Source organism: Sphaerisporangium corydalis (assembly GCF_025506355.1).
GTDB lineage: Bacteria > Actinomycetota > Actinomycetes > Streptosporangiales > Streptosporangiaceae > Sphaerisporangium > Sphaerisporangium corydalis.
In genome coordinates this window covers 1-57,671 of record NZ_JANZYP010000012.1, presented here as the reverse complement: position 1 = coordinate 57,671, position 57,671 = coordinate 1, and the positions used below count along the sequence as shown (strand labels likewise).

Genomic DNA, 57,671 nt, shown 5'->3' with positions numbered 1-57,671 from the left:
TCACGACCGTCGGGGTCCCCCACCACGACATCGGGGCGGAGGCGGCGCGCATGCTCCTCGACTGCATCGAACAGCCGGAACGACACCCGCGCTCGGTCCTGATGGCGGTCTCCCTGGTCATCCGCGGCTCCACCTCCCGCCCGTCCCGGTGACCCCAGGGGGACGTCCTCCGGGCCCGGTGACCGTTCACAGGGTTCGGTGACCCGGGGGCGTCCGGACCGTGCTGGGATCCGGCGGCGGGGCTAGAGTCCCACGTCGCGGCGCATCAGATCCTCGGCGCCCTCGCGGCGGACCACCAGCCGGGCCCCGCCCTCGCCGACGGCGACCACCGGAGGGCGGCCGGTCAGGTTGTAGGTGGAGGCCATGGAGTGGTGGTACGCGCCGGTGGCCGCCATGACGATCACGTCGCCGGGGTGGACGTCGGCCGGGAGCGGCGCGTCCTCGGCCAGGACGTCCCCGGCCTCGCAGTGGTGGCCCACCACGTGCACCGGGCGCGTCCCCGCGTTCGACGCGCGGCCCACCAGCCGCACCTCGTACGGCGCGCCGTACAGCGAATGCCGGGGGTTGTCGCTCATGCCGCCGTCGACCGCGACGTAGGTCCGGGTGAGCCCCCTCTTCACGGAGATCACCCGGTACAGGGTGACGCCCGCGGGCCCGCTGATCGCCCGGCCCGGCTCCACGATGAGGCGCGGGACGGGCAGCCCGCGAGCGGCGCAGCGCTCCCGCAGGGCGCGGTCGATCCGGCGGCCGAACTCGGCCACGTCCAGGCCGTGCTCCCCCGGCAGGTAGGCGATCCCGTGGCCGCCGCCGAGGTCCAGCTCCGGCAGGAGCACCCCATGCCGCTCCCGGACCCTTGCGGTCTGCTCCACCATCACGCGCACCGCGGTCTCGTACGGCTCCGGCGCGCGGATCTGCGAGCCGAGGTGGCAGTGCAGGCCTGTCAGCTCAAGACTCGGCTGGTCCAGCACCCTGGCCACGGCCTCGCCCGCGGCACCGGTGGCGATGGACAGCCCGAACTGCTGGTCCTCCCCGCCCGTGCGGAGCGCCGCGTGTGCGCCCGCGCCGACGTCGGGGATGACCCTGACCAGCACCTTCTGCCGCCGCCCCGCCGGGACCAGCGCGGCGAGCCTGCTGATCTCGGCGAGGTTGTCCACCACGATCCGCCCGACGCCCTCGTTCACGGCGGCGGTGAGCTCGCGGGGGGTCTTGGCGTTGCCGTGGAAGATGATCCGCTCGGCGGGGAAGCCGACCGAGCGCGCGACCGCGAGCTCGCCGGCGCTGCACACGTCGATGCTCATCCTCTCCGCGCGCATCCAGCTCGCCATGGCACGGCACAGGAACGCCTTGGCGGCGTAGGCGATCTCGGCACCGGGCAGCGCCGCCTTGTACTCACGACAGCGGCGGCGCACGTCGGCCTCGTCGATGACATAACTGGGAGTGCCGAACCGGGCAGCGATCTCCACCAGCGACACCCCCGCCACCGTCACCTCCCCCCGCGCCCCGAACTCCACAGACCCGGGCCACGGCCCCCGCACAACCTCGGCGACGACGGTCATGACGTCCTCCTTCCGGAAGGTTTCGCGACGGCTCGCGGCTCACGGGGCGGGTCGGTGGGGTGTGGGGGGTCTTCGGGTGGGATGGTGGCCATGTTCTGGGTTAGGGCGCACATCAGGACTCCCGCGAAAGGGGTGGCCGGGGGAACCGAGTGGACACCCCTGAGAGGGGATCGGCGCCGTTTCTCATGATCTTCCTCCTGTGGACCCGTCGGACCGTCAAATCGGTCTGAAAGGAACGCTAGGTCGGATCGGCGACAACCTTCGCTTTCTTGACACGCCTCTGACGCGGACGCCGGGAGAACTGACGCGTCCTTGACGGCCCATCCCCCGAGCCCTGTCCTTCCCCGCGCGGACGATCAGGCGGCGGGCACGCCGTCCTTCCATACGCGGGCGACCAGCGGGACGCCCGGGCGGTAGGAGAGGTGGACGTAGGACGGGGCGTCCAGCAGGACGGCGTCGGCGCGGGCGCCGGGCCCAAGGTGGCCGATATCGGCACGGCGCAGGGCGCGGGCGCCGCCCATCGTGGCCGCCCAGACCGCCTCGGCGGGCGTCATGTTCATGTCACGGACCGCGAGCGCGACGCAGAACGGGATGCTGGTGGTGTAGCTCGACCCCGGATTGCAGTCGGCGGCGAGCGCGACCGTGGCCCCCGCGTCGATCAGGCGGCGCGCGTCCGGGTAGCGCGACCGCGTGGAGAACTCCGCCCCGGGCAGGAGCGTCGCCACCGTCCCCCCTGAGGCGAGCGCGTCCACGTCGGCGTCGCTGAGGTGGGTCACGTGGTCGGCCGACGCCGCGTCCAGCTCGACCGCGATCGCCACCCCAGGACCGGGCCCGAGCTGGCCCGCGTGCACCCGGGGGACCAGGCCCCTGGCCTTGCCGGCCGTGAGGATCGCCCTGGTCTGGTCCCCGTCGAAGGCCCCCCGGTCGCAGAACACGTCGATCCACTTCGCGTGGGGCGCGCACGCGTCGAGCATCGCCCCGCGCGCCAGGTCCACGTAGGCGTCGGGGTCGGCCGCGTACTCGGGCGGCACCACGTGGGCGCCCAGGTAGGTCACCTCGGGGGTGTGCCCGGCCGCGACCCGCAGGCTTCGCGCCTCGTCCTCGACGGTGAGGCCGTACCCGGACTTGCACTCGATTGTGGTCGTGCCCGACCGGAGCGCCTCGGCGACCAGCCGGCGAACGTTCTCATCCAGTTCGCCGTCGGTGGCCTGACGGGTGGCGGCGACGGTGGTGCGGATGCCCCCGGCCGTGTACGGGCGGCCCGACATCCTGGCCTCGAACTCCGGCGCGCGGTCCCCGGCGAACACCAGGTGGGCGTGGCTGTCGACGAACCCGGGGATGACCGCCCGCCCGGCGGCGTCGAAGCGCTCCCGCGCCGCCCCCTCCGGGGTCCGGGACCCGGGGCCCGCCCAGACCACCCGCCCGTCCTCGACGACCAGCGCCGCGTCACGCACCAGACCGAGCGGACCCTCGCCGATGCCGGGATCGTTGGTGACCAGGGACCCGATGTTGGCGATGAGCAGGGAACTCACGTTGACTCCGTGATCGCGGCCGTGAAAGCGATGGGCAGGGAATTCACGTCGACTCCGTGATCGCGGCGGTGAGGGCGGCGGGGACGTCGCCGACGAGCAGGTGGTGGCCGTCGCCGACGATGTGGCGGCCCCCGGCGATCACCTCGCGGACGTCGGTCGCCGTCGCGGCGAACACCAGCGACTCCACCAGGGAGCCGGTGGCCGAGCCGGCCATCCGTACCGAGTCCAGGGTGACGGTCACCAGGTCCGCCGGGGCGCCCGCCTCGATGCGGCCCGCCTCCGGCCACCCGAGGGAGGCGTGGCCGCCCGAGGTGGCGGCGCGCAGCAGGTCGGCGGCGAGCCAGTGCCCCCGGTGGCGGGTGGCCAGCCGCTCGTCCAGCTCCACGCCGCGCGCCTCCTCGAACAGGTCGACGACGGCGTGGCTGTCGCTGCCGAGCGAGAGCGGCGAGCCCGCGTCCGCCAGCGCCCGGGCCGGGCCGATCCCGTCCGCGAGGTCGCGCTCGGTCGTCGGGCACATGCAGACCCCGGTGCCGGAGTCCCCGAGCAGGGTGACGTCCCGGCCGGTGAGGTGGGTGGCGTGCACCGCCGTGGACAGCGGGCCGAGCGCCCCGTGCTCGGCGAGGAGCTCCGCAGGGGTCCGGCCGTAGGCCGACAGGCAGGCCTCGTTCTCGGCGACCTGCTCGGACAGGTGGAAGTGCAGCGGCGCGTCCCGCTCGCGCGCCCAGCCGCTCACCACGCCGATCTCCTCCGACGGCACGGCGCGTGCCGAGTGGACGGCCGCGCCGATCCGCGCGTGCGCGCCGCCCTTCAGGTCCGAGACCCGCTCCGCCCACGCGGCGGCGTCCCGGTCGCCGAAGCGCGACTGCGGGCCTTCGAGCGGCATGCCGAACCCGCCGCGCAGGTAGCAGGCGTCCAGGAGCGTGATGCGGATCCCGGCGTCCGCCGCGGCGGCGATCAGCGCCTCGCCCATCGCGTTGGGCGAGGAGTACGGGCGCCCGCCCGGGCCGTGGTGCACGTAGTGGAACTCGCCCACGCAGGTCACCCCGGCGAGCGCCATCTCGGCGTACGCGGCCCGCGCCAGCGCGTGGTAGCCGTCCGGGGTGAGGCGGTCGGCGACCGCGTACATCTGACGGCGCCACGTCCAGAAGGTGCCGCGCTCGCGCTGGGTGCGCCCGCGCAGGGCCCGGTGGAACGCGTGGGAGTGGGCGTTGGCCAGCCCCGGCACGGTGATCCCCCGAAGGTGCGTCGCCCCCGGCGGCGGCACCGGCACATCCTGGCGCACGCCCGTGACCCGCCCCCCGGCGGTCTCGATGACGACCCCCCGGGCCGTCCCCTCCCCACCCAGCCAGGCATGGTCGGCGTAGAACAGGACCGCGTCCGCTGAGGTCATCGGCATGCGAGGTCCTCCAGGACCGTGGTCAGAGCGGCGACACCGGCGACGCAGTCGTCCGTCCCGGCGTGTTCGGCCGGGCTGTGGCTGACCCCCGTCGGGTTCCTTACGAAGATCATCGCACTCGGGACCGACGCCGACAGGATCCCCGCGTCGTGGCCCGCGCCCGTGGGCAGGGCGGGGACGCCGCCGAGGGCCTTCGCGATCCGGTCCCGCAGCTCGTCGCCGAACTCCACCACCGGGGTGACCGACTCCGCCACCACCTCGACCCGCACCCCGTGCTCGGCCCCCGCCGCCCGGGCGGCCTCGGCGATCTGGTCCACCATCCCGTCCACGGTGGCGGCGTCCGGGGCGCGGCCGTCGAGCCACGCGTCGACCCGCGCCGGGATCGCGTTGGTGCCGTTGGGGTCGACCAGCACCTTGCCGAACGTCGCCAGCGCGCCCCACCGCTCAGCCGCCGCCCTGGCCGCCAGCACGGTCGAGGCGAACGGCGGCATCGGGTCGTGCCGGTCGGCCAGCCGGGTGGTGCCCGCGTGGTTGGCCTCACCGTGGAAGGTGCAGCGCCACCGGCCGTGCGGCCAGATCGCGCTCGCCACGCCGATCGGCGCGTCCAGGCCCACCAGCCCCCTGCCCTGCTCGATGTGCAGCTCCACGAACACCCCGATGCGCCCGAGCACCTCCTCGTCGCGGCCGATGGCATCGGGGTCGGCGCCCGCCGCGCGCATCGCCTCGGCCAGCGTCACCCCGTCGCCGTCCCGCAGCGCGCGGGCGTCGTCCGGGGCCAGGACGCCGGTGAGCAGGCGGCTGCCCACGCACGCCACGCCGAAGCGGGCGCCCTCCTCGTCGGCGAAGTTGACCACCGCGATCGGGCGCGCCGGGACGACGCCCCGCGCGCGCAGCTCGTCCACGGCCAGGAACGCCGAGACGACGCCGAGCGGGCCGTCGAACGCCCCGCCGCCGGGCACGCTGTCCAGGTGGCTGCCGGTCACCACCGCCCCGGCGGCCGGGGTTCCCCACCAGGCCCACTGGTTGCCGTCGCGGTCCCGCTCGTACGTCATGCCGCGCAGCGCCGCCTGCTCCTGGAACCAGCCGCGCAGGGCGAGGTCGACGGGTGTCCACGCGAACCGGCGGTACCCGCCCGGGTCCCCGCCGCCGATCGCCGCCAGTTCCTCCCACACCTCCCGGAACCGCCCCGCCGACCCGCCACCGTCCGTCACGGGGTCCCTCCAGCGGCCATGGTCCTGCCGTCCGGCATCTGGTCCCCGCCGGCCATCGCCCTGCTGCCCGCTTTGTCCCCGCCTGACGGCGCCCTTCCGCCCGTCACCGCGTCCCCCCGCCGGCCATCGGGATCACGACGTCGCGCTCGGCGGCGATCTCCGAGGCGCGGTCGTACCCCGCGTCGACGTGCCTGATCACGCCCATGCCCGGGTCGTTGGTCAGGACGCGCTCCAGCTTCTGGGCCGCCAGCGCCGTCCCGTCGGCCACGCTGACCTGCCCGGCGTGGATGGACCGGCCGATGCCGACGCCGCCGCCGTGGTGGATCGACACCCACGACGCGCCCGACGACACGTTGACCATGGCGTTGAGCAGCGGCCAGTCGGCGATCGCGTCGGAACCGTCGAGCATCGCCTCGGTCTCGCGGTACGGCGAGGCGACCGACCCGCAGTCGAGGTGGTCGCGCCCGATGACCAGCGGCGCCCGCAGCTCGCCGGACGCCACCATGTCGTTGAACCGCAGGCCCGCCTTGTCCCGCTCCCCGTACCCGAGCCAGCAGATGCGCGCGGGCAGCCCCTGGAAGGCGACCCGCTCCCCCGCCAGCTTGATCCACCGGGCCAGCGACTCGTTCTCGGGGAACAGGTCGAGGATGGCCCGGTCGGTCGCGGCGATGTCGCGGGGGTCGCCCGACAGCGCCGCCCACCGGAACGGCCCCTTCCCCTCGCAGAACAGCGGCCGGATGTAGGCGGGCACGAAGCCGGGGAAGTCGAACGCCCGCGCGTACCCGGCGAGCAGGGCCTCGCCCCTGATGGAGTTGCCGTAGTCGAAGACCTCGGCACCCCGGTCCAGGAAACCGACCATCGCCTCCACGTGCGTCGCCATCGCCTCGCGGGCGCGCAACGTGAACGCGGCGGGGTCCTTGTCCGCCTCGGCGCGCATGTCGTCGACGTCCATGCCGAGCGGCAGGTAGGCCAGCGGGTCGTGCGCCGAGGTCTGGTCGGTGACGATGTCGATCGGCGCGTCCATGGCCAGCAGTCTCGGCAGCACCTCGGCGGCGTTGCCGAGCAGGCCGATCGACAGCGGGCGGCGGGCGTCACGCGCCTCGACGGCCAGCCGGAGCGCGTCGTCCAGATCGCGGGCCTGGACGTCGAGGTAGCGGTGCTCGATCCTCCTGGCGATGCGCGAAGGGTCGCATTCGACGCAGATCGCCACACCGTCGTTCATGGTCACGGCCATCGGCTGGGCGCCGCCCATCCCGCCGAGCCCGGCGGTGAGTGTGATCGTCCCGGCGAGGGTCCCGCCGAACCGCTTGGCGGCGACCGCGGCGAAGGTCTCGTACGTGCCCTGCAGGATGCCCTGGGTGCCGATATAGATCCACGAACCGGCCGTCATCTGCCCGTACATCGTCAGCCCAGCCGCCTCCAGGCGCCGGAACTCCTCCCAGTTCGCCCAGTCGGGCACCAGGTTGGAGTTGGCGATCAGCACGCGGGGCGCCCACTCGTGGGTCCGCATCACGCCGACGGGCCGCCCGGACTGGACGAGCAGCGTCTCGTCCTGCTTGAGCCCCTGGAGGGTGCGGGCGATGGCGTCGAACGACGGCCAGTCCCGCGCCGCCTTGCCCGTCCCGCCGTAGACGACCAGTTTGTCGGGATGCTCGGCCACCTCGGGGTCGAGGTTGTTGTGCAGCATCCGGAAGGCGGCCTCCTGCTGCCATCCCTGGCAGGACAGTTCGCTGCCCCGGGGCGAGCGGATGACCCGCCGGACGTCCTCACTCATCGCCGTTCCTCTCCTGGCTCGGCCGCCGGTCCCGGTGCGGATACCCGCGCCCCGGCGACCGAAGCCCCTGTCGTGCAAATCATGATCTCCCCCACCTGACCCCTACGCCCCACCGCCGCGCACCACCCGGCCGGTCCGCGTGGTCCGGCCGTTCAATCGGGGAGGAACAGGCGTGGTCCGGCCCTTCAATCGGGCAGGAACAGGCGTCGCTCCGTGGCGCTGTTCTCGAACTCCTCGATGGACGCCTGCTCGTGGGCGGGCAGCGCGTACACCATCGAGTGGACCAGGGCCGCGCACAGGACGCTCGGCGCGGCCTGGGAGTCGAAGGCGAACTGCGAGCTGACCGGCGCGGTGAGCACGACGTCGGCGTGCTCGGCGAGCGCGTTGACCGGCTGGTCGGTGACCAGCGCCACCCGCAGGCCCGCCCGCCTGGCCCATGCCAGCCCGTCTCGCAGCTCGCGCGGGTAGCGGGGCAGACCGAACGCGAGCACGCACGTCGCCCCGGCCGCCCTGGCCCGGCTGAGCCGGTCCTCCAGCGTCGAGCCGGCCGTGTCGATGACCCGCACGTCGGGGTGCGCCTTGGCGGCCAGATACCCGAAGAACCGGGCGAGCGGCGCCGACACCCGGAGCCCGATGACCGGCAGCGGCCGGGACGCCGCCAGCTCGGCGGCGACCTCCGCGAGCGGCCCGGGGTCGCCGAGGGTGTCGCGCAGCCGCTCCAGGTTCCGCAGCTCGGAGTCGACCATGGCCTGGACCGGGTTCAACCCCGTGGCCTTCACCGCCGGCCCCCCGCCCTCACCGTCGCGCAGGGCGGCCCTCAGATGGTCACGGAACTCGGGAAATCCGTTGAACCCGAGCGCGAACGCGAACCGCGTCACGGACGGCTGACTGGTCCCGACCGCCTCGGCGATGTCGACACTGGACAAGAAGACCGCCTCGTGCGGACGCTCCAGCAGATGCCGCGCGATCCGCCGCTGCGAGGGCGACAACCGATGTCCCTCAAGCAACTCCCGCAAACAAACCCCGACCCGGGAACCGTCATCCGCCATGGCGACCCCGGACGGGCCCTGACCCCCGGCCATGAGCACGTCCTCACCCTTCACCCCGGACACATCCTCACCCGCGACCGCGCTGGAGTTGTTCGCCAGCGATTCACCTCTTGTGGTGAATGTATAATTTCATGCAGGATTACCGATGTATATGACCATGTCAATGGGTCCAGCCGGAAGGCACGGTAAAGGGCGGGATATGAGGCTCTGATGGTGGTGCGGACGATCACACTGGACGGGACCCAGGCCCGTCCGGCGGACATCGTGGACATCGCATGCGCCCATGCACCGGTCTCGCTCGCCCGTGCCGGCCTCGACCGCGCCGCCGACTCTCAGCAGGCCGCGATCGAGATCGCGAAGCGCCGCCCCGTCTACGGGCGCAGCACCGGGGTCGGCGCCAACCGTGCCGAGGACGTCGCGTCCTCCGACACCGACACGCACGGGCTACGGCTGCTGCGCAGCCATGCGGGCGGCATCGGCCCGCTCGTCCCCCCGGCCCAGGTCCGCGCGATGCTCGCCGTCCGGGCCAACCAGATCCTGGCCGGTGGCGGCGGCCTCCAACCGGCATTCGCCGAGGCGATGGCGGCGGCGCTCAACTCCGGCCACCTGCCGGAGATCCACGAGATCGGCGCCATCGGCACCGGCGACCTGACCGCCCTCGCCGAAACCGCCCTCACCCTCATCGGCGAACGCCCCTGGACCACCGTCCACCGCCCCTCCGACCAACCGCCCGGCGACCACGAGGCCGGTGACCACGAGGCCGGTCTCGAGGAGACCGCCCACCTCGTAACCGGCCACAGACCCGCCGGCCACCTCGGAACCCCGCCCGAACCGGTCAAACCGGCGGCAGGGGACGCGCTAGCGTTCTGCAGTAGCAGTGCCCTGACCATCGGACAGGCCACGCTCGCCTGGTCGGAGATCGACGGCCTGCTCCACGTGACCCACGTGGTCGCCGCCCTCTCCCTGCTCGCGGTCGACGGCAGCACCGAGCCGTACGACGAGCAGGTGCACGCCGCCCGCCCCCACCCCGGCAGCGTGGCGGTCGCCGCCGAAATGCGCCGCCTCCTGAGCACCCCCCGAACACCTGAGGCCCAGGGCCCTCACATCCCAGAACCCGCACATACCGGCCTCTCACCGACGCCTCGGATTCAGGATCCCTTCGGTTACCGGTGCCTTCCCCAGGTTCACGGCCCGGCGGTCGACGCCGCGTCCGCCCTGGAACGCGTCCTGGCCATCGAGATCAACGCGGCGGCGGAGAACCCCCTCATCTCCCTCCACACTCCTTCGGAGGACCCGCCGAGCGCCACGATCCACCATCACGGGGGCTTCCACCAGGCGGCCCTCGGGCTGGCGATGGACCATCTCAGGGTCGCGTTGCTGCACACCGCGCACCTGTCCACCGCTCGCCTGGCCACCCTGGCCGAGCCCGCGTTCACGGGTCTGCGCCCCTTCCTCGCCGAGGGACCTGCCGGCAGCTCGGGGGTGATGATCCTCGAATACTCCGCGAACTCCGCGCTCGCCCAACTTCGTAACGCCGCCTATCCGGCCGGGCTCGGCCACGCCGTCCTGTCGCGGGGCATGGAGGACCACGCGAGCTTCGCCTCCCAGTCGGCCCGGCAGACCTTCCAGGCCGCCGCGTCCTACCGCCTGGTCCTGGCCTGCGAGCTGGTCGCCGCCGTACGGGCACTGCGCCAGCGCGCCCTGACCCCCGACCCGGCCACCCCCGCCGGCCAGGCATTCGCCCAGGTGAGCGACCACCTCGACCCAAGGGGCGAGGACCGGTCCCTCACCCCGGACGTCGAAACCGCCACCCGCCTGCTGAACACGCTCGCGGACCCGCTCACTACGCCGAGCCAGGGTCCTCCGAGGCCGGCCCGGGGTCGACGCTGAAGTAGTAGGTGTGGGCAGGGCTCGCGTACCCCGCCCCGTCCACGCTGACCACGCTCAGGACGTGCGCGCCGGCGGTCTCCGGCGTCAGGGTCGCCCTCGCCGTGCCGTTCTCACCGGCCGGCAGCTCCACTTCGGTCCCGAAGTCGAACTGGTAGCGATAGGCGACGACACCCCTCCCCCCGCCGGCCGAGAAGGTGAACTCGCCGGGCACACCGGCGCCACCGCCGGGCCCGTCCGCCGGATAGACGGCCGACGAGACGGAGGGTTCGGGGTTCTGGTCGACGGTGAACGCGTAGATGCGCTGCGGACCGGAGAACCCGGCGCGATCGACGCTCCACACGCGGAGTGTCTGGTCCCCGCCGCCGGTCGGGGTCACCGTCACGGTGGCCGTCCCGTCCGCCCCGGCCGTCACCGTTCCGGTGAGACCGTCCCAGCCGGTGGCGTAACGGTAGACGGCGACGTCCGTGGACCCGTTGGGCGTGAAGACGAACTCACCGGGGGTCCCGACCCACGCCCCCAGGGCGTTCTCCGGGTAGACGGTGGACGACACGACCGGCTGCGCCGGGGGCGTGAGGTCGACCTTGAACTCCTGCCACGCGCTCCACTCGCCCATGTCGCTGAGGAACTCGATCTCGCCGGGCGGCTGGTACCGGTCCTCGGCCCGCACGCGCCAGGCGTAGGTGCCGCCCTCCACGAGCTGCCCGGCCGGCACGGCGGCACACTGCCGTGACCCGACGTTGCGGAAGACGCTGACGGCTTCGCCCAGCGCCGCCCCTCCCGCCACCGCCCATTGGAAGTGCCCGCGGACCTGCTGCACGCTGTCGTCGGCGTCGGTGAACCGGGCGCTGAGCACCGGAGTCAACGTCCTGGCGTACCGGCCGTCCCCGGTGGGCGGCGTGCCGGTACACCCGGTGCCCGGGTTGAATCCCAGCTGGGACGGCACGTCAGGAGCGGTGTTGAACTCGATGTTGAGCCACGGGCTGACGGTCGTCCCAAAGTACGGGTCCACGGCGATGTCGCTCTCGAACACGTGCGGTTCGGCGGGGCAGGTCTCGTCGACGGCGCGCAGTCCGAAGGTGAGATAACGGTCGCCACGGGCGGCGGCCTCGACGACGAGATCCTTCACCGACCAGCCGAAGCGACAGGCGCCGAACTGGTCGGAAGCCGTGGCGGCGTTGAGCCTTCTCAGCCACTGCGGCTGGTGATTCCAGGTCGTCGCCGAGGTGATCTCCCCGGTCACCCACAACTCGACGTCCGGCTCGCAGGGCCCGCTGTTCTGGTAGGCGCGGAAGACGGCGGCCAGAACGTGCTTGCCCGAGACCTTGGAGACGTCCATCCGGAAGAAGGACCGGAAAGTGCCGGCATGTCCCACGCCGTTCCCCACGGGAGCATCGTCCGAGCTGTTCCAGTTCGACTTCCTTGGTTGCTTCGACGACACATACGTCCACGCGATCTTGTCGCCTCCCGACACCGACGCGTCCGCCGCTTGGGGCACCACGAGCAGCGCCGCCAGGACACCACCCAGCACGATCGAGAGTGTGGCCGCGCCCCGCAGGCGCGGTAAGAATCGCCTCATCAGACATCCCCCCAGGGCGGACCCGCCCCGCTCGAAACCCCATGGGCGTGGCTGTCGCGCGCCCCGGTCCGCGTCAACCCCCGTTGTGCGACCGGCGACCACCACCGTGATCGACTAAAACCTACGTCCGGCACGCGGGCCATGCCAGCGGTCGAGGGTGACGGATTCACACCGAATGGTCCTCGTCTGGGCTCGGACGTTCCTCGGGCGCCTGCGGCCTATCTCGCGCTGTATCCGCCTTTCTCGCGCAGTATCTAGCTCCCTCGCGCAGTATCCGGCTCCCTCGCGCAGTATCCGGCTCCTCGTCCCCGCGAGATGTGCTCACTCGTCGCGGCGGCGGGAGGCCGCGCGCCGGCGGTCGATGGCGAGCGCGATCGCCGTGACCGTCACGAGTGCCGCCAGCAGCAGGCCCACGGCCACCAGGACGGGGGTCGGCAGGGGCAGGCCACCAGGGGAATCGGCGTTCTCGTCCGCCACGGGGAACGGTCGTTCCCGAAGGGGTCTCCGATCGCCGGGCGACGGCGACACCCCGTCGGAGTGGAACGTCCATCGGTGCCAGGCGCCGGTCGTGTCGCGCACCACCACTCCGTCACACCCGTTGGCCACCACCACGACGTGGCCCCCCGGCCGGGGGGCCACCGCGAGGGCGGTCGAGTACAGGAAGTCGTCGTCGCCATCGCAGAGCTCGAAGAGGCGTTGCCGCGTCTCCGGGGGAACCGACCAAGCGGTGGACCACGAGAGGCCGCCATCGGTCGTCTCGCTCACCTGCAGGGCGGGGGGATCGACGCGGTAGCAACGCCGGGGCTCGCCGAGGACGCACGCCTCCCGGTGCGTGCCCGGCCAGAGGAACCGATGCGGGGACGTCCGGTCGTCGCTCACGTCCGCCGCGGGGTGATCGGCTTTCTGGCGCCCGCCCGGAGCGGTCTCACCGGGCGGGACCTCGGCCGCCGTCTTCCAGCTCGCGCCGCCGTCCCTGCTGATCAGCAGGTCGGACCGGCTTCTGACGACGATCACTCCGTCCTGCACATCGACGGCCTCGGCCTGCGGGTACTGCGGCGGGGCCGGGGTGGCGACGACGGCGAACAGCGCGAGGGGCACCACCACGAGGAACCGCGCCGTGCGCACCGCGCCCGGGTTCGTCGCGGCGGCGTGCCGGGCGAGCCGCCATATCCACCACGCGACGCCGAGCGCCGGAAGGGCCAGCAGGTCGGAGGCGTCGGCGCGTACCAGGGACGGTCCCCACAGGACCGACCACGCCCGCGACGCCAGGGCGGCACCGGTGGTGGTGGTCTTGACGAGAGCGAAACCGGCTCCCACCACCACGATGGCGGCGAGGGCCACGCGGTCGGCGTGTCGTCGCCCGCGAGCGTGACCGCCGCACAGGAGCAGCGGCACCAGCGCAAGGAGCGGCGGGACGACCACCATTCCGGCGACGTCGCTCAGCTTGCCGGTGACCAGGCCGGGCCACACCTGTTTGAGAAAGTGGTCGTTCACCAGCAGCACGATCAACGCCGTGACGGTCGCCGGATGCCCCAGCCAGACTCGAGCCGACGTCCCAACTTTGTCGCACTCTTGACGCATATCCCGTTAGATGCGGATCCGATCGGACCTGTTCACCCGCCACAACGCCTGATGCCCATTCGTCACACTCCGGGAAGACCTCGAGTCAAGCGACGGGCCCGCCCGGCAAGCAGCGAGCGCGGTCAAGGCGCCATGGCCCCTGATGCCCATTCGTCACACTCGGGGAACCCCAAAGCCCCAGGTCGGGCGACGGACCCGCCCGGCAAGCAACGAACGTCGTCAGGCGCCGGCCGCCCTGCTCTACTCACCGGCGGCGCTGTAGCGGAGAAGGTCGCCGGGCTGGCAGTCGAGGACCTCGCACAGGCGGGTCAGGGTGGAGAACCTGATGGCCCTGCCCTTACCGGTCTTGAGGATCGACAGGTTGGCGATCGTGACCTCCACCCGATAGGAGAGCTCGGTCAGCGTCATGCCGCGTGCCGCCAGAAGCTCGTCCAGCCGCACCTCGATGCCGCCCGCGAACTCTCCTGGTGGCACTCAGATCGTCCCTTGCAAGTCGTCGAGCATTTCCAGGCCACGGCGGATCACCTCGGCCACGACGTACGCCCCCGTGCCGGCCGCCAGCGCGAAGAACGGCGAGACGATCGTACCGGGGATCGCGTAGGCGCCCTGGAGCAGGATATGGGCGGCCGCGGTCTTGGCGGCGAAGTCCAGTGCGACCGCCGCGAGGGACCCGATGACGAGCACCTTGCCGATCCGCCGCAGCAGGGTCACGGTCCTCACGGAGAACAGCACGTTGTCGCCGAAGCCGCCCGGAAGGGTGATCCGCGACAACCAGAACAGGGCGAGGAACGCGGTCAGCGTCGTGGGCAGCCAGGTGAGCACGAACAGCGCCGTGAGGGCCGGCCTGTCGCCGGCGTTGAATGCCGTCAGCTCGACCATCGTCCGCACTACCTGCGTGCCAGGGGTGAGCCCTTGCTCCAGGTCGACCTTGTCCTGCGCCGGCCACAGACCCGGGAAGCCGTAGTCCACGTGCCGGCCGGACTGCAGTGCCAGGACGACCGTCGTGAGCAGCCCGCCGAGCACCGCCAGGCCACTACCGATGAGCATGAGCACGACGATGACATGCAGGCGCCCGAACCACCGGTTCCCCGCCACCACGGCGGGCACCCTGTTCCGACCCGGCGAGACACTCACCGAGACCACCCCCTTATCGTTTCTCGATAAATCCCCTCCCAGGTAAACATCGAAAAACGATAAAAACAAGAGCAGCAAGGAACCGCGCAAAGACGGTCCCACACCGCCTCCGTAACCGACCGATCAAACGCCCCCCGAAGACGAACCGCCAAAACCCTCACCGCCGCCCAGGCCACGCGACGGACGGCCCCCGAAGCCACGGTCGCGATCGACGGTCCCCGGGACCGGGGTCGCGCGACGGACGGTCTCTGGAGCCGGGATCGCGCGGGGTGGGTTCGGGAAGCAGGTGGTCATGGGCGGGTGAGTGTTTCGTGCAGGCGGCGGGATTCGTGGACGAAGGCGCTGGTGCTCCGGCGGGCGGCGATCGTGGCCACCTCGGGGATCTCTCCCCGGGCGTCCGTCCGCTCCGCGACCGTGGTGGCGAGTTCGAGGAGCTTGGCCAGGCCCGCGCGCGGCTGCTCTCCCACCGAGGGAAGCAGCGCGGGGACCAGCGTCCGCAACACCGGCCAGACCTCGAGATGCGCGCCCCGGTCGGCGGCGGTCGCGAGCGCGTCCACGACATGCCGCTGCGCGGAATGGGCCCAGCGGACGAGCAGGCCGAGCTGCACCCCGACCTCGGCCGCCGGCAGCTCACCCCGCGCGGCCATGGCCAGGAAGACCGCCACACCGTTGGCGGACTCCTTCCTCGCCAGGAAGTACGCCATCACCAGCGCAGTCGCCGAACCGGCCGGCCCATCGGCTTCGGCGAGCAGGGCGGCATGGCCGGCATGCGCGCCCGGCCGGTCCCCCCGTTCCAGCAGATGCGGCAGCAGGTTGACGGCCACGACCTCACGATGGGACGGCAGAATCGCCGGCCACCAGTCCATGTGTCCGCCGTGATCCTCCCACGCCCGCTTCCGCGGTTCCGAGAGCAATTCGTCAATCAGGTCCAAGCCGGCGAGCGACTCGCCAACCAAAGCCACCTCGGTGCCCGACTCATCAACCAGCCCCAGGTCAGTGCCCGACTCATCGACCAAGGCCACGCCGGTTCGCGACTCATCGACCAACTCCAGGGCAGTACGCGACTCGTCAACCAAGGCCACCTCGGTGCGCGACGCATCGACCGACTGCAGGTCAGTGCCCGACTTGTCGACCAAGTCCACATCGGTGCGCGAGTCGTCAACCAACTCCAGGGCAGTACGCGACTCGTCAGCCAAGGCCACGTCGGTGCGCGACTCCACCGGCCCCAGGTCGGTGTGCGACTCGTCGGCCAGGGCGAGGCTTGACGGCGCTGCCTTCAGGCGCGGGGCCGGTTTGACCTGGACCCCGGGACCTGGCGGGTGTTCGTTGGCGTCGTATTCGGTCATGCCTTCGCTGTAGCCCCATCGGACCCCGGTCTCCGGATCCGGCAGCCCATCGCCGGCCAGCCAGCGCGCCGCCGTGCGGCCCGCGCCGGAGGTCAGCCGTGCCGCGCGGGAGGCCGCTTCGGTGTGGACGCCGCGAGGCAGGCGTAGCAGTGCCTGCTGGAGGTCGGCGGGGAGGGGCGTGACGTGCGCGGCCTCGCACTCCTCCAGCCGGGCGACCAGGACGTCCGGGTCGAGGGCTCCCGTGGACAGGGTGGGGGTGGCCAGCAGCACCGGCGGCAGCGTGTCCGCCTTGAGCGCGTCCAGTATCTCCGCGTGCCTGCGCAGGATGAACAGATGGGGAGGCGAGATCCGCTCAGGACGGGGCAACCGGTCACGAGGCGCTTCGCGAACCGGCCGCGTCCCACGCCCCCCGGACCACAAGGCGAAATCCACATCGGCGATGCCCAAGTAGCGGTGTCCGCCATCCACCTGAGGAGCAATTACCTCGTACCCGTCGGCCCGCATGGAAAAGACCCTGTGCTCCCCATCCTCCTCATCCCCAGGCCCGGCCCACGCGGAGGAGCCTGCGCGCTCAGTGTCCTCTTGATCACCCGTCGCCTTGTGCACGTGACCGGGGCCGAGCCGCGCGGGAAAGACGCCCCAGTTGCCGGCCTCCTGGTCGTCGGCCTCCCCTGACTGGAAGGCGAGCCCGGTCTGGGTCGCGAAGGAGTCGTGTTCGGTGTTCGTCCGGTCGGCGGCGTTCTCGTGCCGGAGCGTGGGTTCGGCTCGGTTGGTGAAGTGGACCGCCACAGCGGGCGCTCCCATCACCCGGTACGGAGTCGGCGCCTCGGCCGGTGGGCCCGGGTCGACGCCCGGGGTGAGCAGCTCTCTGGCCATCGCCTCGCGCCAGTGGTCGGCGTTGCTCCAGGTGGGCATGGCGAACAGGTCGAGGTACGCGCCGCCGTAAGCCGCGTCCAGCATGGTTCGCAGGGCATCCCGGTTCTGACCGGCGTGCCGGACGAACCCGGCCAGCCAACGCTCGGCGTCCTGCCAGGCCCAGGTGGTCCGGCCGACCCGCCGCATCGCGTCAGGGGTCGCCGGAGTGGGTGCGAACGCCCTCGCGGCGGGCGGCTCGGGGAGCGGCGGCGGGACGAACGGCGGGACCGGTTCCGGGTCGGCCGCCGCGCCCCCGAAGACCGCGGCCAGCCGCTCACCCTCCGCGGTCGCCAAGCCGGGAAGGGCCTCTCTGATCCGCTCGGCTCCCAGAGGGGTGAGATGACCGGCGAGCTTGAGCGTGAGCCGGACGGCCCGGTCGCGGATTTCGTGCGACTCGTGCCGCAGGGCCGTGACCAGCGCTGGAGCCAGCTCGTCCGCCCGCTCGGGAGCCTGCCGCACCGTCTGGTCGAGCCACACCAGGCCCGCCCGCACCAGTTTGGCCTCGGCCCGGAAGACCAGCCCTTCGATGGCCTCGGCGACATCACCGGGATCGTCGACGTGGACCCGCCGTAGGTGGAGCAGGGCGAGCGCGGCGACCGTTCCCGGCGCGGCGGGCAGCAGCCGCAGGTAGTCGCGGGCCCGCGCTTCCACCTCGGCCGCGGTCGGCTCCAGCAGTTCGTGGACGCGGGTGAAGAACCGCAGGTCCTGCGGGGTCCCGCCGCGCAGGAAACGGCGCACGCAACCGTCGAGCACCGCCTCGCGGGCGTCCGCCCCGGCCCGCGCCTGGTCCCGGACCACCCGTAGCCAGGGCGAGATCGGGTGGAAGCGTTCGTTCAGCAACACCCTGCCGACGCCGTCGGCCTCGAAGATCCTCGGCAGCAGGACCGGCAGCAGCGGATCGGGGTCCGGCCCCACCCCGGCCGACACCCAGGCCACGACCAGCGGATCGTGCGGCGGAGGTTCCGCCCCGGTGTGCCGGAGCATCGCCAGCGCGAGCGGGATCCCGGGGTCGCGTGGGCCGCGGAGCCTGGCGGCGAGCCGTACGGCCAGTTCGGCCTGCCACTCCGGGGGGCGGCGGGCGAGGATCCGGACGAGCGGCGCGGGGTCGACGTCCGTCGAGGGCCTGAAGAGCGACCGGCGGGTCAGGAGATCGCGCCGGGTCAGCCACGAGGCCGTCGCGGTGACCGAGGAGAGCGTGCCCGCACCGGCCAGCAGCATCAGATCGGCCCAGTCCTCGCGCGGGTCGGGCTCCCGCATCCCCCAATAGTGTCCGCTGCCGCGCCGCCGCTCCTCCTCCCAGCGCTCCCGCATCCGGGCCTCGGCGCGGGAGAGCGCGACGGGGATGTGGCCGCGTAACTCACCGGCGACGAGTTTCCGCTCGCCGTCGTCCAGCCCGGCCAGCCGGTCGACGAGTCCGTCCCCGTTCCCGGCGTCGACCAGGTCACGGATCTCCTCCCAGGCGCCCATCACACGACCCCTTCCCCGCCACGAGCCCCACCCACGCGAACACCGTTACCGCGAACGCGATCCTCGCCGCCGCCGCTCACTCCCTCTCCGCGAATACCGGCGCCGCCACCGCGAGCGCCGCCACCCCGGGCACCTTCTTCTCGGGCACCGTCCTCCCGGGCGCCGGCGCCGCCGAGGGTGTCGTCCCCTGTCGTTCCTTCACGTGCGACCATGCGGGCGGCCAGTACGTGTTTGCACGGGCCCCGGGATCCTCGGTGGTCGAACCACCACGGGCAGGTGCACGAGCCCTCGGCCGGGCGGACCTCGTAGACCCCTCCGGCCGTGGTCACCCGTGCCACGCCCGGTCCGGCGAGCCGCACGGCGGCCGAGGCGACCAGCGCCCGGGCGGCGGCCAGCCGGGGGTTGAGGGTCTCGACGTGCTCGCGGTCGTAGGGCAGTTCGCGGTGGAAATGACCCGCCTCGGCCAGGTCGTACCCGATCTTGCCCGCCACGCCCAGCCGGGTGAGCGCGGCACGAACCCGGCCCGGGGACAGCCCCGACCGGTCGGCCAGCAGCCCCACCTCGACGGCGGGTTCGAAGTTGAGCAGCATGCCGACCACGTCCGCGTCGGCCTCGGCGTCCCCGCCGGCCAGGTCGGACAACGTCGCGCCCTCCCCGGAGAAGCCTCGCCAGGCCTGCGGGGACAGGACCAGCGTGTACCGCATGCCGGGCAGCTCCAGCTCCCACGCGCCGGAGGCGGCCTGATCACGGACGGCAGGGCCGTACACGCGCAGTCGCGTGGCGAAGCGCAGGAGCGGGTGAAGCGTGGCGAGCCGCCCGATGCCGGCCAGGCACACCGCGCCCGGCGCGGGATCGGCGGAGACCCGCAGGTCACGACCGGACGGGACCACCCACACGTTGGTCGTGGCCTTCTTCGGCAGGCCGCGCAGGAAGCGGACGGCCGCCACGCCGTCCAGCTCGGCGCGCGGGTCGAACCCCGAGGCGATCACCTGCACCTCGGCGAACCCGCGCAGCCACCGCTCGGGCAGCGGCACCCTCTTCTCCACGACCGCGCCGTCCAGAGTGGTGACGGCCAGCTCGTCGGCGCCCACCCCGAGGTGCAGCGGGTCGCGTCCGCCGACGCGGGCCAGCGCCTCACGCAGCGGGCCGTTGACGTCGACGTTGGTCGTGCCCCGGTCGAACACCTCACCGTCGAGGGCGTCGCCGAGCAGGTCGAGCCGGGCGTACACCCCGCCGCAGGCGGAGAACGACTCCAGCCGCAGCCGTTCGCCGTCGCAGGTGATCACCGGGTCGCGGCTCCGGCCGCCCTCGCCCGCGCGCGGCCGCTGGTACCGCGCCAACGCCACGTCGGCCACGGCCAGGAGCCCCGCCGCGGCCGGCGCCGCGTGCGTGACCACCCCGCTGAAGAACTTGGGGTGCCCGGTCAGGCCCGTGGCGGTCCGCCCGCCCGAGGTGGACAACCCCAGCCGATCTCCGACCAGTGTCGAAGGGGCGGCGTAGGAGTACGCCTGAACTGCGCTTGTCATGGGCGAAACGATAAAGTCCGCCACCGACAGATTTTTGGATCATGGTCTGCGGACATCGTGACCTGCGGTTCTTCGCCGGACACCGGCCGCCGGGCCCGCCTGCGCCCGCTCCAGGATCCACTTCCGACGCCGTCCGGTACGGGATCGATCAGTCCACGCCATGGGGCGGATGAAAGCGAAACCGTTAGTTTCATGGGATTTACCTGGTCATTTACTATCTTTAGTTTGTTTTATTGACATACATATTGAGACCGATCTACCTTGACCGTCGACCATCGACCGAGCGAAGGGGTGCGCATGTCCATCTGGAAGGCGATTGAGCGATGGCGGCCGGGACGGCGCCTCCATGGTGCCGCCGCGATCTCGGCGGCGCTGGCGGCGGCCGTGGCGATGCCGGTGGCCCCCGCGCAGGCCGCGGGCTTCGCCGCCCCCACGGTGGCAGCGGACGGAACCGGGATGTACCGGACAGTGCAGGCCGCCGTCAACGCGGTGCCGACCGGCAACACCAGCCGGGTCACGATCACCATCAAGGCGGGCACCTACCGGGAGATCGTCACGGTCCCGGCGAACAAGCCCTACATCACGTTCCAGGGCCTCGGCGGGTCGCCGTCGGACGTGCTGATCGTCAACAACCACTGGGCGGGCGACTACGGGACGTTCAACAGCGCCACCGCGTTCATCAACGGCCACGACTTCACCGCCACCAACCTGACCATCTCCAACGATTTCGACGAGGGTTCGGTCAGCGGCAACCAGCTCCAGGCCGTCGCGCTCAATCTCAACGCCGACCGCGCGACCCTGTCGAACGTGCGGCTGCTCGGCGACCAGGACACCTTCCTGGTCAACGCGGCGGCCCGGTCCTACATCGTGAACTCCTACGTCCAGGGCACGGTCGACTTCGTGTTCGGCGACGGCATCGCGGTGTTCAACAACAGCGAGATCCACGAGAACCCCCGGGGCGGCTGCCTCAGCGCGGCGAGGACCCCCTCCACCCGCGCGTACGGCTTCCTGTTCTACAAGTCCAGGATCACCGGGGCGGCGGCGTCGGGCTCCACGACCCTCGGGCGTCCCTGGGGTCCCAGTGCCCAGGTGGTCTACCGGGAGTCGTCGCTCAGCTCGGTGATCAAAACCGCGACCCCGTGGACGGACATGTCCGGCAACTCCTGGAAGAACGCCCGGTTCTTCGAGTACAAGAACACCGGGGCCGGGGCCGGCGTCAACAGCAACCGGCCGCAGCTCACCGACGCCCAGGCCGCGAACTACACCCCGCAGAAGTACCTGGCGGGATCGGATGGCTGGAACCCCGTCGGCTGACCACGCCCCGGCCGCGTGACCCTGCCATCTGGGCCCATTTCAGGCCGCGCCACCTCACCCAGCGACGACGTACGTCGTCATGCCGAGGAACGTCGTCATATAGGGGACGACGGCGGCCAGTGTGGCTCGCGCCCGCGCGGGCATGCAGTCTGCTCAGGAGGCGGGCCGGCGCGGGGGGTGGACGGCGATGTTGCTGGTCGGGACGTCCGGGTGGCAGTACAAGGACTGGCGGGGGGCGTTGTACCCCGACAAGGTGCCGCAGCGCCTGTGGCTGGAGCGGTACGCCGAATGCTTCGCCACGGTGGAGAACAACAACGCCTTCTACCGGCTGCCGGCGCGCGAGACGTTCGAGAGCTGGCGGGAACGGACGCCCGACGGGTTCGTCATGGCGGTCAAGGCCAGCCGCTTCCTGACCCACATCAAGCGGCTGAAGGACCCCGAGGAGCCGGTGCGGCGGCTGATGGCCGCCGCCGAGGGCCTCGGCCCCAAACTCGGCCCCGTCCTGCTCCAGCTCCCGCCTACCCTGCGGGCGGACCCCGAGCGGCTGGACGCGTGCCTGGGCTGCTTCCCCGCACACGTACGGGTGGCCGTGGAGCCCCGCCACCCCTCCTGGTGGACCGACGCCGTCCGCGAGATCCTCACCTCGCGCGGCGCCGCCCTGTGCTGGGCCGACGTCCTCGGCCGCCCGCGTACCCCCTTGTGGCGCACCACCGACTGGGGCTATCTGCGTCTCCATCAGGGCCGCGCCGAACCCTGGCCCTCCTACGGCGACACGTCTCTGCGTTCCTGGCTCCACCGCCTCACCGAGACCTGGTCCCGCCAGAACGACGTCCACGTCTACTTCAACAACGACCCGGGCGCCGCCGCCGTCCGCGACGCCACCCGCTTCGCCGAACGGGCCCGCACCGAGGACCGGCCGGTCAGCCGCACCCCCTCGGACGTCCCTGTCTGATGCTGTCGAGCGGGTTGAACGCACCGACGGCTGCTCACTACGGTGCCCAGGGAAGCATTTCAGGCGCTACATCGGCCGGGCGCCGAGGTCGAGCTGACCTCAGCGCGACATCTGGTTGGAACCGGTACGCCGGTCGTCCACCTCGACGGTCAGCCATCGCCACGGCAACAGCAGCTCGTCGGCCTTCACCCCACCCGCCGCGCGCAGAGGCTCCTCCGGGCGGAAATGGACGACCGTCCCCGTCGTACCGTCACCGGCGATCGGTGCCAGATCGGTTACGGGCGCGCCCTGCTCGTACCGTTGCGTCCAGGATCCGCCGTGGCGGCGGTTGGTGTGGACGAGCCACTCGCTGAGCGCCGCGACGACGGACATGCCCCGGCGCGGATGACCGTCGAAGAGCACCTGCGCCTCGGGGTGGTCGAAGAACCGGAGGTCCTTCGACGCCATGACCGGCTTCTTCACGGCCCGTCCGTGCTCGTCGAGCCGTGTGTCGGTTCCCCGCCCGTCGTCCGCCACCGACACCGACCCATCAATGTGGAGCGTGACGACACAGCGCCCCCCGTCACCGCACTCCGCCTCGTCGGCCGCGTACGCGACGACTTCCAGGATCAGGTGCAGGACGCCACCGGGAGCGAAGGTGTCCGGGTTCCGACGGACATGCGCGAGGTGATCGAAGTCCACGACGCTCGCCCAATCGTGCGTCGTATTGACCCAGGAGGCCCTAGATACATCCACCGGAGAAGTATGCCGACCTGGCGGGCCCGTTCTCCCTCCGGCCGGTGGCACTCAGGTAGGTAGATGCCAGCGGGCCCAGACGGCCTTGCCGGGGGCGCGGGTGCCCTGGAGTACGCCGCATTCGTGGGACAGGGCTTCGATGATCGTCAGACCCCGGCCATGCAGACCCTCGACCCCAAGATCAAGCCGCCGGGGCACCTCGGGACCAAGGTCGGTGACCCGGGCTTCGAGTACATGGGCTTCGGCCGACAGGGCCAGTCCGATCGGGGGATCCCCATAGACGATCGCGTTGGCCAGCAGTTCTCCCACGACCAGAACCACATCGTCGACGAGATCCTGAATTGCCTAGGAGGCGAGTACTTCCTTCACCATGCCACGGGTCTTCCCGACCATCGAGAGATCGTACGGCAGGTCCCAGCAGACGGTACGGGGGCCGTCAGCACTCATTTATAACCTCCATGTCCGGATATAGGCAGGCATCTGGCGATCAAAACGCACAGGTTCTGCCAGCGAGAATGAGCAGGTTTCTCTCACGTCTCGCACGTTCTCCAAATCACTTCACAGAGTGCCTCCGACCGGCTACGTTGTGCACCGAAAGCCCGTGCACAACGCTGGACAGTTTGTACTGACAGCGTGCTGCCCGTGCTGACGGAGTGGCGTTATCCCACTGGACGGAGCCGGAATGTTCGCACCCCCCGGGCTCGACCCGGCAGGTAGACCGCTGGTGCTTCTGGGAATGGAGATGCGCAAGCACCGGAAAAGGGCTAATTTGTCGCAAGAGCGCCTGGCCGGGATCATCCAATTCAGCCAGAGCCTGGTCGGCTTCATCGAGCGAGGCGAACGCACGCCGAGTCAGAACTTCATGCAACGCTACGACGACGCACTCGGATCGGGTGGGGAACTCGTCCGCCTGTGGGCACACCTGACCCGCGGCGCAAGCCCCAGATGGTTCCGCTCCTGGCTGGACGTGGAGCAAGAAGCGCAAGCGCTGCACTCCTGGGAACCGCTGTACGTGCCGGGTCTCCTGCAGACCGAGGAATACGCCAGGGTCGTCATCCAAGGGGAGCCCGGCATATCAGCGGCGCAGGTGGACAAGGCTGTCACCGCACGCATAGAGCGGCAGGCGATCTTCACGCGTGCCGGCCCTCCCATGTTGCGCTTCCTATTGGACGAAGGCGTCCTCCATCGTCCGATCGGAGGCAAGAAAGTCATGCGTGGCCAGCTCGAGCGGTTGATTGAAGCAGTAGAGTCGCCGCGAATTGGGATTCAGGTCATACCTGTGGCGCCAGGCGTCACCACCGGACTCCTGGGTGGCTTTGCCATCGCCGAACTCTCAGGAAGTCCGGATAGTGTGTATATCGAATCTGCGACCCACGGACATGTGACGAACCGCCCAGAGGACGTCGACGCCATCCACGGCAGATACGACGTCCTGCGAGCTGCGGCGCAACCCCAGCACGTGTCTATTGAGCTGATCAGAAAGGCGGAGAAACTGTGGACCTGAGTGACGAGCTGAAGTCGGCGGCCTGGCGTAAGGCTGCCATGAGTGGTTCCAACCAGGGGAACTGCCTGGAGGTGGCCCCGTTGTCTGGGGGGCGGGTCGGGGTGCGGGATAGTGAGGCGCCGGAGAAGGGGCCGTTCGTGGTGAGCGCGGGGGTGTGGGACGCGTTCATCGACGGCGCCAAGAAGGGCGAGTTCGACTTCTAGTGGTGTATCGGAAATGTTCGTTCTGCGGGCGACCTTGCGTGGGTGCTCGTCGGTAGCGGGTTCGGTCCGCCGGGTGTTGTGGCGGCGGATCGGTGTGTTAGTCCCGCTCTACCGTTCGTCGTCCTCGGTGCGGTGTCCAGGACTCGACGACGAGTTTGGTGGCCTCGGCGTTGAGGCCGGTGATGACGACCTCGGTGATGTCGGCGACGAACATCTGGCCGTCCGGTTGTTCGTCCGACTCGGCCGTGGCCACCGGGCCGGCGGGGATGGCTCGTCCGGTGATCTTCGCCTCGCCTGGCCAGTCGCGTTCCTTGCCCTCTTCGGGGTGGAAGGTCGGGCCGTGCAGGGCGAAGCGGGGATCCCGTTCGAGGTCCGCCCCCTTGCGTGCGCCGGTCATCGAACCGAAGCGGAGATCGCCGTCCGTGAACTCGCATTCGATGCCCGAGATGCGGGGCGAGCCGTCGGCGCGCAGGGTCGCGATCGTCTTGTGGCGTCCGGCGTCGAACAGCCGCCGGACCCGTCCGGCGAACTCTGGTTCCGCCTGCTCGAACACCTTCCACGCTGGCACGGCCGCAGCGTACTCGGGGTCTGCGACCGGTGTAAAGCAACATGCCGGAGGGCCCGCCATCCCTCGGAGTCCTGGTCGAGGACAGGAGAACGACTGTTTGACGTGGTGTAGGTGTCCCGGCCCGCCACTGGGCGAATTGAAAGGCCCCGAGCAGGGCCGGAGGACGCTCCTGGTGATCGTCCAATGTTCTACGCGGGTCGAATTCGCTTCGGCGTGCGCGTGGAAACCGGTGGCCTGCTCGGGGAGAAGTGGTGCGGGTTACTTGCAGAGGGCGGTCTCGAAGGTGGCTATGAGGTCGGCTCGCTGCTTGGCCGTATCGGTGGAGCCCGTGGTGTAGACGGTGGCCTGGCGGCCGGTGCGGACGCGGCCGCTGATGGCGGACACGCCGGGTACGTCGCCGCCGTGGAACCAGGCCAGGCCGCAGCTCAGACGGGCGCGGGCGATGCCGAACCCGTACTTGGCCTCCGAGGGCCAGCCGGGACTGGTGATCGGCACGAGATGGCCGATCATGGCTCGGAAGGAATCGCGGGACGGCGGCCCGGCGGTGAACACGCCCCGCCAGAACCGGTTGAGGTCCTCGGGCGTGGAGACCAGACCGCCGCTGGCGCCGAACTCGTACCCGGGCAGGCGGGTCAGGTCGACGACCCCGGCCTTGGGGTTCGCAGGGTGCACTCCGTACGTGTGCGCGTGCGGGCCGCGCACGCCGGTCTCGCCCTTGGCGGGCCAGTAGGTGTCCCGCATCCCCAGCGGCTTGAGGACCAGGTCCCGGCTCACCTCGCGGAAGTCATGGCCGGTCACGGCTTTCACGATCATCCCGAGCACCAGGTAGTTGGTGTTGGCGTAGGCGAAGTGACCGATGGGGGTGGGCTTGCGGTTCAGTGCGAGCTTCAGGTAGTCCTGCGGGAGCTTGGACCAGTCGACCGCGTCGACGTACTCAGGTAGCCCGCTCGTCTGCTGGAGCAGGTCCCGGATGGTGATCTTCCGTCCGTCGATCGCCTCGCCCGGACCCTCGCCTCGGAGGACACCGGGCAGATACCGGTCGACGTACGCATTCAGGTCGATCTTGTCCCGCTCCACCAGCCTCATCACGGTAGTCGCCAAGATCGGCTTGGTGAGGCTGCCGATCCGGAACCTGGCGTCGGGGCCGACCATCTCGCGTCCGCTGCCGCGCCGGGCGGTGCCGGAGACGAGGGTCACGGTCCTGCCGTCCGGGTACCGGACGTGGGCGAGGGCGCCTGGCAGTCCGTCCGCGTGCGTGAGCCGGTCGAGTTGTTTCTGGAGCGAACCTGTGTGCGGGCTCCGGGTTTCGGCGACAGCGAGGGCCGGGGCCGCGACGGCCGAGGTCACGGTGGCCAGGGCGAGCGCGCCGGCGACCACGGTCGCGAGCAGTCGGGAGGACTTCTGCTGGTACACGGTTCCGCCTTCAGGATTCGGATCTTGATTTACAAGGTCCAATCCTGTCGGCGGGGGGCGTGGACGGCAGTCACGGCTGCACCGCTCTTCCAGGGGTGCTGACCCCACCCCTCCAGGTACCGGTGCCCGCATCCCGGCGCCGGTGCGCATCACGGTCCTGGTACACGCATTCCGGTTTCCGATGCACTGCACGTACTTCGAGGCCTTGAGGGCGTGGTCTTGGGAGCTTGAGGGAAGGCACCGGCTTCATTTGGCCCACCCGTTGAAGCGGTGGCGTGGGAACCGAGTGCTGCCCACCCAGGACTCGGGACCCGCCACCGGCCGGCCGAGAGGATGGGCCGATCCCTCAGGGGTCGTCGCCACCCCGCCGCCAAGGCGTACACGCTGCTCACCCTCCCGCTGGACGAGATCCCCCTTGAACCCACGTAATAGGGGCCGACGAGCCGCCCCTCCTCATCTACCGGGGCCAGGCTTGTGCGAGTTCCTACGGCCGATGGGTTTGTAGGAATTGGCGCCGGCACGGTGAGAGGGGGGACGGCGAGGTCGGCGCCCTGTGCGGCGGCCGACCGGTCACCGTCCGCTCGGCTCCACCCGGCCGGGGAGGGCGTTTAGTCCGAAGGTTCGGCTGGGCGGGCGGGGGTGGGTTGCGCGTGCCTGGGTGGGCGGGGGTGGGTTGCGAAGGCTGGGTGGGCAGGACTCGGTTCCCACGGCACCGCTTTAACGGGTGGGCCAATCGAAGCCGGTGCCTTTCCTCACTCATCTCCCCAGCAACCACGCCCTTAACAACCCGGAGGATGCTCAGCAGACCGGATACTGGTCAGCCGCCGTACGAGGCGCCGAATTCGCCGTACACCGTCCCACCGCGTCGGCGCCTTATGGGCGACCCAGGGCAGTGGGTGAAAAGGCCCCAGCAGGTGGGTGCCAGGTGGAGTGAAGGGGGGTCAGAGTTCGTTCAGGATTTTGGTTAGGGCTTTCTTGGTGTCTGAGACGGGGACGGCGTCGATGCAGAGGCGTTCCATGACGGCCTGGTAGCGGTCGAGGTCGTCGCGTTTGTCCAGGTAGATGGCGCTGGTGAGCTGTTCGAGGTAGACCACGTCGGGCAGGTCGCGCTCGGAGAAGCGCAGGATGCTGAACGGGCCGCCCGCCGCGGCGTGGCCGCCGGCGCTGAACGGCATGACCTGGACGGTGACGTTGGCGGACGCCACGATGTCGATGAGGTGGCTGATCTGCTCGCGCATCACCTCGACGCCGCCCTGGGGGCGGCGGAGGGCGGCTTCGTCGATGACGGCCCACAGGTGCGGGGCGCCGGACCGGCCGAGGAGCTTCTGGCGGGCCATCCGGAGGTCGACCCGCCGCTGGATCTCCTCCTCGGTGCCGTCGGGGTGGCCGAGCAGGACGACAGAGCGGGCGTAGGCCTCGGTCTGCAGGAGGCCGGGGATGAACTGGACCTCGTAGCAGCGGATGCGGCTGGCCGCCTCTTCGAGCCCGACGTAGGCCTCGAACCAGTTCGGCAGGATGTCGTCGTAGTTGTGCCACCAGCCGGGCCGGTTGGCCTGCGCGACCAGGGACAGCAGCGAGTCGCGCTCGCTCTCCTCGGTGACCCCGTACAGGGTGAGCAGGTCGCCCACGTCGCGTGCGCGGAAGCTGACCCTGCCCAGCTCCATACGGCTGATCTTGGAGTGGGAGGCCCTGATGGAGTGACCGGCCACCTCGAGGGTGATGCCGCGGTTCTCTCGGAGGCGGCGCAGCTGGGATCCGAGCAGGATGCGGAGGACCGTCGAGCTGCCGCGCTCCCGAGCCATCATGTTGAGAGGGGTCTCGTCCCCTTCGGCTCGGGCTGTGATCATGTCCTGTCCTTAGAACAGCGGTGTCGTCTCACTTCTCGCGGTCACAGAGAAGTTCACGATACCCCCGCCGAACTAATCCGGATATACCCCAACATCACCCTTAGGCTACGATTTTCCACACTCTGTAGCTGCGGAAACCTGCTAAAAGGCCAGGTCATCGAACTCGCCGTTCTTGGCGGCCAGGATGAACGCCGCCATTTCACCCCGGCTGTAAACCAGTGCCGGCCCGGCGGGGTGCCGCGAGTTGCGCACGGCGATGTCCCCCTGCGGGAGGGTGGCGACCTCGACGCAGTTCCCGCTCGGGTTGCTGTAGGCGCTCTTGCGCCACGAGACCCCCGGGATCTCGGACGCGGCCGTGCCGTTGCAGATCTCGTCCATCTCGCCTCTTTACATTTCCCCGAAAACCCGACGAACCCTGACATCCGTCTACGCAGGCCCCTCACTGCTACGAGGGCACCCAGAAGGGTGGTTCCAACCTCAAGCGTCAGCATACCTCTGTGCGTTTGCACGTGCATCGGTACTTGCACCTGCACACCAAAGGGGAGCACTATGACTAAGCACGGCAACTTCATGCTGAGAACGACCAAACTCACAGGGCTCGCCTATGACTGGGTACAGGACTCAACGGACCAAACCCACGCAGGTGGGGGACGACAGGTGGGAGGGATGGCTGGCGGCTCTCGACCACGTCCTCTCCCCTGCCGGTCCGTGGTCGGTCGCGTACGGCGAGAACCCCGAAAGGCTCCAGCTCGCTTTGTGCGAGCTCCGGCACGACCCTTACGCCGCGCGGACCGCGCGCTCCTTCACCAAGAGCACGCTGAGCGGCTGGGGACTGGCCGAACTGCTGGATGACGCCGAGCTGGTCATCGGCGAGCTGGTCATCAACGCGTTGCGGCACGGGCTCAGCAGCCGGGCGGCGGTGTTCTCCGGCCGTCCCGTCAAGATCATATTGGCGCTCACCGACCAGTCCCTGATGTGCGTGGTCACCGATCCCAGTGACGAGTGCCCGACGCCGCGCGATCCCGATTTCGGATCAGAGGGCGGACGCGGCCTGCAGGTCGTCGCCGGCATCAGCCACCGCTGGGGCTGGGCGCCGCTGGGCGCCCCCGGCAAGGCCGTCTGGGCGGGCTTCGCCCTCCCCGACAACCACCCTCGTCCCGCCAGACACCTGGAGATCTGCTACTAATCTGCTACTAAAGGGACGCTACACACAAATCGGCGCGCGGCCTCCGCCGTCGATCCCTTTGACATGTTTCGATGCCGTCCTTTCCGGAAAAACGGATATCGCCTCCTACCCAGCGCTACCATCGGCATCCGGCAGAATGGGGGGATCATGACGGTGTACTCCAGGCTAGAGCGTCTCGGTTTCGACCCGAACGTCCCCAACGAGGCCCGGATCACGGACTACTTCGTCGGTGGCAAGGACAACTTCGCCGCCGACCGGGAAGCCGCGCGACGGGCGCTCGACCTCGCCCCCGAACTCACGATGATGTGCCACGAAGGCCGCCGCTTCCTGTCCCGCGCGGTGCGCTACATGGCCGGCGCCGGCATCCGGCAGTTCATCGACCTCGGCTGCGGCCTGCCCACGCAGGGCAACGTCCACGAGATCGCCCAAGCGGCGGCGCCCGGCTCCCACGTGGCCTACGTCGACAACGATCCGGTGGTCGTCGTGCACGCCCAGGCGCTGCTGGAGGACGACAAGTACACCTCGGTCATCGAGGGCGACCTGCGCTACCCGGACGAACTCCTCAAGCATCCCCGCCTGACCAAACTGATCGATCTCGACCGGCCTGTGGGCATCCTGTTCTCCTTCACGCTCGCCGTCATCTCCGACGACGAGCTCATGGCCGGCATCGTCCGGGGCTTCCGCGACGCCATCGCCCCCGGCAGTTACATAACCATCGCCCACAGCGTCTCCGACCTGCGCCCCGAGGTCACCGCCAAGCTCGCCGCCATGTACCAGGACGACGGGATCGTCACCGGGACCCGGCGCGAGCAGCTCCGCACCAAGGCCGAGATCGAGCCGGCCTTCGAGGGCCTGACGCTCGTCGAGCCGGGTCTCGTGTACATCCCGATGTGGCGCCCCGACCCCGGCGAGCAGACCGCCGACCCCGACGCGATCTGGTCCGTCGGCGGCATCGGACGCAAGGACGCCTGACCGTCCCCGGACACGAGGACGCCTGACCGTCCCCGGACACGAGGACGCCTGACCGTCCCTCGATGCTTTCAGATCGTCGGATGATCCTGCCGCATGCCCGAAGACGTCCGGCCCGGTGACACGCGGATCGAAAAAACTTTCCGGACCCGGGCCCGCCAATGTGTCAGCGACCGGACACGGCACGCCACGCCGGACCGGCCCCGCACCCCCGCCATGATCTCGAACGATTACGGAACGTTGATGATACGCAGCGGATCGGGCCCTGATTTGTCAGTGATGTCACGGGGCGCAGATCGGTCTCCGTCCGCGAGTCCCCCCGAATCAGACTTAACTTTTGCCTCATACCCCGTAAAATCCGCCGATGTGAACGATGGTCATCACGCTCCACAGGAGCTACCGGTCCGCGAACGCTCGTTCCGGACCAGCTCCGGCAGGCATCGGCGCCCGGTGCCCGCGCAGTTGCCGCCGGACGCGCCCGCGCTCGTCCTGGCCACGCCGGGCACCGGCGGGGATGTCGCCGCGGCCGTAAAGACCATTGTCAGCATCGACCATCCGCAACTCGACGTACGCCTGATCCACTTGGGCGACGCCAAGACCAGCCTGGCCGAGATGCTCCTCGAATGCGCCGCCGACCGGCCCAAGGAGTCGCCGGCCGCCATCGTGGTGCCCCTGGTCACCGGACCGCACCAGCAGGTGTACCGCGCCATCCGTGAGGCCGTCGCCGAGTGCGACGTCCTGACGACCATCGCCGACCCGCTCGGCCCGCATCCGCTGCTCGCCGAGGCGCTGCACGTCAAGCTGTCCGAGAGCGGCCTGGCCCGCGCGGACCGCATGCGCCTGTTCAACATCGCCGCCCCGGTGGACGGGATCATCGTGGCCACCGTCGGCGGCCAGGAGGCCGTACGGGCGGCGGACGCGACGGTGGTCCTGCTGGCCGCCCGGCTCACGCTTCCCGTCGTGGCGGCCTCGCTCGACGCCTCGCCCGGCGTCGGGGACGCCGCCCAGCGGCTGCGCAACATCGGCGCCTCCCGCCTGGCCCTGGCCCCGTTCCTCATCGGCCCCGAGATCGACGGCGCCAAGATCACGAAGGCGGCGGAGTCGGTCGGCGCGGGGTGCGCCGAGCCGCTCGGAGCGCACAGCGCCGTGGCCCAGCTCGTCGCGCTGAGCTACGGCAGCTCCCTCACCGGAGTCGACCCCGACCACCAGTAGCCCACCGGCGGGCCGGTCACGGGCGCGGCCCGCACCGCCATGTCACACCAGCCCCGGCCAGGTGTGGACGGGGTCCCCGGTGAAGGCCAGGTCGCGGTAGCGGGCGAGCATGGCCCCCCGCGCGCCCGGCCGGTCCTCCAGCGCGGCCAGCGCCTCGCGCTGCCAGGCCGCGCCCGTGCGGCGCAGCCGGACGCGTTCGCCGACGATGTCCAGCAGCCGGGACGTCTCGTCCGGCTCGACCCCGGCCGACGCCAGGCCCTCGGCGGCCACCGGCAGCAGGTCGAGGACCAGCTCGGCGGCCGGGACGGGCCCGTCGCGGCCGGGCCAGGCGAGCGGGGCGTCGAGCCCGCTGCGGGCGGCTCGGTAGAAGTTGCGGTAGGCGTCGGCGAAGGGGAACCCGCCGATCCAGCCGGAGTCGGCGGCGGTCGCCAGGACCAGGCCGAGCAGGAACGCGGCGTTGGCCGCCATGTCGGCGCAGGTGGGCCCGGCCGGCAGGGCGCGGAGCTCGACGCGCAGGTGGCCGCCGCCCGCCGGGTCGTACACCGGCCGGTTCCACTGCCACACCGTGCCCTGGTGGAGGCGTAGTTCCGCCAGGCCGGGCACGCCGCCGGCCCGGACGACCGCCAGCGGGTCCTCCTCGTCCATCACCGGCATGACCGGCTCGTACTCGCGCACGCTCTGCTCGAACAGCTCGCCCGCGCCGCCGTCCACCCAGCCCGAGCCGAAGCTCACCCGGCCGTCCACCCGCCAGGGGCGTTCGGCGTCGCGGTCGTCGGCCGAGGCCTCGAACAGCGCGATGCGGGTCTCCTCCCACAGGTCGCGGCCGAGGAAGGACGGGGAGTTGCCGCTGGCCGCGAGCACCGGGCCGATGGCGAGCTGTGCCGCGTTGTAGACGCCCGCGAAGGAGGCGGGCGGGGTGCGCAGGTGGACCTGCCAGGAGGTGTTGGCGCTCTCCAGGATGACGTCCTCCACCTCCAGGTCGAGGCGTTCGAGGCCGTCGATCCGCACGCGGAACGGCTCGGCGCGCACCCGCCGCATCCCCCGGCTGAGCGCGCGGTAGCGGGTCTCGTCGCTCATGGAGTCGCGCGTGAAGTCGAACTCGGTGAGCGTGGGCAGGATGCCGATGGGCACCACCCGGCCGCCGCACGAACGGGCCGCCTCGTCCACGGCGCCCATCATGTCCCGCGCCTCGGCCTCGATGGCCGTGAAGGGCCGTCCGGCCAGGGGCAGCGGGGTCAGGTTGACCTCCAGGTTGAAGCTGCCCAGCTCCAGCACCACGCGGCCGTCCCCGGCGGCCTCGCGGACCTCCTTGTTGCGGCGCAGCGGGCGGCCGTCCTCGTCGATCAGGAACAGTTCCAGCTCGGCGCCGACCGTCGCGGGCCCCGCGCCGAACCCCGGCCTGGCGAGCAGCTCGCGCAGGGCCAGGAGGGAGTCCTTCAGGCGCTCCCCGAAGCGCCCGTACTCCGCCTCGGAGAACCTCTCCTTGGCCACTTCTTGTCCCATGCTTTCGCCCCCCGCGAGCGGTGGTCTCCGGTCTCCTGTTCACTGTCCGCACAGGGACGTTTCATGCCTGCGACCGTGCCTCGGGCGCGTGCTCCTCGCCCAGCGTGGCCAGCCGCTCGCGGTAGCGGGCGACGGAGGCGAGCTTGACCTGCTCGTATCCCCGGACCAGGTCGGGCAGCCCGGCCAGTTCCACCGCCCGCTCGTAGCTGCCGGTGGTGAGCCCGGCGGCGCACGCCTCGACGGCGGCGGCGTACTCCTCGACCAGCTCGCGTTCGACCCTGCGCACGTGCGCGCGGCCGAAGGGGTCCACGGGGGTGCCGCGCAGGCGGCGCATGGCGTACAGGAGGCGGAAGACCGGGCGGAACCACGGGCCGAGGGAGATCTTGCGGCGCAGGCCGAGCGAGCGGAGCAGCGGCGGGTGCAGGCGCCAGCGGACCTTCGCGCCGGGGCCGAAACGTTCCTCGATGTCCGCGCCGGCCGCCGGGTCCAGGCAGAGCCGGGCGACCTCGTACTCGTCCTTGTAGGCCATCAGCTTGTGCAGGTTGCGCGCCACGGCCTCGGTGAGCGCGGTCTCGTCGGTGACCGCCGCCTCGGCCTGCCTGACCCGCGCGACGACGCCCGCGTACCTGGCCGCGTACCGGGCGTCCTGGTAGGCGACCAGCTCGGGCACGCGGACGGCGAGCAGCCGCTCCAGCTCGCTGCCCGCCTCGGCCTTGACCAGGTCGATCAGCTCCCCGGCCTCGGCGCCGGGCCGCGCGACGGCGGCCGGCGCGGCGGGGGCGGGAGCGGGGTCTACGCCGCCGGGGGTGTGGACGACGTGCCTGCCGAGCCGGAACGCCCGGACGTTGGCCGCCACGGCCACCCCGTTGAGCCCGATCGCGCGCTCCAGGGACGCGGCGGACACCGGCAGCGCACCCGCCTGGTAGGCGGCGCCGAGAAGCAGCAGGTTGACGTACTGGTCGTCGCCGAGCAGCCGCCCGGCGAGCGCGTGGGCGTCCAGCACCACGGAGTGCTCCTGGCGGGACGCCGCGACCACCCGCCGCACCACCGGCCCGGCCTCGGGGAAGGCCAGGCCCGGGTCGGCTACCATGCGCCCGGTGGGGACCTCGGCGGTGGACAGCACCGCGATCGTCCGCCTGGCCGAGGCCACCGCCAGGTTCGCGGGGTCGGCCGCGACGAGCAGGTCGGCGCCGAGGTACAGGTCGCAGCCGCCCTCCACGATCTTGTTGGACCGCTCGGCGGGCTCCTCGGAGATCGTCACGTCGGAGACGACGGCGCCGCCCTTCTGGGCCAGGCCCGTCTGGTCCAGGCTCCTGACGTGCTTGCCGTCCAGCGTCGCGGCGACCGCGATGATCTGCGCGAGCGTGACCACGCCCGTGCCGCCCACGCCGGTCACCCGCATGGTGAACACGTCGGAGGGCACCCGCGTCTCCGGCTCGGGCGGCTCGCCGGCCTCCCAGCCGCGCTCCGGTTCCGGCGCCCTTGCGGCCTGCGCGCCCGGTTTGGGGGTGACGGTGAGGAACGAGGGGCAGTCGCCGTCCAGGCAGGAGTAGTCGACGTTGCAGCTCGCCTGGTGGATCCTGGTCTTGCGCCCGAACTCGGTGTCCACCGGCTGCACCGACAGGCAGTTGGACTTGGCCCCGCAGTCGCCGCAGCCCTCGCAGACCCGCTCGTTGACGACCACCCGGGTCGCCGGCGTCTCGGCCTGCCCGCGCCGCCGCTTGCGCCGCTTCTCCGCCGCGCACTCCTGGTCGTGGACCAGGACGGTGACGCCGTCGACGGCGGCGAGCGTCTCCTGCGCCTGGAGCAGCAGGTCGCGGTGCCACACCTCGGCCCCGGGCGCGAGCCGCACGCCCCGGTAGCGCGCCGTGTCCTCGGTGGTGACGATGATCTTACGGACGCCCTCGGCGGCGAGCAGGCGGGTGATCTCCGGCACCGGCATGCCGCCGACCGCGCGCTGCCCGCCGGTCATGGCCACGGCCGAGTTGTACAGCAGCTTGAAGGTGATGCGGCTGCCCGCCGCCACCGCCGCCCGCACCGCCAGGCTCCCGGAGTGCAGGAACGTGCCGTCGCCGATGTTCTGCACGAAGTGGTCGCGGTCGAGGAAGGGCGCCATGCCGATCCACTGCGCCCCCTCGCCGCCCATCTGGGTGAGCCCGCTGACCTCGCCGGCCTGGGACTCGTCCATGAACACGACCATGGTGTGGCAGCCGATCCCCGCGCCCACCAGCGAGCCCTCGGGGACCTTGGTGGAGCGGTTGTGCGGGCAGCCCGAGCAGAAGTACGGCGTGCGCGGCATCAGCGGGATGACCTCCCGGCGGGCACGCGGCGGCGGTTCGGCGCCGAGGCGGCGGGCCAGCCGCCGGGCGATCAGGTCGGGGTCCAGCTCGCCTCCTGCGGCGAACAGGGTGCGGCCGTCCTCGCCGGTCTTGCCGAGCACCGCGGGGCGGTCCGGCATCGCGTACAGCAGCTCCTTGACCTGCTGTTCGATGAACGGGCGCTTCTCCTCCACGACCACGATCTCCCGCAGGCCGTCAGCGAACTCCCGCACGGTCCTGCCGTCCAGCGGCCACGGCATGCCCAGCCGCAGCAGGCGGATCCCCCGGCGGGCGAGCTCGTCGTCCCCGAGGCCGAGGATCGCCAGCGCCTGCCGCAGGTCGAGCCAGGTCTTCCCGGCGGCGACCAGGCCGATCGTGTCGCCTGGCCGCCCGGTCACGACCCGGTTGAGCCGGTTCTCGTGGCCGTACGCGCGGGCGATCTCCAGCCGGGCGTAGTGCGCGGAACGCTCCAGTTCCAGGGGCACCGGCGTGAGCATGCGCCCGGTCGGCACGTGCCGGTACGGCCGCCCGTCGTAGTCCACCTCGGGCAGCACCGGATTCGGCCAATCGGAGGGCAGGTCGACGGTGGCCGACCCGTCGGCCACGTTGGTGACGATCTTCATGGCGGTCCACAGCCCGCTGTGCCGGGACAGGGCGAAGCCGTGCAGCCCGAGGCCGAGGATGTCGGCGGGGTCGGCCGGGTACAGGATCGGCAGCAGCAGGTCGGCCAGCGCGGCCTCCGAGGCCGAGGCCACCGTCGAGGACTTCGACACCGGGTCGTCCCCCACCAGCGCGAGCACCCCGCCGCGGGCGTGCGTGCCGGCCAGGTTGGCGTGCCGGATGGCGTCGGTGGCCCGGTCGAGCCCGGGGGCCTTGCCGTACCAGATCCCGAAGACCCCGTCGTGGCGGAAGCCCGGCAGGGTCGCGGCCAGTTGCGTGCCGCCGACCGAGGTGGCGGCCAGCTCCTCGTTCAGCCCTGGCCGGTGGACCACTCCGTACTCGTCGAGCAGGGCGCGGTTGCGCCCCAGCTCAAGGTCGTACCCGCCGAGCGGCGACCCCTGGTAGCCGGAGATGAACCCGGCGGTGTCCAGCCCCGCCCGGCGGTCGCGACGGCGCTGGTCGAGAGGGAGTCGAACCAGCGCTTGGATGCCGGTCAGGTGGACACGGCCCTCCTCGCGGCCGTACCGGTCCTCGAGCCGGAAATCCACGTGCGCCTCCTCGAATCGGGTACAAGCCACCATCCTCCTGATCGGCCCGGGGGCGAACCGGACGATCGACAGAAACGTACGCGCTTCTTGGAGCCGAGGACCCTTGACAGGCCAGGAAGGCGGCAAGCCATAACTGTCGCAGCCCCGGCGGACCGCCGCGCCCCCGGGTGCCCCATCCGGCCGGCGGCCCGAAGAGGGATCACCCGGGCCATTGACTCAGCTCACCCGAATCGGTATGCCTGGACAACGCCATTTGTTGGGTGAGGGCCCTCGTGGGGAGGCGGTGGCAATGCGCGTGCTCGTGCACGCCTACCCGTGGGACGTGATCGGCGATCCGCTGTTCGTCGGACGGGTGCAGGCGCTGGGCTGTGACGGGGTCAACCTCGCCGCCGCCTACCACGCGGTCAGGGCCGCGACGCCCTGGCATCCCGAGCGGGCCTATCTCGACGCCAGGCACTCCGCGCTCTACCGCCCGGTCCGCGAGCAGGCCTGGGCCGGCCGGCGGCTGGTGCCCGGCACGCCCGCCTGGATGGAGGACCCCGACTCCTTCGGCACCGCCGCGCGCGTCCTCGCCGACGCCGGGATCCCGGTGACGGCCTGGATCGTGCTCACGCACAACACGCTGCTCGCCGAGGCCAACCCCGATCTCGGCGTGGTCAACTGCTTCGGGCAGCCCTACCCCTGGGCCCTGTGCCCCTCGCACCCCGAGGTGCGCGAGTACGCCGCCACCCTGGCCGCCGAGTCCGTACGCGACCTCCCGCTCGCCGGGGCGCTCCTGGAGGCGTGCGGGCAGCTCGGCGCCGATCACGGCGGCCACCACGACAAGACCGACGGCGCCTACGACGCGCGCGCCCGGCGGATGCTGTCGGTGTGCTGCTGCGCGGCCTGCCAGGACGGCTGGGCGGGGCGCGGCGTCGATCCCGAGCGGGCGGTGCGCGACCTGCGGGCCGCGGTGCGCTCGCGCGAGCACGACCTCGACCAGGCCATGGCCGCCGCCCTGCTCACCGTCCGCCACGAGGCCGCCGACGAGTTGCGCCACCGCGTCGCCGGCGCCCTGCCGGGCCTGCGGGTCGGCCTGCACGCCGCTCCCGACCCCTGGGCCACCGGCGCCAACCCCGGGCTCACGCCGTACGTGGGCAAGGAGGTGGACACCGTCGTGGTGCAGTGCTGGCCCACCGGCCCGGAGTCCGCCGACCGGGTGCGCCTGGCGCACCGCATGCTGCCCGAGCAGATCACGCTCGGCGCCTATGTGACCGTGCTGCCGCCGGTGCGTCCCGACGACGTCGCCCAGCACGTGCGGCGCCTGGCCGAGGCCGGGGCCCAGGAGCTCCACCTGTACCACGCTGGGCTTGCCGGGCCGTCCCGTCACGGCCTGCTGGCCGACGCGGCCCGTACCGCCGTGCAGTGAGCCGCTGAGGTCCCGCCCGGACGCGGCCAGGACCAGGGTGCCGCCGGCGCGTACGGCGGCGCGCGGTGGCACGACTCGCCGACCCCGGCAGCGCCACGCCCATTCATCCCGTGATATATCAGGATACGAGGTGATTATGGAGCGTCTGAGCCATGAGCAGTTGCGCAGCCACCGCTGGTACGGCACCGAGAGCCTGCGGTCCTTCAGCCATCGTGCCAGGACACGCCAGCTCGGCCTGTCCGCCGAGGAGCACATGGGACGTCCGGTCATCGGCATCCTGAACACCTGGAGCGAGCTCAACCCCTGCCACATCCACCTGCGCGAACGGGCGCAGGACGTCAAGCGCGGCGTCTGGCAGGCCGGCGGCTACCCCGTCGAGCTGCCGGTGATGTCGCTCTCGGAGACCTTCCAGAAGCCGACGACCATGCTCTACCGCAACCTGCTGGCCATGGAGACCGAGGAGGTCCTGCGGTCCTACCCCGTGGACGCCGCGGTGCTCATGGGCGGGTGCGACAAGACCACCCCCGCGCTGATCATGGGCGCCATCAGCATGGACCTCCCGGCGATCTACGTGCCGTGCGGGCCGATGATCCCGGGCGGCTTCCGCGGCGAGGTCCTCGGCAGCGGCAGCGACATGTGGCGCTACTGGGCCGACAAGCAGGCCGGGCTGGTCGGCGACGCCGTGATGGCCGGGGTGGAGGAGGGCATCGCCCGCTCCCCCGGGCACTGCATGACGATGGGCACCGCCTCCACCATGACCTCGGTCGCCGAGGTGCTCGGCCTGACGCTGCCCGGCGCCGCCGCCATCCCCGCCGTGGCCTCCGCGCACAACAGGATGGCCGCCGCCAGCGGCAGGCGGGCCGTCGAGATCGCCTGGGAGGACCTGCGCCCCTCCGCGATCCTCGGCGCCGCCGCCTACGCCGACGCCGTCACCACCGTCCTCGCGCTCGGCGGGTCCACCAACGCCGTCATCCACCTGGTCGCCATGGCCCGCCGCAGCGGCGTGGAGCTGACGCTCGACGACTTCGACGAGGCCTCGCGCCGCGTCCCCGTCCTCGCCGACCTGCGGCCGAGCGGCGCGTACGTCATGGAGGACTTCTACCTGGCCGGCGGCCTGCCCGGCCTGCTGGGCCGGATCTCCGACCTGCTCCATCTCGACCGGCCGACCGTGACCGGGCTCAGCCTCCGCGAGACGCTCGCCGAGGCCGCCGTGTACGACGACAAGGTCATCAGGACCCGCGAGGACCCGCTGTCGGCCGAGGGCGGGCTCGCCGTCCTGCGCGGCAACCTCGCGCCGGCCGGCGCGGTGATCAAGCACGTCGCCGCCGACCCCCGGCTGCTCAAGCACACCGGGCCCGCGGTGGTGTTCGACGGGCACCGCGACCTGATGCGGCGGCTGAACGACGAGGACCTGCCGATCACCGCGGACTCGGTGCTGGTGCTGCGCGGCGCCGGCCCGCGCGGCGGCCCGGGGATGCCCGAGCACGGCATGCTCCCCATCCCCGAGCGCCTGCTCAAGGCCGGGGTCCGCGACATGCTGCGCATCTCCGACGCCCGGATGAGCGGCACCAGCTACGGCGCGTGCGTGCTGCACGTCGCCCCCGAGTCCCACGTCGGCGGGCCGCTCGCGCTCGTGCGCGACGGCGACCCGATCACCCTGGACGTCGAGGCGCGCACGCTGACGCTCGGCGTGCCGGACGAGGAGCTGGACCGGCGCCGCGCGGAGTGGCGGGCCCCCGAGACGGTGTACCGGCGCGGGTACGGCACGCTCTACGACGAGCACATCCTGCAGGCGGACGAGGGCTGCGACTTCGACTTCCTCACCGGCTCCGGAGGCGCCCCAGAACCTGACACCGAATGAGCCGCCAGGGTCCGGACGGCAGGCCCCCGGGCGGCCAGGAGGGTCGCCCGCCCGGCGCGGAGGGTCGTCCGCCCGGCGCGGCGTTCCCGTCCGGGGTGCGAGACCATATACCGGTGTACAACATGTCAGAGGACCCGATCCTGCGTCCGGTCGCGCGGTCGACCACGCGGACCGACCTCGTGGCCGACTCGATCCGCGCGGCCATCCTGTCCGGACGGATCAAACCCGGCGAGACGCTCGTGGAGCGCCGGCTCGCCGAACAGCTCGGTGTGTCCAAGACGCCGGTGCGCGAGGCCCTCATCGGGCTCGCCTCGACCGGGCTGGTCACGATCAGCCCCAACCGGGGGGTCAGCGTCCGGGTCCTGTCCGCCGCCGACCTGCGCAAGGCCCAGGAGCTCCGCCTCCTCCTCGAACCGTGGGCGATCGCGAACGCCACCACGGCGGGCACGGACGACGCCTCGGGAACGGGCGAGGCGACCGGCTCGGTAAGGACGGCGGGCGCGGGCAAGGCCGCAGGGGCGGAGGCGTCAGAGGCGCTGGAGCAGGCGCGCGGGCTGCTGTCGGGGGACGACCCGACCGCGCTCAGCCTGGCCAACCGGCGCTTCCACCGCGCGCTGTACTCCCGCTGCGGGAACGAGCTGGTCATCGCGCAGCTCGACAACCTCCAGGACCTCACCTCCCTCGGGACGGTCACGGTGCTGTGGCGCCACTGGCCGACCTGGCGGGAGGAGTTCGCCGAGCACGAGACGATCCTGGCCGCCGTGCGCGCGGGCGACGCCGCCCTGGCCGAGAGCCTGACCAGGACGCACATCGGGCGCTCGGTCACCCACCTGACCCACGACCCCGCCCGCACGCCCCCATCGGACGCCTGACGCCCCGCTACCGCCCTTCGCGGTAGCGGCGGAGGGTGTTCTCGTCGGGGGGGTAGGTGCCGCGCAGCGGGGCGCCGGCCTCCACCTCGGACTGGATGAACTCCTCCAGGCGTTCCTGCTCCAGGGCGTCGCGCGCCACCTCCGCCGCCAGGTGGCGGGGCACGCAGACGACGCCCTCGGCGTCGGCCACGATGACGTCGCCGGGGTAGACGGGCACCTCGGCGCAGCCGATGGGCACCTGAAGGTCGACCGCGTGGTGCCGCGCCAGGTTGGTGGTCGCGCAGACCCCCGCGGCGAACGCGGGCAGCTCCAGCTCGGCGAAGAACGGCGAGTCGCGGACCGCGCCGTCGGTGACCAGCCCCTCCGCCCCGCGCCGCAGCAGGCGGGTGGCGAGGATGCCGCCGATCGAGGCCGCCCGCGTCCGGCCACGGCAGTCCATGACGAGCACCTGCCCGGGGCCGACCGACTCGACCGCGAGCCGCTGCGGGTGGTCGTAGTCCTTGAAGACCGACAGGACGTCGAGGTCCTCGCGCGCCGGGATGTGCCGCAGCGTGAACGCCTCCCCGACCATGCGGGTCCGGCGGGGGTTGAGCGGGCGCAGGCCGGCCAGGAAGGTGTTGCGCAGGCCCCGGGCGAACAGCTGCGTGGTGACCGTCGCGGTGGACACCCGCCGGAACGCCTCGGCCACCTCGGGCGCGAGCGCCTCTACCCCCGCGACGTCCTTCCCGCCCGAGACACTCCCCGGCCCGTCCTGCCCGTCCGAAGACCCCGGCACGTCCCGCCCGCCCGAAGACCCGGGCACGCCGGGGCCGCCGGGCGCGTCCGGCCCGGTCACGCGGCGCCGACCGGGAGGCTCAGGGAGCGCAGGATGGCGGCGACCTCGTCCCGCTCGGTGTCCGGCAGCGGCGAGATCGGTGGCCGCACGTCCCGGCGGCACAGCCCGAGCTGGGCCAGCGCCTCCTTCAGCACCGACACGTTGCCGGCGTTGGCGTGCCGGGCCCGGAGGTCCTCGATGGGCTTGAGCCGCCGCCACACCTCCATCGCCCCGTCGAGATCGACGGCCTGGAGCCGGCCCAGGAGGTCCAGCGACAGCTCCGGGGCGATGACGACCAGGCCGGAGGTGAACCCGCGCGCGCCGCCGGGCCAGTAGAACGGCGCCCAGCTCTCGGCCAGCCCGCACACCCATTCGACCTGCGGGACCTCGGCCGCCATCTCCGCGAGCCGCACCGGGTCGGGGACGGCGTACTTGACCCCGACCACGTTCGGGCAGGCGGCCACCAGGTCGGCGAGCGCCCGCGCGGTGACCAGCGGGGAGCGTACGTAACAGACGACCCCGAGGTCGGGGGCCGCCTCGGCGACGGCCCGGTGGTAGCCGACCCAGCCCTCCTGCGACTGGTAGGGGTGCACGGGCTGGTGCACCATCACGGCCGCCGCCCCGAGGCGAGCCGCCTCGGCCGCCATCCCGGCGGCCCGCGCCACGTCGTGCCCGACCCCGGCGATGACCGTCGCGCCGTCGGCCGCCGCCACGGTCAGCGCGACCACGCGGTCCAGCTCGGCCGGGGACAGCGAGTAGAACTCGCCGGTGTTCCCGTTCGGCGTGACGGCGACGATGCCCGCGGCGACGATCCGGGACACCACGGCCGTGTACGCCCGTTCGTCGACCTGCCCGAGCTCGTCGAACGGCGTCACCGGCACCGCCACCACCGACCCGAGCGCCCGCCTGACGCCATCCAGCATTGCTGCTCCCTTCGAGCACGTTCGCGAACTTGGTATATCAGTACACCACCATGTCGACCTATTGACATATTTCCAGCGTGTTTCCATTCTTGGGGGCCAGCATCCAAGGAGGATCACCCCCCTATGAGATCTCCTCGTATCCCCGCACTGGCCGCCTGTCTGGCGCTCGGTGTCCTCACCGCCTGCGGCGCGCCGGACGCCGGCCAGGGCTTCGTCCCCGAGCCCGCCGCCGCCGACGTGAAGATGCCCGGCGAGGCGGTCACGCTGAACATCGTGGACGTCGCGGGCAACCTGCAGCTCACCCAGCAGATCTTCGACAACTACCGGGCCCAGCACCCCAAGGCCGTCAGCAAGATCACCTACACCAAGGTCACCGCCCCCGAGCTGGCCGGCAAGGTCAAGGCCCAGCAGGACGCGGGCCACCTGGACATCGACCTGGTCCTCACCGGCACCGACGGGCTGTCCGCCGGCCTGGAGCAGAACCTCTGGGTCGACCTCGCCGGCAAGTACAAGGGCCTGCTGCCCGACCTGAGCACCTACCTGGAGCCCGCGGCCAAGATGCAGGAGCTCGCGCAGGGCAAGGGCGTCATCGTGACGTACTACCCCTCGGGCCCGCTCATCGAGTACAACCCGGCCACGGTCCCGAACCCGCCGAAGACGGCGGACGAGCTGCTGGCCTGGGCCAAGGCGCACCCGAAGAAACTGGAGTACGCGCGGCCCGCCAACTCCGGGCCCGGCCGCACCTTCCTCATGGGCCTGCCGTACATCCTCAAGGACAGCGACCCCAAGGACCCGGCCACCGGGTGGACCAAGACCTGGAAGTACCTCAAGGACCTCGGCCAGTACGTCGAGTACTACCCCACCGGCACCTCCCAGACGATGAAGGAGCTGGGCGAGGGCACGCGGGACATCATCCTCACCACCACCGGGTGGGACATCAACCCGCGCGTGCTCGGCCAGGTCCCGAAGGACTTCAGGACGCAGACGCTGGAGGGGTTCACCTGGGTCACCGACGCGCACTACATGGTCGTGCCCAAGGGCATCGGCGGCGAGAAGCTGGCCGTGGTCCTCGACCTGATGAAGTTCGCGCTCACCCCGCAGCAGCAGGCGATCACCTACGACAAGGGGTACTTCTACCCCGGGCCCGCGGTGAAGGGCGTGACCATCGACATGGCGCCGCCCGAGAGCCAGCAGGCGATCAAGGACTTCGGCAGGCCCGAGTACGACGAGCTCATCGAGCGGAACCCCAAGGCCGTGCCGCTCGACGCCAAGGCGCTGGTCGCGGCGTTCGACAGGTGGGACAAGGAAGTCGGCGGCGACAAGGTCAAGAAGTCGTGAGCGGTTTCCGGACGCTGCGGATGAGCGAGGTGTCCCGGCGCTTCGGAACCACCACGGCCCTGGACCGCCTCGACCTCACGATCGAGGGGGGCGAGTTCGTCGCCCTCCTCGGCCCGTCCGGCTGCGGCAAGTCGACCGCCCTGAACTGCCTGGCCGGGTTGCTCCCGCTGACCGGCGGCGGCATCTGGCTGGACGACGAGCGCATCGACGGGCTGCCGCCGGAGAAGCGCGGCTTCGGCATGGTCTTCCAGAACTACGCGCTGTTCCCGCACCTGACCGTGCGGAAGAACGTCGGGTTCGGGCTGGCCATCAGGGGTGTGCCGAAGCCGGAGCTGACCCGGCGCGTGGACGAGGCCCTGGCGCTGGTCGAGCTGGCCGACCAGGCGGCCAAGCTCCCCGGCCGGCTCTCCGGCGGGCAGCAGCAGCGGGTCGCGATCGCCCGCGCGATCGTGATCCGGCCGCGCCTGGTGCTGATGGACGAGCCGCTGTCCAACCTCGACGCCAAGCTGCGCCTGCAGATGCGGACCGAGATCCGCAGGCTCCACCAGTCGCTCGGGCTGACGACCGTGTACGTCACCCACGACCAGGAGGAGGCGCTGGCGCTCGCGGACCGGATCGTGGTGCTGCGCGGCGGCGTCGTGGAGCAGATCGGCACCCCCGAGGAGGTCTACGCCCAGCCGCGCAACACCTACGTCGCCGGCTTCATGGGCTACCGCAACCTGCTGGAGCTGCCGGTGACCGGCCGCGAGGGCGGCCGGGTGACGCTGGCCGAGCCGGGCCTGCGGCTGACCGGCGTGGCACGGGACCGGTCGGCGGGCGCGACGGCCGTGGCGGCCATCCGGCCCGACGACTTCACGGCCGGCCGGGGCGCGGCCAACCCCCTGACGGTCACGGTGGAGGTCGCGGAGTTCCACGGCCGGGAGACGGCCGTGGAGGGCGTCACCGAGTCCGGGCGGGTCGTCCACGTCCGGGTACCGGAGCGGGTGCGCCCGGGCGAGAAGATCGAGCTGAGCGTGCCTCCCGACCGCGTCCTCGTCTTCGGCGACGGCGACCACCCGCCACGGCCCGGCGCGGCGGGGGCGGGGTGATGGCCGCCGAGGGGGCCGCCCGGCTCGGGATGCGCCACCGGCTGGCCGAGCGCGGCATCGACCGGGTGCTGCTGCTCCTGGTCCCGGCCGTCCTCGTGGTCGCCGCCCTGTTCCTCTACCCCATGCTGTACGGCGTCGGCCTGTCGCTGCAGCCGCGCGCCGGGGGCGGGCCGTTCGCCAACTACCTGGCGTTCTTCCGCGACTCCTACCAGAGCGGGACGATCTGGAAGACGATGCGGCTGGCGCTGCCCGCCGCCCTGATCAACGTGGGCGCGTCGGTGCCGATCGCCTATCGGCTGCGCGGCCGGTTCCGGGGGCGGCGGCTGCTCACCGCGATCCTGGTGCTGCCGGTGACGCTCGGGACGGTGCTGGTCGCCGACGGCCTGCTCCGCTACCTCGGGCCCAAGGGCTGGTTCAACCGGGTGCTGCTGGACCTCCACCTGGTCGACGAGCCGGTCCGGCTCATCTACAACTACTGGGGGGTGCTGTTCTCCCTGCTCATCACGGGCTTCCCGTTCGCGTTCCTGCTGGTCCTTTCGTACATGTCGGGCATCGACCCGACGTTGGAGCGGGCCGCGGCGACCCTGGGCGCCGGGCCGTGGCGGCGGGTCAGGCACGTGACGCTGCCGCTCCTCGCGCCCGGCCTCGCGACGACGTTCATCCTGGCGTTCGTGCTGGCCTTCTCGGTGTTCCCGTCGGCCAACCTCGTCGGCGAGCCCGCGAACGAGACCCGGGTGATGGCGATCGCCGCCTACCAGGCGGCCTTCGAGAAGTACGACTACTCGATGGCCTCGACCATCGCGGTCCTCATGGGCGTCGCCGAGCTCCTGGTGGTCGCCCTGGTCCTGGTGTGGCGCGGGCGCTTCTACACCGGCACGACAGGAGGGAAGGGCTCGTGACCGTACCGACGCTCCGCTCGGGCGGATGGCGGCGGCCGTACGCCTGGATCGTCTGGGGCGGGGTGGCCTTCTTCCTGGTCAACCTGGCCGCGCTGATCCTGTCGGTCGTGGTCGACTCGTTCGCGGTGAGCTGGTTCGGCACCTGGCTGCCGTCCGCGTTCACCACCCGCTGGTACGCCGACGCCTGGCAGGAGTTCGGGCTGTCGGACGTGCTCCAGGTGACGCTGCTGGTCGCCCTCGCCGTCGTCGGCCTCGCGCTGCTGCTCGGGGTCCCTGCCGCGTACGCGCTGGCGCGGCGGGACTTCGCGGGCAAGCGGCTGGTGACCCTGCTCCTGCTGCTCCCGGTGCTGCTGCCGCCGATCACGTACGGCATCCCGCTGGCGACCGTGCTGTACAAGTTCCAGCTCGCGGGCACGATGTCGGGGGTGATCGCGGCCAACCTGGTGCCCGCGCTGCCGTTCGTCGTGCTGGTCATGACCCCGTTCATCGAGCAGATCGACACCAACGTGGAGTCGGCGGCGCGCATGTGCGGGGCCAGGACCCGGCAGGTCTTCACCCGGGTGCTGGTGCCGCTGCTGGTCCCGGGCATTCTCGCCGCCGGGATCCTCGTGCTCGTCCGCACGGTCGCGATGTTCGAGCTGACCTTCCTGGTCTCGGGTCCGGACAGCCAGACCCTCATCGTCGCGCTCTACAGCGCGGCCTTCACCCCCGGGATCCGCGCCGCCCAGGCCATCGACGCGATGGCCGTCGTCTACACCCTGCTGTCCTCGGCCCTGCTCGTGCTCGCCCTGATGTTCGTCAACCCGACGCAGATCGTCGCCCAGGTCAAGGAGGTGGCGCCCGAGTAGGCCGCCCGCTCACCCGGGGTCGATCGCCTTGAAGGCCCTGACCTGCTCGGTGATGGCGCGCTCGGTGGGCAGCCGCTCGATCGAGGAGGCGCCGAAGAAGCCCGCGACGCCCGTGGTGCGGGCCAGCACGTGGCGGGCGTCCTCGGGCTCGGCGATCGGCCCGCCGTGGCAGAGCACGATGACGCCGGGCCGCACCGCGACGGCGGCGTCCCGCATGGCCTGGACGCGTTCGACGGCCTGGTCCAGGGTGAGCGCCGTGCCCGCGCCGATGCTCCCCTTGGTGGTCAGCCCGAGGTGCGGGACCAGGACGTCGGCGCCCGCCTCGGCCATGGCCCGCGCCTGGTCCTCGTCGAACACGTAGGGGGCGGTGAGCAGGTCGCGCTCGCGGGCCAGCCGGACCATCTCGACCTCCAGGTCGAAGCCCATGCCGGTCTCCTCCAGGTTCTGGCGGAACATCCCGTCGTACAGGCCCACGGTCGGGAAGTTCTGCACCCCGGCGAAGCCCATGAGGGCGAGCTGGTCGAGGAAGCGGGGCATGAGGCGGAACGGGTCGGTCCCGCAGACGCCGGCGAGCACGGGGGTGTCGCGGACGACGGGCAGCACCTCGGCGGCCATCTCCACGACGATCTGGTTGGCGTCGCCGTACGGCAGCATGCCGGCCAGGGAGCCCCGGCCGGCCATCCGGTAGCGGCCCGAGTTGTAGATGATGATCAGGTCGACGCCGCCGTCCTCGGCGCACTTGGCGGACAGGCCGGTGCCGGCCCCGGCGCCGATGACCGGCCGCCCCTCGGCGACGGTCCTGCGGAGCCGCGCGAGCACCTCCTGCCGGCTCATCGCGCGGCCTCGCGCGAGGTGATCATGTGGTGCAGCCGGTCGGCCATCGTGCGGCCGAAGTCCGGGTCGTTGACGTGCATGTCCAGGTCGACCACCCCCACCGGGGATCCTCGCAGCCCGGCGGTCATCGCCTCGAAGCAGGCGTCGTCGGCCTTGGGGTCGTAGAACGGGCCGTCCGCCGCGTCCAGGGCGGACACCCCGCCGCGCGGCACGAACAGCGCGGCCGGGCCGATCGCGCCGCGCAGCTTGGCGGCCACCCTGCGCCCCAGCTCGCCCATCTCCTCGGCGGTGGTGCGCATCAGCGTCACCGACGGATTGTGCACGTACAGCAGGCGGCCGGCGAAGCGGCGGGGGACGGTGTCGCGGGGGCCGAAGTTCACCATGTCGAGCGCCCCGGGGGCCACGACCTGCGGCAGCCCGGTCGCGCCGGCCGCCGTGAGCCGGTGGGGGCCCGCCGACAGCACCCCGCCCACCAGGTCGTCGGCCAGCTCGGTGGTGGTGAGGTCGAGCACCCCGGCCAGCAGGCCGCCGGCCGCGAGCGCCTCCAGAGCGCGGCCCCCCGAGCCGGTGGCGTGGAAGACCAGGACCTCGTACCCGAGCTCGTCCAGCCGCTCGCGCGCGGCGTCCACGGCGGGCGTGGTCACCCCGAACATCGACGCGGCGACCAGCGGGCGGTCGTCCTCCCCCGCGCTCTCCATGGTCTCCCGGGCCCTGGCCATGCCGGCAGCGGCCGCCGCCGCGTTGCCGAGGATGGCGCGGGACACCCGGTTGAGGCCCGCGATGTCCACGACGCTGTACATCAGCGTCACGTCCTTGGCGCCCACGTACGGGGACACCTCGCCCGAGGCCATGGTCGACACGATCAGCTTGGGGACGCCGATCGGCAGGTCCCGCACGGCGCGGGCCGCGATGGAGGACCCGCCGCTGCCGCCCACCGCGAGCACGGCGTCCAGCCGCCCCTCCTGGTGCAGCTCTTCAAGGACGGCCGCCGCGCCCTCGCCCATCGCGGCGACGGCGGCGCCCCGGTCCCCCTCGGCCCGCAGCGCGCCGAGGTCGGCGCCCGCGGCGCCGGCCACGCGGTCATTGCCTATTTCGGCGGCGGACCGTGGCTCGCCCACCCCGGCGTCGACGACGACCACCTCGCACCCGAGGTCCCGGAGCCGGCCGGCCAGCCAGTCGTACTCCGGCCCCTTGGTGTCCAGGGTCCCGACCAGGACGACGGTCGCCATCTCACATCACTCCTCGCTGCCCGTGCGTCTGTCCGCCCGTTCATCGTCCCAGGCGGACCACGTTCCAGGAGACCGGCGGCAGCATGACGCGGAGCGGGGAGGCGCCGACGCCGGTGTTGGGACGCGGGGCGACGCGGTCGGGGGCGTCGGCGGTGTTGACCGCGTACACGTCGGGGCCGCTCAGCGTCATGGCCTCGATCACGCGCACGTCGCCGAGGGCACGGGTGTCCAGGGTCAGTTCCACCGGGCGGTCGACGGACCGGTTCACCGCGAAGACGGTGGTGTGGTCCCCGTCGTGGGTGGCGACCGCGTGCACGAGGGGCACGTCGCCGAACTCCGCCGTCTCGTACAGCGGCGACACCGGGTCCACGCGCAGCACGTCGCCTGATGCGTACCTGGCGGCCTGGGCGAAGGGGTGGAAGATGGTCTGCCGCCACGCCCGCCCGCCGGGCTCGGTCATGATCGGCCCGATGACGTTGACGAGCTGCGCCTGGCAGGCGGCGGTGACCCGGTCGCTGTTGCGCAGCAGGGTGATCAGCAGCCCGCCGACCGCGACCGCGTCGGCCAGGTGGTAGCGGTCCTCCAGCAGCGGGGGCGCCACCGGCCAGTCGCGGAACGGCTCCTGGGCGGCGAACCGGCTCTGGTACCAGACGTTCCACTCGTCGAACGACACGTTGACCCGCTTGGCCGACCGGCGTTTGGCGCGCACGTGGTCGGCGGTGGCGACGACGGAGGCGATGAAGTTCTCCATGTCGGTCGAGCAGGCGAGGAAGCCGCCGAGGTCCCCGTCCTTCTCCTCGTAGTAGGCGTGGCAGGAGATGAGGTCGACGTGGTCGTAGGCCTCGTCCAAGACCTCGGCCTCCCAGGAGCCGAACGTCGGCATGCCCGAGCCGGAGCTGCCGCACGCGACCAGTTCGAGATCGGGGTCGATCATCCGCATCGCCCTGGCCGTCTCGGCGGCGAGCCTGCCGTACTCGCGGGCGGTCTTGTGGCCGATCTGCCAGGGGCCGTCCATCTCGTTGCCCAGGCACCACATGCGGATGCCGTGCGGGTCGGCGGCCCCGTTGGCGACGCGCAGGTCCGACCAGCGGGTGCCCGAGGGGATGTTGCAGTACTCAAGGACGTCGAGCGCCTCCTGGACGCCGCGGGTGCCGAGGTTGACCGCCATCATCGGCTCGACGCCCGCCTTGCGCGCCCAGCGCACCAGCTCGTCGACGCCGACGTGGTTGGGCTCGGTGCAGTGCCACGCCAGGTCGAGCCGGGCCGGCCGGTCGGCGAGCGGGCCGATGCCGTCCTCCCAGCGGTAGCCGGACACGAAGTTGCCGCCGGGGTAGCGCACGGTGGTCACGCCGAGCTCGCGGGTCAGGGCGAGGACGTCCTGGCGGAAGCCGTCCTCGTCGGCGGTGGGATGGCCGGGTTCGTGGATGCCGGTGTAGACGCACCGGCCGAGGTGCTCGACGAACGTGCCGAACGTCCGGCGCCGCACGGGGGCGACGCGGAGGGCGGGGTCGATCGTGAGCGACGCCTGGTGCACGGGTCCTCCTGGCCGCCCCGGGCCGGGGTTCGTCGGGGTTTGTAACGTACGGGTTAATTGGGATGATTGTTAGCGCTCCCATCACGGCCGTCAAGGACCCACGGCGAAAACGTCCCAATCTCCCTGGTGCCTCCACGGCCCCTGACCTCCGGGGACGCCCCAGGGCCTTGACAGTGGTTGTGTTATCGCAAACACTCGGGAAACCTCAGCGAAACACGCGAATGGTGTGCCGTCCGCCGGTGGCCGCCCGGCCGGCGAGGCGCGTCCCGGGCCGGGCGTCCACCGCCGCCGGCGGGCACCGCCGCTGGGCCGCCCGGAACGGGCGCCACCGATCGATCCGCCGCCTCCCATCGACCTTTGTTAGCGCTAACAGATCGTCGTTCGCGCGACGACCACTCGGGGACTCAGATGATCTGGCGACTCCCACTGGAGGAGACGATGGCCGACGGACCCCCGCGACCCACCCCCGGCGGACCCCCGCGACCCACCCGGCGAGCCGTGCTGGGCACGGCGCTCGCCCTCGGCGCGATCCCCCTGACCGGATGCGGCGTGACCGGCGCCACCACCCGGCTCCGCTACTGGAACCTGTTCGGCGGCGGGGACGGCGTGCTGATGGTCAAGATGCTGGACGACTACCGGGCCAGGCACCCCGAGATCTCCCTGGAGGCGGTGACCCTCGCGTGGGGCGCGCCGTACTATACCAAGCTCGCCATGGCGGCGGCCGGCGGCCGGGCCCCCGACGTCGGGATCCTGCACCTGTCCCGGCTCGCCGGGTACGCGCCCGGCCACCTGCTCGACCCCTTCGACGAGAAACTGCTCGCCGAGTTCGGCGTCACCAAGGACCAGCTCCCGCCCGGCCTGATCGAACGGGCCACCGTCGGCGGCGCGCTGTACGCCCTGCCGCTCGACACCCACCCGTTCGTCATGTACTACAACACCGACATCGCCGGGAAGGCCGGGCTGCTCGGCGCCGACGGCCGGCTGGCGCCGATGAACGGGCCCGACCAGGTCATCGACGCGCTCACCAAGGCCAAGAAGGTCACCGGCGCCTACGGGCTCGCGCTGGACAACCTCGACGTGATGCCGTGGCGGCTGTTCTGGGCGCTCTACCGCCAGCAGGACGGCGACATCACGCTGCCGACCGGCGCCGGCATCGGCATCGACGACACCAAGGCGCTCACGGCCCTGACCTTCATGGGACGCCTGACCGCCGAAGGGCTGGCCACCCGCGACGTCGACTACCCGGGCGCGATCGCGACCTTCGCCGGCGGCAAGGCCGGCTTCCACTGGAACGGCGGCTGGGAGACCGCGACGTTCACCACCGCCAAGCTGCCGTACAGCATGACCCGGCTCCCGGCGATCTTCGGCAACGCGCGCACCTCCGGGGACGCGCACTCGTTCGTCCTGCCGCACCAGCGGGCCCGCGACCCCCTCACGACCCGGGAGTCCTACCGGTTCATCGCCGAGCTGCTGAAGTACAGCGTCACCTGGGGGCGGGCCGGGCACGTGCCCGCGTACCAGCCCGTGGTGACCGACCCCGCCTACCTGGCGCTGAAGCCGCAGTCGGAGTACCGCGACGTGACGCCCGACGTCCAGCTCGACCCGCCCGCGTGGTTCAGCGGGTCGGGGTCGGACTTCGAGAACCAGGCGGGGTCGGCCTTCCAGTCGGTGCTCGCCGGGACGCTCACCCCCCAGGCGGCCCTCACCCAGTTCAAGTCCGCCGTCGACAAGCTGCTCTCCACGCCGAGTCCCGTATAGGAGGACCAGATGGCGACCATCACCACCGAGGCGCCGGCGGCGGTCCCCGTGGCCGCGACCAGGGCACCGCTGTGGCGCCGCGCCCCCGCCGGCCTGCTGTTCGTCCTGCCGTTCCTGCTGTTCTACCTGGCCTTCCTCGTCTGGCCCACCCTGTCGGCGTTCGTCCTGAGCTTCTTCAACGAGAGCCTCACCGGCACGCGCGGCGAACTCGTCGGGCTGCGCAACTGGACCGAGATGCTCGGCGACGCCGCGATGTGGAGCGCGCTGGGCAACACGCTGTACTTCACCGCGCTCAGCACGCCCGCGCTGGTGCTGACCGGGCTGGTCATGGCGTTGCTCACCAACCGCGTCATGCCGATGCGCTGGTTGTGGCGGCTGTCGTTCTTCATGCCGTTCCTGCTGCCCGCCAGCGTGATGGCGCTCATCTGGGTCTGGATCTACCAGCCCGGGTTCGGCCTGCTCAACGCGGCGCTCACCAGCGTGGGGCTGTCCGAGCAGGGCTGGCTCAGCGACCCCTCGGTGGCGATGATCTCGGTGGTGATCGCGACGCTGTGGTGGACGGCCGGGTTCAACTTCCTGCTCTACCTGGCCGCGCTCCAGCAGATCCCCCAGCACCTGTACGAGGCGGCGTCGATCGACGGCGCGGGGTGGTGGCAGCGCCTGTGGTCCATCACGCTCCCGCTGCTCAAGCGCACCACCGGCCTGGTCATCGTGCTGCAGCTCCTGGCCAGCCTGCGGCTGTTCGACCAGGCCTACCTCATCTACATCGGCTCGGGCGGCCCGGCCTTCTCGGCGCGGCCCATCCTCGAGTACGTGTACGACACCGCCTTCACGAGCTTCAGGTTCGGCTACGCCTCGGCGATCTCGTCGTTCTTCTTCGTGCTCATCGTCGTGGTGTCGGTCGCCCAGCTCAAGCTGTTCCCGTCACGCCGAGAGGACGCGCGATGACCGCCGTACCGGCACCCAGAAGGCCCCCGCAGGCGACCGCACGCGCCTGGAACGCCGCCGGGCTCGTCGTCACGGCGGTCATCGCGCTGCTGTGGCTGACGCCGCTGCTGTGGGCCGTCGACACCGCGCTCAAGCCCGAGAGCGACACGACCAGGATCCCGGTGACGTGGTGGGGCGCCTTCACCTTCGACGCGTTCCGCAAGGTGTTCGCCGAGAGCGACCTGGCGCGGTGGTTCCTCAACAGCACCGTCGTCGCCGTGGGCGTCACCGTGCTCGTGCTCCTCACGGCGAGCATGGCCGCGTACGGCTTCTCCCGTACGGCGTTCCGCGGCAGGAGGGCGCTGTTCGGGATCGTCATCGCCGGCATCATGGTGCCGCCGCAGGTGCTGGTCGTGCCGCTGTTCCGCGAGATGCTCGGCCTCGGGCTCGTCGACACCTACTGGGCGATGATCCTCCCGCAGGTGGCCGCGCCCGCGATGGTCTTCATCCTGAAGAAGTTCTTCGACGGGCTGCCCCGGGAGCTGGAGGAGGCCGCGCGGGTCGACGGGGCGTCCCCCTGGCGGCTCTACTGGCAGGTCGTGCTGCCGCTGTCCCGGCCGGTGCTGGCCGCCGTCGGCATCTTCACGTTCATCCTCACGTGGAACAACTTCTTCTGGCCGTTCCTCGCGGTGTCCGACCCCGACCTGATGACGATCCCGGTGGGGCTCGCGACGATCCAGAGCTCCTACGGCCTGCGGTACGCGCAGATCATGGCCTCCGCCGTGCTGGGCGGCCTGCCGCTGCTGGTCGCCTACGTCTTCTTCCAGCGCGACATCATTCGCAGCGTCGCCCACACCGGTCTGTCCGGTACCTGAGCTGGGCGTCCACCCGCGGCGCCGGGGTCCTCCGCGCCGGGAGGACCCCGGCGCCGTCGGGTTTTCATAAAGAGATTGCGAATCCGTTTGAACCGGGCCCGAGGGTGCCGCGTACCTCCGTCCGTACGCACATGCAGACGACAGTAGGAGGCCTGATGCGGCCACGCATCGCCACGCTCGCCGCTGCGGCACTCGTCCTGGGCATTTCCACCGGCACGATCCCGGCGCACGCTGAGTCCCCGCAGTCCAAGGAGTCCACCAAGTCCACCACCTCACACACACAGACGCGCTTCGCCGAGCTCCCGCTGATCTCGGACGTGGCGGGCAAGGCGGACGTCACCGACCCCAAGCTGGTCAACCCCTGGGGTCTGGCCATGGGCAAGACGCTGTGGGTCTCCAACGCGGGCACCGGCTCTGCGACCGTGTACTCGGGCGGCGCGAGCCAGCTCACCAAGGAGAAGACCGAGGTCGCCATCCCCGGCGGCGCGCCGACAGGCCAGGTCTTCAACGGTGAAGAGGGCTTCGAGATCTCCAGCAAGGGCGTGTCGGGTCCGGCGACCTTCATTTTCGCCAGCCCCAGCGGCGCCATCACCGGCTGGAACGCCGAAGTGAACCCCGGTAGCGCGATCATCGCGGCCTTCACCCGCAAGGCGGACTACAAGGGCCTCGCGATGATGCGGACCAACCGCGGCTCGTTCCTGCTCGCGGCCGACTTCGCGCACAACCGGATCCACGTCTTCGACGACGACTTCAGCCGCGTGCGGCTGTCGAAGTGGGCGTTCCGCGACCGGGCACTGCCCAGCGACTACCACGCCTACAACGTCGAGATCGTCGGGAACGCCGTCTACGTCGCGTACGCCAAGTGGGACTCGGAGACGGGCAAGTCCATCGCGGGCAAGGGCCTCGGCTTCGTCAGCCGGTTCACGCCTTCCGGCCGCTTCACCGGACGCCTCGCCGCCCGGGGCGCCCTGAACGCGCCGTGGGCCATGATCAAGGCTCCCCAGGGCTTCGGCGCCTTCTCCGGCGCGGTGCTCGTCGGCAACTTCGGTGACGGCTGGATCAACGCCTACAACCCGAGGAACGGCCGCTACCTCGGCCCGCTGCGCAAGGCCGACGGCAAGGCCATCGCGATCGAGGGCCTGTGGGACCTGGAGCAGGGCACGGCCGCCAGCGGCGGCGAGAACGCGCTCTGGTTCTCCGCCGGCATCCAGAAGACCCAGCACGGCCTGGTCGGCCTGATCATGCCCGCCGACGCGGCCAACGGCACCTCGACGACGCCGACCGGCTCGCCCAGTGCCACGCCTTCCGCTTCACCGTCCTCCAACTCCAACTACTGACCGAAGGGGGTGGACGTCACCGAGTCGCTCCTGCTGAGGGCTCCTGGGGACTGAGGATTCACCATTAATTCTGAAGAACAGTACGACCCGCCCGAATGAGCGGAAGTCGGCTGCGGGGTGGCGCGCCCCGCAGCCGGCTTTCGGTCGTTCGGACGACCCTTACGGGCGCCCCCATCAGGGGGCGCCCATTCGGGCGTCCGGCCCCACGGCCCGCCGCCGCCGTCGTCGTCGTCGCGGCCCGCCGTTGTCGTAGTGGGCCGCCGTGTGCCGTCAGCCGACCGCGCAGGCCGTGCCGCCGATGCTGAACGCGGCCGGTTCGGCCGTGTTCCCGGTGTGCGTCGCCTGGAAGCCGAAGCTCGCCGACGCGCCCGGTGCGATGGTCCCGTTGTACCCGGCGTTCCGCGCGCTCACCGCGCCGCTCGTGGGCGTGACGGTGGCGTTCCACGCGGAGGTGACCGCCTGCCCGCTGGGGAGGGTGAACGCCAGGGTCCAGTCACTGATCGTCGTCGTGCCGGTGTTGGCGATCGTCACCGCGGTCGTGAACCCCGTGTTCCAGGTGTTCATCGTGTAGGTGACCAGGCACGGGCCGGTCCCGCCCGTCGGTGTGGGGGTCGGCGTCGGCGTCGGCGTGGTGGTCGGGGTCGGGGTGGGGGTGGGCGACCCGCCCGCCAGGCCGAGGAACTGCACGGCCGCCAGCGCCATGCCGCTGGTCGGGAGGCTGTGCCCGACGCCCTGCACGCTCACGGCCTCCACCGGGACCGTCGTGCCGGTGCCCCCGTAGCGGGTGCGGGTCCAGGACGACTGCGGGCGGTCGGTGAACGTGGCGGTCTGGCTGAGGCCGTGGACGTTGGTCCACTGCTTGATCTCCTCCTGGAAGTTCGGGTACCGGAGGGTGGCGTCTTCGGTGCCGTGCCAGACCTGCATCCGGGGACGGGCGCCGGTGTACCCGGGGAAGGCCCCGCGCACCAGGTCGCCCCACTGCTGCGGGGTCTTGGTGATCTGCCCGTTGGCGCACGCGCTGTTCCAGGAGGAGCCGTCGGTGGTAGCGAAGCACGCGAAGGGCACGCCCATGAACGCGGACCCGGCCTTGAACACGTCCGGGTAGTCGCCCAGCAGGACGTTGGTCATCATGGCGCCCGACGAGGCACCGGTGACGTACACCCGGTCGGGGTCACCGTTGTTGTGCTGCTCGACGTACCTGACCATCGACACGATGCCGACGGGGTCGCTGCCGCCGTCATGCCTCAGCGCCTGCGGCGAGGAGACGTCGAAACAGCTTCCGCTCCTGGTCGCCGACGGGTAGACGACGATGAAGCCGTACCGGTCGGCCAGGGAGGCGAACTCCGTGCCCGAGTAGAAGGCGGGGCCCGAACCCGTGCAGTAGTGCACGGCCACGAGGATCGCCGGCCGGGAGGTCACGGTGTTCGGGACGTACAGGTGCATCCGCAGGTTCGTGGGGTTGGTGCCGAAGCCGGTGACCTCGACCAGTGACGCGGGCGCCGCGGGCGACGCGGTGACGAGCCCCGCGACGACCAGCGCCAGGGCGGTGGCGACGAGCCCCGCCAATCGTGCTCTCATCCTCATGCGTTGTCCTGCCCTCCGGCTCGGTGGGCCGATCTCGCGACCGTCCCTGAAACATTCCGGAGTATCGGCCGGAACGTTTCAGCCGACAAGACACCAGGTGAGAGAACCAGTCATGAACCACGTGGACCTGCGAAGACCCCTCGAAACCGATCACCTTCTCTGAAACTTTCGACCTCGACGACCCGTCACCACCGGCCCGTGCGGCGGGGCTTCGTGCGGGCGGGGCTTCGCGCGGGCGGGGTTACCGGAAGGCGAGGCCGGTGGCGATGGCGATCACCAGGGAGAGGACGACCATGACCAGGACCGTGCCCAGCGGGCTCCGGTGGCGCGGGAGGGCCTCGGCGTGCAGGGCGCGGACGCGGGGGGCGGGGACGGCAACCGAGGGGGTGGGCCGCGGCTTCGCCGGGGGCCGCGACGGCGAGGGACTGCCCGGCGCCCGTGGCCGGGCCGGAACGTGCACGACGGGCCGGGCCGACGGGACGGGGGCCCGCGACGGGACGGGGGCACGTGTCTCCCTGGCAGGCGGCGTCTCTCTCGGCGCCGGTGAAGCGGTGGGCGCGCGGGTCGGCGGCGGCGCCGGAGTGGGCGGCGGCGTGGGGACGGGCGGCGGGGTCGGCGCAGGCGGTGGCGTCGGCACGGGAGGCGGGGCCGGCGGGG

At 71.6% G+C, this 57,671-nt stretch carries 46 protein-coding genes and 1 pseudogene (1 of these 47 running past the window's edge); 21 read left to right on the top strand and 26 right to left on the bottom strand.

Annotation, left to right across the window (positions count from 1 at the left end; genetic code table 11):
• Window positions 1-152: the 3' portion of a LacI family DNA-binding transcriptional regulator gene (locus tag NYZ98_RS11405; RefSeq protein ID WP_262842588.1), read on the top strand. 928 nt of this gene lie to the left of the window's left edge; only the last 152 of its 1,080 coding nucleotides appear in the window; its start codon lies beyond the left edge, outside the window; the stop codon is at window positions 150-152.
• Between the two features lie 90 nt (window positions 153-242).
• Here NYZ98_RS11405 and lysA read toward each other — a convergent pair whose 3' ends face one another.
• The 6 genes from lysA to NYZ98_RS11375 all read right to left on the bottom strand — a co-directional run bounded on the left by lysA (window position 243) and on the right by NYZ98_RS11375 (window position 8,572).
• The gene (lysA, locus tag NYZ98_RS11400; RefSeq protein WP_262842587.1) at window positions 243-1,556 is read right to left on the bottom strand and encodes a diaminopimelate decarboxylase; all 1,314 of its coding nucleotides are present in this window, start codon (window positions 1,554-1,556) and stop codon (window positions 243-245) included.
• 356 nt (window positions 1,557-1,912) lie between these two features.
• Window positions 1,913-3,088 carry an imidazolonepropionase gene (gene hutI / locus NYZ98_RS11395; protein WP_262842586.1) on the bottom strand — a complete coding sequence of 392 codons (1,176 nt, stop codon included), beginning with the start codon at window positions 3,086-3,088 and terminating at the stop codon, window positions 1,913-1,915.
• 43 nt (window positions 3,089-3,131) lie between these two features.
• A complete protein-coding gene (locus NYZ98_RS11390) occupies window positions 3,132-4,484 on the bottom strand; it encodes a formimidoylglutamate deiminase (protein ID WP_262842585.1) in 1,353 nt (450 codons plus the stop codon).
• On the bottom strand, window positions 4,475-5,695 hold the full coding sequence (locus NYZ98_RS11385; protein WP_262842584.1) for an allantoate amidohydrolase: 1,221 nt from the start codon (window positions 5,693-5,695) through the stop codon (window positions 4,475-4,477). Before NYZ98_RS11385 ends, NYZ98_RS11390 begins: the two co-directional genes overlap by 10 nt.
• Before the next feature lie 103 nt (window positions 5,696-5,798).
• Entirely contained in the window at window positions 5,799-7,469 is a 1,671-nt protein-coding gene (gene hutU / locus NYZ98_RS11380; RefSeq protein ID WP_262842583.1) for a urocanate hydratase, read from the bottom strand.
• Window positions 7,470-7,654: 185 nt separating this feature from the next.
• Complete coding sequence (locus NYZ98_RS11375) at window positions 7,655-8,572, bottom strand: MurR/RpiR family transcriptional regulator (RefSeq protein WP_262842582.1); 918 nt, start codon at window positions 8,570-8,572, stop codon at window positions 7,655-7,657.
• Window positions 8,573-8,728: 156 nt separating this feature from the next.
• Here NYZ98_RS11375 and NYZ98_RS11370 point away from each other — a divergent pair, with 156 nt between their 5' ends.
• The gene (locus NYZ98_RS11370) at window positions 8,729-10,408 is read left to right on the top strand and encodes an aromatic amino acid ammonia-lyase (RefSeq protein WP_262842581.1); all 1,680 of its coding nucleotides are present in this window, start codon (window positions 8,729-8,731) and stop codon (window positions 10,406-10,408) included.
• Here the strand turns inward: NYZ98_RS11370 and NYZ98_RS11365 are convergent.
• From NYZ98_RS11365 to NYZ98_RS11340, 6 genes are all read right to left on the bottom strand, one after another.
• Window positions 10,362-11,984 (bottom strand): hypothetical protein, encoded by a 1,623-nt coding sequence (locus tag NYZ98_RS11365; protein WP_262842580.1) that lies wholly within the window; start codon window positions 11,982-11,984, stop codon window positions 10,362-10,364. The genes NYZ98_RS11370 and NYZ98_RS11365 overlap by 47 nt on opposite strands.
• A gap of 321 nt (window positions 11,985-12,305) precedes the next feature.
• The gene (locus NYZ98_RS11360) at window positions 12,306-13,493 is read right to left on the bottom strand and encodes a hypothetical protein (protein ID WP_262842579.1); all 1,188 of its coding nucleotides are present in this window, start codon (window positions 13,491-13,493) and stop codon (window positions 12,306-12,308) included.
• Between the two features lie 312 nt (window positions 13,494-13,805).
• Window positions 13,806-14,039 (bottom strand): helix-turn-helix domain-containing protein, encoded by a 234-nt coding sequence (locus NYZ98_RS11355; protein WP_262842578.1) that lies wholly within the window; start codon window positions 14,037-14,039, stop codon window positions 13,806-13,808.
• Window positions 14,040-14,663, bottom strand: coding sequence for a DUF2975 domain-containing protein (locus NYZ98_RS11350; protein ID WP_262842577.1), 624 nt, complete (start codon window positions 14,661-14,663; stop codon window positions 14,040-14,042).
• A 326-nt stretch (window positions 14,664-14,989) separates the two neighbouring features.
• Window positions 14,990-18,427 carry a DUF7824 domain-containing protein gene (locus NYZ98_RS11345; protein WP_262842576.1) on the bottom strand — a complete coding sequence of 1,146 codons (3,438 nt, stop codon included), beginning with the start codon at window positions 18,425-18,427 and terminating at the stop codon, window positions 14,990-14,992.
• Entirely contained in the window at window positions 18,427-19,953 is a 1,527-nt protein-coding gene (locus NYZ98_RS11340; protein WP_262842575.1) for an SWIM zinc finger family protein, read from the bottom strand. The genes NYZ98_RS11345 and NYZ98_RS11340 overlap by 1 nt, the downstream gene beginning before the upstream one ends.
• A 297-nt stretch (window positions 19,954-20,250) precedes the next feature.
• Here NYZ98_RS11340 and NYZ98_RS11335 point away from each other — a divergent pair, with 297 nt between their 5' ends.
• Together NYZ98_RS11335 and NYZ98_RS11330 are read left to right on the top strand one after the other, a co-directional pair.
• Window positions 20,251-21,267 carry a pectinesterase family protein gene (locus tag NYZ98_RS11335; RefSeq protein ID WP_262842574.1) on the top strand — a complete coding sequence of 339 codons (1,017 nt, stop codon included), beginning with the start codon at window positions 20,251-20,253 and terminating at the stop codon, window positions 21,265-21,267.
• A gap of 187 nt (window positions 21,268-21,454) precedes the next feature.
• Window positions 21,455-22,219, top strand: a complete 765-nt coding sequence (locus NYZ98_RS11330; protein ID WP_262842573.1) for a DUF72 domain-containing protein — start codon at window positions 21,455-21,457, stop codon at window positions 22,217-22,219.
• Between the two features lie 99 nt (window positions 22,220-22,318).
• Here the strand turns inward: NYZ98_RS11330 and NYZ98_RS11325 are convergent, their stop codons facing one another.
• Window positions 22,319-22,900 (bottom strand): hypothetical protein, encoded by a 582-nt coding sequence (locus NYZ98_RS11325; protein WP_262842572.1) that lies wholly within the window; start codon window positions 22,898-22,900, stop codon window positions 22,319-22,321.
• A 105-nt stretch (window positions 22,901-23,005) separates the two neighbouring features.
• Complete coding sequence (locus tag NYZ98_RS11320) at window positions 23,006-23,296, bottom strand: ATP-binding protein (RefSeq protein ID WP_262842677.1); 291 nt, start codon at window positions 23,294-23,296, stop codon at window positions 23,006-23,008.
• Window positions 23,297-23,636: 340 nt separating this feature from the next.
• On the opposite strand from NYZ98_RS11320, the gene NYZ98_RS11315 reads away from it, so the two are divergent.
• Together NYZ98_RS11315 and NYZ98_RS11310 are read left to right on the top strand one after the other, a co-directional pair.
• On the top strand, window positions 23,637-24,458 hold the full coding sequence (locus NYZ98_RS11315) for a helix-turn-helix domain-containing protein (protein ID WP_262842571.1): 822 nt from the start codon (window positions 23,637-23,639) through the stop codon (window positions 24,456-24,458).
• A complete protein-coding gene (locus NYZ98_RS11310; protein ID WP_262842569.1) occupies window positions 24,449-24,661 on the top strand; it encodes a DUF397 domain-containing protein in 213 nt (70 codons plus the stop codon). The genes NYZ98_RS11315 and NYZ98_RS11310 overlap by 10 nt, the downstream gene beginning before the upstream one ends.
• Window positions 24,662-24,758: 97 nt before the next feature.
• On the opposite strand, the gene NYZ98_RS11305 is transcribed toward NYZ98_RS11310, so the two are convergent.
• The 4 genes from NYZ98_RS11305 to NYZ98_RS11290 form a co-directional block, all read right to left on the bottom strand.
• The gene (locus NYZ98_RS11305; RefSeq protein ID WP_262842568.1) at window positions 24,759-25,229 is read right to left on the bottom strand and encodes a pyridoxamine 5'-phosphate oxidase family protein; all 471 of its coding nucleotides are present in this window, start codon (window positions 25,227-25,229) and stop codon (window positions 24,759-24,761) included.
• A 258-nt stretch (window positions 25,230-25,487) separates the two neighbouring features.
• The gene (locus NYZ98_RS11300; RefSeq protein ID WP_262842567.1) at window positions 25,488-26,642 is read right to left on the bottom strand and encodes a serine hydrolase domain-containing protein; all 1,155 of its coding nucleotides are present in this window, start codon (window positions 26,640-26,642) and stop codon (window positions 25,488-25,490) included.
• Window positions 26,643-27,583: 941 nt separating this feature from the next.
• Window positions 27,584-28,489 (bottom strand): helix-turn-helix domain-containing protein, encoded by a 906-nt coding sequence (locus tag NYZ98_RS11295; RefSeq protein ID WP_262842566.1) that lies wholly within the window; start codon window positions 28,487-28,489, stop codon window positions 27,584-27,586.
• A 141-nt stretch (window positions 28,490-28,630) separates the two neighbouring features.
• Window positions 28,631-28,867 (bottom strand): DUF397 domain-containing protein, encoded by a 237-nt coding sequence (locus tag NYZ98_RS11290; protein ID WP_262842565.1) that lies wholly within the window; start codon window positions 28,865-28,867, stop codon window positions 28,631-28,633.
• A 265-nt stretch (window positions 28,868-29,132) separates the two neighbouring features.
• Here NYZ98_RS11290 and NYZ98_RS11285 point away from each other — a divergent pair, with 265 nt between their 5' ends.
• The 3 genes from NYZ98_RS11285 (at window position 29,133) to NYZ98_RS11275 (ending at window position 31,856) form a co-directional block, all read left to right on the top strand.
• The gene (locus tag NYZ98_RS11285; protein WP_262842564.1) at window positions 29,133-29,675 is read left to right on the top strand and encodes an ATP-binding protein; all 543 of its coding nucleotides are present in this window, start codon (window positions 29,133-29,135) and stop codon (window positions 29,673-29,675) included.
• Window positions 29,676-29,822: 147 nt separating this feature from the next.
• Window positions 29,823-30,647 carry an SAM-dependent methyltransferase gene (locus NYZ98_RS11280; RefSeq protein WP_262842563.1) on the top strand — a complete coding sequence of 275 codons (825 nt, stop codon included), beginning with the start codon at window positions 29,823-29,825 and terminating at the stop codon, window positions 30,645-30,647.
• Window positions 30,648-31,010: 363 nt separating this feature from the next.
• Window positions 31,011-31,856, top strand: a complete 846-nt coding sequence (locus NYZ98_RS11275; RefSeq protein ID WP_262842562.1) for a sirohydrochlorin chelatase — start codon at window positions 31,011-31,013, stop codon at window positions 31,854-31,856.
• A gap of 42 nt (window positions 31,857-31,898) precedes the next feature.
• Here the strand turns inward: NYZ98_RS11275 and NYZ98_RS11270 are convergent, their stop codons facing one another.
• Window positions 31,899-33,359, bottom strand: coding sequence for a glutamate--cysteine ligase family protein (locus NYZ98_RS11270; protein WP_262842561.1), 1,461 nt, complete (start codon window positions 33,357-33,359; stop codon window positions 31,899-31,901).
• A gap of 61 nt (window positions 33,360-33,420) precedes the next feature.
• A complete protein-coding gene (locus NYZ98_RS11265; RefSeq protein ID WP_262842560.1) occupies window positions 33,421-36,885 on the bottom strand; it encodes an indolepyruvate ferredoxin oxidoreductase family protein in 3,465 nt (1,154 codons plus the stop codon).
• A gap of 289 nt (window positions 36,886-37,174) precedes the next feature.
• Here NYZ98_RS11265 and NYZ98_RS11260 point away from each other — a divergent pair, with 289 nt between their 5' ends.
• From NYZ98_RS11260 to NYZ98_RS11250, 3 genes are all read left to right on the top strand, one after another.
• Window positions 37,175-38,293, top strand: coding sequence for a hypothetical protein (locus NYZ98_RS11260; protein WP_262842558.1), 1,119 nt, complete (start codon window positions 37,175-37,177; stop codon window positions 38,291-38,293).
• Window positions 38,294-38,429: 136 nt separating this feature from the next.
• Window positions 38,430-40,154, top strand: coding sequence for an L-arabinonate dehydratase (gene araD, locus NYZ98_RS11255; protein WP_262842557.1), 1,725 nt, complete (start codon window positions 38,430-38,432; stop codon window positions 40,152-40,154).
• Window positions 40,155-40,276: 122 nt separating this feature from the next.
• Window positions 40,277-41,026, top strand: coding sequence for a GntR family transcriptional regulator (locus NYZ98_RS11250; protein ID WP_262842676.1), 750 nt, complete (start codon window positions 40,277-40,279; stop codon window positions 41,024-41,026).
• Window positions 41,027-41,033: 7 nt separating this feature from the next.
• On the opposite strand, the gene NYZ98_RS11245 is transcribed toward NYZ98_RS11250, so the two are convergent.
• Both NYZ98_RS11245 and NYZ98_RS11240 read right to left on the bottom strand, forming a co-directional pair.
• Window positions 41,034-41,861, bottom strand: a complete 828-nt coding sequence (locus NYZ98_RS11245; protein ID WP_262842555.1) for a ribonuclease activity regulator RraA — start codon at window positions 41,859-41,861, stop codon at window positions 41,034-41,036.
• Complete coding sequence (locus NYZ98_RS11240) at window positions 41,858-42,763, bottom strand: dihydrodipicolinate synthase family protein (RefSeq protein WP_262842553.1); 906 nt, start codon at window positions 42,761-42,763, stop codon at window positions 41,858-41,860. Before NYZ98_RS11240 ends, NYZ98_RS11245 begins: the two co-directional genes overlap by 4 nt.
• Window positions 42,764-42,886: 123 nt before the next feature.
• Between NYZ98_RS11240 and NYZ98_RS11235 the strand changes: the two genes are divergently transcribed.
• From NYZ98_RS11235 to NYZ98_RS11220, 4 genes are read left to right on the top strand one after another with little or no spacing between them, the layout of a single operon-like run.
• Window positions 42,887-44,101, top strand: a complete 1,215-nt coding sequence (locus NYZ98_RS11235) for an extracellular solute-binding protein (RefSeq protein ID WP_262842551.1) — start codon at window positions 42,887-42,889, stop codon at window positions 44,099-44,101.
• Window positions 44,098-45,189, top strand: a complete 1,092-nt coding sequence (locus NYZ98_RS11230) for an ABC transporter ATP-binding protein (RefSeq protein ID WP_262842549.1) — start codon at window positions 44,098-44,100, stop codon at window positions 45,187-45,189. The genes NYZ98_RS11235 and NYZ98_RS11230 overlap by 4 nt, the downstream gene beginning before the upstream one ends.
• Complete coding sequence (locus NYZ98_RS11225; protein ID WP_262842547.1) at window positions 45,189-46,088, top strand: ABC transporter permease; 900 nt, start codon at window positions 45,189-45,191, stop codon at window positions 46,086-46,088. The genes NYZ98_RS11230 and NYZ98_RS11225 overlap by 1 nt, the downstream gene beginning before the upstream one ends.
• On the top strand, window positions 46,085-46,936 hold the full coding sequence (locus tag NYZ98_RS11220) for an ABC transporter permease (RefSeq protein WP_262842545.1): 852 nt from the start codon (window positions 46,085-46,087) through the stop codon (window positions 46,934-46,936). Before NYZ98_RS11225 ends, NYZ98_RS11220 begins: the two co-directional genes overlap by 4 nt.
• A gap of 9 nt (window positions 46,937-46,945) precedes the next feature.
• On the opposite strand, the gene NYZ98_RS11215 is transcribed toward NYZ98_RS11220, so the two are convergent.
• Genes NYZ98_RS11215 through arfA form a run of 3 tightly spaced genes read right to left on the bottom strand, consistent with a single transcriptional unit; the run spans window position 46,946 to window position 50,533 of the window.
• Complete coding sequence (locus NYZ98_RS11215; protein ID WP_262842543.1) at window positions 46,946-47,770, bottom strand: phosphoenolpyruvate hydrolase family protein; 825 nt, start codon at window positions 47,768-47,770, stop codon at window positions 46,946-46,948.
• Complete coding sequence (locus NYZ98_RS11210) at window positions 47,767-48,999, bottom strand: Tm-1-like ATP-binding domain-containing protein (protein WP_262842542.1); 1,233 nt, start codon at window positions 48,997-48,999, stop codon at window positions 47,767-47,769. The genes NYZ98_RS11215 and NYZ98_RS11210 overlap by 4 nt, the downstream gene beginning before the upstream one ends.
• A 40-nt stretch (window positions 49,000-49,039) precedes the next feature.
• On the bottom strand, window positions 49,040-50,533 hold the full coding sequence (arfA, locus tag NYZ98_RS11205) for an arabinosylfuranosidase ArfA (RefSeq protein ID WP_262842541.1): 1,494 nt from the start codon (window positions 50,531-50,533) through the stop codon (window positions 49,040-49,042).
• Between the two features lie 408 nt (window positions 50,534-50,941).
• On the opposite strand from arfA, the gene NYZ98_RS11200 reads away from it, so the two are divergent.
• From NYZ98_RS11200 to NYZ98_RS11185, 4 genes are all read left to right on the top strand, one after another.
• Window positions 50,942-52,291 carry an extracellular solute-binding protein gene (locus tag NYZ98_RS11200; RefSeq protein WP_262842540.1) on the top strand — a complete coding sequence of 450 codons (1,350 nt, stop codon included), beginning with the start codon at window positions 50,942-50,944 and terminating at the stop codon, window positions 52,289-52,291.
• Between the two features lie 9 nt (window positions 52,292-52,300).
• Window positions 52,301-53,239 carry a carbohydrate ABC transporter permease gene (locus tag NYZ98_RS11195; protein ID WP_262842539.1) on the top strand — a complete coding sequence of 313 codons (939 nt, stop codon included), beginning with the start codon at window positions 52,301-52,303 and terminating at the stop codon, window positions 53,237-53,239.
• Window positions 53,236-54,093: a carbohydrate ABC transporter permease gene (locus tag NYZ98_RS11190; RefSeq protein ID WP_262842538.1), complete on the top strand. Its 858-nt coding sequence runs from the start codon at window positions 53,236-53,238 to the stop codon at window positions 54,091-54,093. Before NYZ98_RS11195 ends, NYZ98_RS11190 begins: the two co-directional genes overlap by 4 nt.
• Window positions 54,094-54,248: 155 nt before the next feature.
• The gene (locus NYZ98_RS11185) at window positions 54,249-55,430 is read left to right on the top strand and encodes a TIGR03118 family protein (RefSeq protein ID WP_262842537.1); all 1,182 of its coding nucleotides are present in this window, start codon (window positions 54,249-54,251) and stop codon (window positions 55,428-55,430) included.
• A gap of 270 nt (window positions 55,431-55,700) precedes the next feature.
• Here the strand turns inward: NYZ98_RS11185 and NYZ98_RS11180 are convergent, their stop codons facing one another.
• Window positions 55,701-57,014: an extracellular catalytic domain type 1 short-chain-length polyhydroxyalkanoate depolymerase gene (locus tag NYZ98_RS11180; RefSeq protein WP_316249558.1), complete on the bottom strand. Its 1,314-nt coding sequence runs from the start codon at window positions 57,012-57,014 to the stop codon at window positions 55,701-55,703.
• 260 nt (window positions 57,015-57,274) lie between these two features.
• Between NYZ98_RS11180 and NYZ98_RS11175 the strand changes: the two are divergent.
• Window positions 57,275-57,671 (top strand): annotated as a pseudogene (locus tag NYZ98_RS11175) (hypothetical protein); the annotation flags it as partial.

Bases quoted from the DNA above. Each gene is read 5' to 3' on its own strand.
- NYZ98_RS11315 (WP_262842571.1), top strand. From the start codon at position 23,637: ATGTTCGCACCCCCCGGGCTCGACCCGGCAGGTAGACCGCTGGTGCTT.
- NYZ98_RS11185 (WP_262842537.1), top strand. From the start codon at position 54,249: ATGCGGCCACGCATCGCCACGCTCGCCGCTGCGGCACTCGTCCTGGGC.
- hutU (WP_262842583.1), bottom strand. From the start codon at position 7,469: ATGAGTGAGGACGTCCGGCGGGTCATCCGCTCGCCCCGGGGCAGCGAA.
- NYZ98_RS11340 (WP_262842575.1), bottom strand. From the start codon at position 19,953: ATGACAAGCGCAGTTCAGGCGTACTCCTACGCCGCCCCTTCGACACTG.
- NYZ98_RS11180 (WP_316249558.1), bottom strand. From the start codon at position 57,014: ATGAGGATGAGAGCACGATTGGCGGGGCTCGTCGCCACCGCCCTGGCG.
- NYZ98_RS11190 (WP_262842538.1), top strand. From the start codon at position 53,236: ATGACCGCCGTACCGGCACCCAGAAGGCCCCCGCAGGCGACCGCACGC.
- araD (WP_262842557.1), top strand. From the start codon at position 38,430: ATGGAGCGTCTGAGCCATGAGCAGTTGCGCAGCCACCGCTGGTACGGC.
- NYZ98_RS11210 (WP_262842542.1), bottom strand. From the start codon at position 48,999: ATGGCGACCGTCGTCCTGGTCGGGACCCTGGACACCAAGGGGCCGGAG.
- NYZ98_RS11365 (WP_262842580.1), bottom strand. From the start codon at position 11,984: ATGAGGCGATTCTTACCGCGCCTGCGGGGCGCGGCCACACTCTCGATC.
- NYZ98_RS11200 (WP_262842540.1), top strand. From the start codon at position 50,942: ATGATCTGGCGACTCCCACTGGAGGAGACGATGGCCGACGGACCCCCG.
- NYZ98_RS11235 (WP_262842551.1), top strand. From the start codon at position 42,887: ATGAGATCTCCTCGTATCCCCGCACTGGCCGCCTGTCTGGCGCTCGGT.
- NYZ98_RS11335 (WP_262842574.1), top strand. From the start codon at position 20,251: ATGTCCATCTGGAAGGCGATTGAGCGATGGCGGCCGGGACGGCGCCTC.
- NYZ98_RS11280 (WP_262842563.1), top strand. From the start codon at position 29,823: ATGACGGTGTACTCCAGGCTAGAGCGTCTCGGTTTCGACCCGAACGTC.
- lysA (WP_262842587.1), bottom strand. From the start codon at position 1,556: ATGACCGTCGTCGCCGAGGTTGTGCGGGGGCCGTGGCCCGGGTCTGTG.
- NYZ98_RS11260 (WP_262842558.1), top strand. From the start codon at position 37,175: ATGCGCGTGCTCGTGCACGCCTACCCGTGGGACGTGATCGGCGATCCG.
- NYZ98_RS11330 (WP_262842573.1), top strand. From the start codon at position 21,455: ATGTTGCTGGTCGGGACGTCCGGGTGGCAGTACAAGGACTGGCGGGGG.
- NYZ98_RS11215 (WP_262842543.1), bottom strand. From the start codon at position 47,770: ATGAGCCGGCAGGAGGTGCTCGCGCGGCTCCGCAGGACCGTCGCCGAG.
- NYZ98_RS11345 (WP_262842576.1), bottom strand. From the start codon at position 18,427: ATGGGCGCCTGGGAGGAGATCCGTGACCTGGTCGACGCCGGGAACGGG.
- NYZ98_RS11290 (WP_262842565.1), bottom strand. From the start codon at position 28,867: ATGGACGAGATCTGCAACGGCACGGCCGCGTCCGAGATCCCGGGGGTC.
- NYZ98_RS11225 (WP_262842547.1), top strand. From the start codon at position 45,189: ATGGCCGCCGAGGGGGCCGCCCGGCTCGGGATGCGCCACCGGCTGGCC.
- NYZ98_RS11390 (WP_262842585.1), bottom strand. From the start codon at position 4,484: ATGCCGATGACCTCAGCGGACGCGGTCCTGTTCTACGCCGACCATGCC.
- NYZ98_RS11370 (WP_262842581.1), top strand. From the start codon at position 8,729: ATGGTGGTGCGGACGATCACACTGGACGGGACCCAGGCCCGTCCGGCG.
- NYZ98_RS11295 (WP_262842566.1), bottom strand. From the start codon at position 28,489: ATGATCACAGCCCGAGCCGAAGGGGACGAGACCCCTCTCAACATGATG.
- NYZ98_RS11270 (WP_262842561.1), bottom strand. From the start codon at position 33,359: ATGGGACAAGAAGTGGCCAAGGAGAGGTTCTCCGAGGCGGAGTACGGG.
- NYZ98_RS11240 (WP_262842553.1), bottom strand. From the start codon at position 42,763: ATGCTGGATGGCGTCAGGCGGGCGCTCGGGTCGGTGGTGGCGGTGCCG.
- NYZ98_RS11195 (WP_262842539.1), top strand. From the start codon at position 52,301: ATGGCGACCATCACCACCGAGGCGCCGGCGGCGGTCCCCGTGGCCGCG.
- NYZ98_RS11250 (WP_262842676.1), top strand. From the start codon at position 40,277: ATGTCAGAGGACCCGATCCTGCGTCCGGTCGCGCGGTCGACCACGCGG.